This window comes from Nitrospirillum iridis, from assembly GCF_014205765.1.
Taxonomy (GTDB): Bacteria; Pseudomonadota; Alphaproteobacteria; order Azospirillales; family Azospirillaceae; genus Nitrospirillum; species Nitrospirillum iridis.
Genome location: NZ_JACIIZ010000002.1, coordinates 1 through 56,936, shown reverse-complemented (window position 1 = coordinate 56,936; position 56,936 = coordinate 1). Strand labels below are relative to the sequence as shown.

Genomic DNA, 56,936 nt, shown 5'->3' with positions numbered 1-56,936 from the left:
CCGCGCCCTGGCGGTGGTGGCGTCGGAGGAGTTCGCGGCGGCGTTCAGGAAGGGGGACGCGGAATAAGGCTCAGCCGTCGTGCCCGAGGACGGCGACGGCGTACCGGCGGATCATCGCGTCAACGGACACGATCGTCAGTCCTTCCACTTGCGCCTGAGCCACAAGCATGCGGTCGAATGGATCCTGATGGTGAGGTGGCAGCATCCCCGCCCTGGCCGCATGGGCGACCGTGATGTCGAGCGGTGAGAAGCCTGCCAGGGCCAGGTCCTCATCAAGTCGATCCAAGGGGAATTTGAGACGCCCAAGCGCGGTCTTGATTGAAATTTCCCAGATCGTCGCCGCGCTCACGAAGACCTTTGAACCCCGGTCCTGAAGCGCCGCCCTGGCGAGGGCCGGTAAGGCCGGATCGTTCGTCATCCACCACAGCAGGATGTGCGTATCGATCAGCAACCTCACGGCAGGCCGCGTCCAAAAGCCCAGGCGATCTCTTCCGGCAGAGGCGCGTCAAAATCCGGACCGATTTCAATCTTTCCCTTCCACAGGCCCGGCACGCGCGGCCCCTCGGCCACCTCCAGAGGCATGAGGCGAGCCATGGGGCGGCCAGCCTTGGCGATGATGATCTCCTCCCCCGCCGCCGCCCGCTCGACCAACTGGGACAGATGCGTCTTCGCCTCATAAAGATTGATGGGATCGGACATGGCGCCCTCCTGACCAACTTGACCAAAGGGTACCATGCGGCGGGCGATTGGTCGAGTTGGTCAGGCTCACCGGAAGTTCCGCCCGTCCGGGAACGTGGCGTCCGCCCGGCGGGGGATGGCGGTGCCGGTGGGTTCGTCCAGGCGGGACAGCAGGTCGGAATAGTCGACCAGGCGTTCGGCGCGGATGTGGATGACGGGGGTGGCCTCGGGGCCCTTGTCCTGGGTGGGGGCCACCACCCGCTCCACCCGGCCCAGGCACAACAGCAGGCGGCTGCCCAGGATGTGGCGGCGGAAGGCGGTGAAGATGTCGGGCATCAGCACCAGGTTGGCGATGCCGGTCTCATCCTCCAGGGTCACGAAGATGACGCCCTTGCTGCTGCCCGGCCGTTGCCGCACCAGCACCAGGCCGGCCAGGGCCACGCGGGCGCCGTCGGCGGCCTCGTCCAGCTTGTCCATGCGCAGCAGCGGATAGCGGCGGCGGGCCACCTTGTCCAGGCCCGCGTCCACGCTGGCCATGCGCGCCACCACGGCGTCGCGCACCAGGCTCATGGGATGGCGCTTCAGCGACAGGGACAGGCGGGTGTAGTCCTCCACCAGATGCTCGCCCAGGGTCATGGCCGGCAGGGTGGCCAGGGACGGCTCCTCCGACCAGGGGTCGCCCGTCCCGTCCTCCAGCCCGGCGTTCGCCAGGTCCAGCAGCGGCGGCGGCGCCTCGCGCAGGGCGCTGACGGCCCACAGCGCCTGGCGCCGGTCCAGGCCCATGGACTGGAAGGCGTCGGCCTCCGCCAGCAGTTCCAGGGTGCGGGGGTCCAGCCGGGCGCGGCGCCACAAATCGTGCGGGCTGGCGTAGGGGTCGTGGCCCCGAGCCTCCAGCAGGGGCCGCACCGCCGCCTCGCTCAGGCCCTTGGCCAGGCGCAGGCCCAGGCGCAGGGCCTGGAAACGCTGCCCCCGCGCCGGCGGCTCCAGCCGGCTGTCCCAGTCGGAATGGTTCACGTCCGGCGGCCACACCACCACGTCATGCTCCCGCGCGTCGCGCACGATCTGCGCCGGGGCGTAGAAGCCCATGGGCAGGCTGTTCAGCAGGGCGCAGGCGAAGACGTCGGGGTAGTGGCACTTGATCCAGGCGGAGGCGTAGACCAGCAGGGCGAAGCTGGCGGCGTGGCTCTCGGGAAAGCCGTAGGTGGAGAAACCCTTGATCTGGTTGAAGCAGCGCTCCGCGAATTCCTCGGTGTAGCCGTTCTTCAGCATGCCCTGGCGGAACTTCTCCCCAAACGTCTCGATATCGCCCAGCTTGCGGAAGCTGGCCATGGCGCGGCGCAGGGCGTCGGCCTCCGCCCCGGTGAAACCGGCGCCGACGATGGCGATCTGCATGGCCTGTTCCTGGAACAGGGGCACGCCCAGCGTCTTCTCCAGCACCTTCTTCAGCGCCTCGGACGGATAGTCCACCGGCTCCAGCCCCTGGCGGCGGCGCAGGTAGGGATGGACCATGCCCCCCTGGATGGGCCCGGGGCGGACGATGGCGACCTGAACCACCAGATCATAGAACTTGCGCGGTCGCAGGCGGGGCAGCATGGACATCTGCGCCCGGCTTTCCACCTGGAACACGCCCAGGGTGTCGGCTCGGCACAGCATATCGTAAGTCTCTTCATCCTCCGCCGGGACGGTGGCTAGGTCCAGGTCACGGCCGTAATGGTCCCGCAGCAGATTGAACGCCCGGCGCAGGCAGCTGAGCATGCCGAGACCCAGGACGTCGACCTTCATCAGGCCGGCGGCGTCCAGGTCATCCTTGTCCCACTCGATGTTCTGCCGTTTGTCCATGGCGGCGTTCATGATGGGACAGAACGTGGCCAGCGGCTTGGGCGTGATGACGAAACCGCCCACGTGCTGGGACAGGTGGCGGGGGAATTTCGAAATCTGGCCCGTCAGGTCCAGCACTTGGCGCAACAGCGGGTCGTCGGGGTCCAGCCCGGCCTCCCGCGCCCGCTCCTCCTCCGGCGTGCCGCTGCCCCAGCCGGAAATCATGGCCGACAGCTGGCCCACCGCGTCCTGGCTGAGCCCCATGGCCTTGCCCACGTCGCGCACCGCCCCGCGCGAGCGGTAGCAGATGACGGTGGCGGCGATGGCGGCGTGGTCGCGGCCGTATTTCCCATAGATATGCTGGATCACCTCCTCCCGCCGCTCATGCTCGAAATCCACGTCGATGTCCGGCGGCTCCTTGCGCGCGGTGGAGATGAAGCGTTCGAACAACAGGCCGGTATTCACCGGATCGATGGAGGTGATGCCCAGGCAATAGCATACGGCGGAGTTGGCGGCCGACCCCCGCCCCTGGCACAGGATGCCCTGCTCGTTGGCGAACCTCACGATCTCATAGACCGTGAGGAAGTAGGAGGCGTAGCCCAGCTCCCCGATCAGGGCCAGTTCCTTGTCGATCTGCTTTTGCACATCCTGCGGCACGCCTTCCGGATAGCGCTCCCGGGGATAGCGCCAGGCCGCCCCCGCCGCCGTCAGCCGGGCCAGGCGCCCTTGCGGGGTCTCCCCCCCCGTCACCTCCGAGGGGTAGAGGTAGTCGGCCCGCAATTCGCTGATGGAGAAGGTGCAGGCCGCCACGATGTCGCGGATGCGGGCCAATGCCCGGGGATGGCGGTGGAACAGGCGCGCCATCTCCTCCGGCGGCTTCAGGTGCCGCTCGGCATTGGCGGCCAGGCGCCAGCCCGCCGTCTGGATGGTGCAATGCTCGCGGATGCAGGTCAGCACGTCCTGCAGGGCCCGCCGGCCGGGGTGGTGGTAGTGCACGTCGTTGGTGGCCAGCGGCGACAGGCCGTGCGCCTCCGCCAGGGCCGCCAGCCGGTCCAGCCGCCGGGCGTCGTCGCCCTGGTAGCGGTGGGTCAGGCATAGGCTGAGGGTGCGGCCGAAGCGGCGGCGATAGTCGGCCAGATCGGCGACGAAGGCCGTCTCCCCACCCCCTGCCAGACCGTCCGGCGGCACCACCGCCATCATCTGGCCGGCCGCATGCGCCTCCACATCCGCGCGGGTCAAAAGGCACTGCCCCTTGGGCGCCCGGCGCATGCCCACCGTCAGCAGGGTGGACAGCCGGCCGTACGCCGCGCGGTCGGTGGGCCAGCACAACAGCGACGGCCCATCCGTCAAATCCAGCCGCGCGCCCACCACCAGGCGGAAATCCTGGTCACGCGCCGCCGCGTGCGCCTGCACCACCCCGGCCAGGCTGTTGCGGTCGGTCAGCGCCATGGCCTGGTGGCCCAGGGCCTTGGCCGCCAGCACCAGCTCATTTGCCCTGGACGCACCGCGCAGGAAGCTGAAATTGCTGGCGACTTGGAGTTCTGAGTAGTTGTTCATTGTTCCCTCAGACGCCGGGCGGGGGCTTATTAGTTTCCTCAAGCGCCGGCGGGCCATCCGGCCCTTGGCTATCCTCAGTTTCCAGTCCGCTTCGCTCCCCGGAAACTTCCGGCGCCCGCGGTCGCGGGCTACGCGGTTTCCTCAAGCGCCGGCGGGCCATCCGGCCCTTGGCTTATCCTCGATTTCCAGTCCGCCTTCGGCTCCCCGCAAATCTCCGGCGCCCGCAGTCGCGGGCTAGGGGTTTCCTCAAGCGCCGGCGGGCCATCCGGCCCTTGGCTGATCCTCAGTTTCCAGTCCGCTACGCTCCCCGGAAACTTCCGGCGCCTGTGGTCGCGGGCTAGGGGCGCAGGATAGGGAGTGGGAGTTGGGGTTGGTGAACGGTCGTGCCCCTCAGCCAAAGAAGCCATGCAGGAACCAGCGGGGGGGCGGGCCGCCGGCGTGGTAGAGGCCCAGGCGGTAGAGCCAGAAGCGCCGGCCCTCGCCATCCTCCACCCGGTAATAGTCGCGGGGCTCCGGGTTGGGGTCGGGACGGCGCTCCCCCCCCTCCCACCATTCCGGCATCAGGCGTTCCGGCCCCTCCGCCCGGCCGACACGATAGGTCTGGTCGCGCCAGCGGAACAGCAGGGGCGGGTCGTCGGGAATGGGGGCCACCACCTCCACCGCCTCCGGTCTCGGCAGCAGGCGGATGGGGCGCGGCCGGTCGGCCGGCCAGGCCCCGTTCCCCAAGAAGGGGGCGGCCGGCGCCGGCGGGGCCGCCATGGGTGAGGTGGACTGAGGCGCGTTGTCCTGCGCCTCGGCCGGCACCGCCCGCACCGCCCGTTCCGGAATCCAGCTCTGCCGGGGCAGCAGGCGCAGCACCCGGCCCTGTCCCAGCCGGGCGCCCAGGCGGTCCACCAGTTCGGCGACCGGCGGATCGGCGAGGACGGGGTTGCCGCCGGACAGGCCGCCCCCCAGCGGCGGCCCCGCCAATTCCCCCAGCCCATCCCCCGCCAGCACCGCCTGGCCGCCGTCGAAGGGGGCGGCGTGGGTGACGGAAACGGCCATGACCTCGAAGCCCGGCCCCGGCTCCAGCTTGTCCATGCGCGGTTCCAGCAGGCGCCAGAGATGGGCGGGGTCGCGGTTGGGGCGGCTGGCGCCCACGCCCAGCACCTGGGGCGGGGCGTCGTGGCCGGCATCAATGCGCCAGGCTTCCAGCTCCAGCGAGCGGGCCCCCTCCCCCGCCGCCGTCAGGCTGGCCGCCACCCGGCCCAGCAGATGGCGCACCGCCTGGGCCAATCCTTCCGGCGTGGAGATGGGGTCGACCACCGTCAGGCGCGCGGTATGGCGGGCCGGCGGCCGGCGGGGTGACAGCGGCTCCTCCACCCAGCCCAGGGCCTGGTCCAGCCGCAGGGAAACCTGGGCGCCATAGCGGGCGGCCAGCGCCGCCCGGCTTTTGCCACCGGTGCCCTGGCGCATCAGTTCCCCCACCCGGCGCAGGCCCACGCGGCGCAGGCTGGCCACCAGGTCCGGCCCTAAGCGCAGGGCCGGCAGCGGCAGGTCGGCCAGGGCCTCCACCGCCCCACCCGGCGGCGCCACCAGCAGGGCGCCGAAGCGGGCCAGCGCCCAGGCAGCGCCGATGGTGTCGGCGATGGCGGCCCGCCCCTCGAACCCCGCCTTGGCCAGCCGGCCCTCCAGGTCCAGCAGCAGTTGATGTTCCCCGCCCTGCAGATGGGCGCAGCCGGTGATGTCCAGCAGCAGGCCGGGCCCCCCACCAATCCCTTTGGGGCCGAAGCCGGGCGGATCACTGGGGTCCACCGCCGTCCAGGGGGTATAGCGCCGGGCCCAGTCGGCCAGGCGCTCCAACGCCGCCCTGTCACCGTCGGGATCGGCGTCCACGACATGCACCTGGGGTTCCAGCGCCCGGGCGTCGGCCAGGCCCATGCCCGGCACCAGGCGCTTTGCCCGCGCGGCCGCGTTCACCGCCGCCACGGTCAGGCGCCCCTTATCCGCCATCCGGGTCAGCAGGGGCGTGTCGGCCGCCAGGGGCGGCACCAGGCCCCGGCGCACGCGGTCGGTGGCAAAGGTGGGCAGCCAGAGGGAGAGGATGCGACGCATGGGATCAGCCCGCCACGCGCAAGGCCGGGGTGAACGGCAGAACGGCCGATGTCGGCGGCGGGGTTTCCAGCGCCGGCAGGGCCACGTCACCCGCCGCCTCCAGCCGCAGGCCCTCGCGTTCATACCCCCCGCGTTCGCATAGGGTCCAGGCCCCCGGCCGGCCACCCCGGCAGCGCAGAAGTTCCACCCGCCAGGCAGGGCCGGTGAAGGCGGACGGGGCCGAACCATCATCCTGGATGGGGGCGGTGGACACCTGCCAGCGAGTGACGGCGGCGCTGGCCAGGGTGCTTTTCAGGTCAGTGCTTTTCAGGCCCATGTTTTTCAGGCCAGCGTTTTTCACGCCCCGCTTGGCGCCCTTGGCCGCGCCCAGGCGCAGCAGCAGGCCCGGCACGCCGCCCGCCTCCGCCGCCAGGTGCAGGCGGCGGCTGGCCGTCAGGTCCAGATCCCCCGCCTCCCCCACCACGGCGCCCACGCGGGCGCAGCGCAGCGCCTCCTCCATGGCCCACAGCAGATCGACCTCGCAGGCCGCGTGCACCACCACCAGCCGGCCAGGCCCCACCCCCTGGGCGTCCAGCCCGGGGGCGTAGAGGTCGGGCGCCCGGGTCATCCACAGGATGGGGCCGCGCACCTGTTCCGCCAGACGGGCGGCCAGCAAGGCGGTGAAGGCGGTGGCCGCACCGGCATCGAGGGCGCCCACCGCCGCCACCTCATGCAGGGCGGCGCGGGGCAGGCCGCGCACGCCGCTTTCCCCCGGGCCGGCCGCCGGCAAATGGGCATCCACCGCCGCCACGCCCAGGGGCACCACGCCCCGGCCCATCCCCGGCGCCTCCACCGCGCGCACCTGTTCCCGCAGCACCGCCAACAGGTGCCGGCGGTCCAGGGGAGCGCCCGGTCGCCCCTCTTCAGGGCAAGCTGTTGGCCGGGCTTCGGAAATGGGCGGGGGAATGGCGGGCATGGGGATGCTGCCTTGGTCTCTCACGGGTGCGGGGATGATGTTCTTGTTATGTTCTAATCCGGAGTCGCCCGCCCGGTCAAGATGAGTCACACGCCCCAAAGCGGACTATCCGGAATCGACCGCCGGCCCGGAATCGACAGCCAGCGTTGACGCGGCGGCGCATCGACTATATGAAACATATACGTTTCATATATCGCAGAGGATTCCCCATGGGCATCGTGAAGATCGACGACGATTTGCATGAGGAGGTGCGCAAGGCCAGCACCGTGCTGTGCCGGTCCATCAACGCCCAGGCCGAATACTGGATGAAGATCGGCATGCTGGCGGAGGCCAACCCCACCCTGTCGCTGAACGACATCCTGCGCATCCAGCTGAAGATGGCGTCGGTTGACCTGGAACTGACGCGGGCGGGCCCCTGATGGTCAAGCGCCCCGACGAGATCGAAAAGCTGGGCGAGGCCGGGCGCCTGCTGGCCAGCGTCTTCCACATGCTGGACCAGATGCCGCTGGCGGGCCTCAGCACCCTGGCGGTCAATGACCGGGTGGAGGACCACATCGTCAATGAGCTGCGGGCCCGGCCCGCCAGCAAGGGCCAGTATGGCTATGGCTATGTCCTGAACTGCTCGCGCAACCACGTCGTCTGCCACGGCGTGCCGTCGGCCGACGATATCCTGGCCGCCGGCGACATCGTCAACTTCGACATCACGCTGGAGAAGAACGGCTACATCGCCGATTCCAGCAAGACCTACCTGATCGACGAGGTCGCCCCGGCCGCGCGCCGCCTGGTGCAGACGACGTATGAGGCGCTGTGGCACGGCATCCGCCAGGTGCGCCCCGGGGCGCACCTGGGCGACATCGGCCACGTCATCGAGAGCCACGCCAAGCGTAACGGCTATTCCGTCGTGCGGGAATATTGCGGCCATGGCATCGGCCGGGAGATGCACGAGGACCCGCAGGTCCTGCACTTCGGCAAACCGGGCACGGGCCTGCGCCTCAAGGAGGGCATGGTCTTCACCATCGAACCCATGCTGAACCAGGGCGGCGCCAAGGTGAAGACGGAAGACGACGGCTGGTCGGTGGTGACGACGGACGGCAAGCTGTCCGCCCAGTTTGAGCACACCGTGGCGGTGACGGCCACCGGCGTGCGCGTGCTGACCCTGCGGGCGGAAGAGCGGGGGCGGCGGGATCGGCCTTGAAGAGGGCTATGCCTCATTCCTGAAAGGATTGACGATCCGCAGCCGATCAACGATCAGCAAACCGTGCTGCATATCTTCCGACCACAGCGTGTCACAGCCCGCCTGCAACGCCGCCGAGACGATCATGGCGTCATAGAGCGACAGTTGGCTTCCCATCGTCGGAGCGCCATTATTGGCTCTCCCCCTTAATATACTAGAAGAAACCGGGATTAGAACATGGACGCCTTCGAACAGTTGGTCGGTGAAATCCTTCGAATGAAGGGTTTCTGGGTGCATACCTCTGTAAAGGTAGGCCTGACCAAGGAAGAGAAACGATTGATCGGTCGTTATTCCGCTCCCCGTTGGGAGTTGGATGTCGTTGGCTATCGAGGTAGCGACAATGTCCTCCAGATCGTTGAATGCAAGAGCTATCTAGATTCCATAGGCGTTCAAGCGGCGTCCTTTGTCGAAGCCGAGCTCGGCCACGGTGGTCGGTATAAGCTTTTCAATGAGAAGCCGGTGCGTGAGGTGGTATGTAAGCGTCTGGTAGCACAATTAGTCGAATCCGGAGCCTGCGCCGCGACTCCCAAAGTCCAATTGGCATTGGCTTGCGGAAAATTCAAAAGCAACCACGACCGCCAATCGGTTAGCGAATATTTCAATAAAAACGGCTGGGAACTTTGGGATGATACTTGGTTGCGGGACAGCCTGAGGAGCATGGCAAATATGGGTTATCAAAATCAAATGTCGGCGGTCGTTGCCAAACTCTTATTACGAGGAACGTTAGAATAACTGTAAAATAGAAAACCTCACTTCACTCTGTTACAACACATCGCCGGGCGCCTCTGGTCCTGACGTCACTCGGGCATCAGTTGGCCTCTTTTTCTGCAAGAATACGAAGTTCCTGCCATTCTATCGGATGACCCAAGGAATCTTTAATCTCGGTCTTTTCATCGCTTGCATGAAGCTGTTGAACAAGAGTCCAGGCCTCCGCAGCAGTATTCTTGGTCACCGATTTTGGCGTAACGCCCGCAGTTAGATACAATGGCTGAAATGTGATGGTGTATGGCATAGCCCTCTCCATGCTTTCCGCTAAGCATACAGAAGGCCGGCCGCGCGAGCGATAACCCGTCAACCCCATCCAGATTTCAAACTGAGACACTGGCAACCGATCAACCCCCTCTTGGAAAATCCGCCCGAAAGTCCATTAGGGCTTCCATCCGATCCAAATTGGATAATATATACTATTAATAAACTGCCCCTGGAGCCCCCTGCCATGCCGGATTTGACGCGCCGCCGCCTGCTCGCCACCGCCGCCACGCTGCCGTCCTTGGGGGCTGTCTTGAGCGGGACGGCGGCCGGGATTTCCCCGGCGGCAGCGGCCACGCAAGCTCCGCCCTCCCCGCCCATGCCGGTGCCCGCCGGCCTGGCCCCGCGCGAGCGGCTGCGCCTGAATGACGGCTGGCGCTTCCATTTGGGCCACGCCGCCGATCCGCTGCAGGATTTCGGCTTCGGCGCCGACCGCAGCACCTATGCCAAGTCCGGCGACCTCAGCGCCCCGGTGGCCAAGGCCGATTTCGACGACAAGGATTGGGCCGCCGTCACCCTGCCGCATGACTGGGCGGTGGACCTGCCCTTCACCCAGGCGCGGCTGCCCGGCAACGACGCGGCGGAGGCCATGGCCTACCAGGGTTTCAAGCCCCTGGGCCGGCAGTTTCCGGAGACCAGCGTGGGCTGGTACCGCCGCTGCTTCACCCTGCCGGCCGACGACGCCGGCCGCCGCCTGTCGCTGGAGTTCGACGGTGTCGCCCGCAACTGCCTGGTGGTGCTGAACGGCTTCATCGTCGCCACCAACGAAAGCGGCTACGCCCCCTTCCGCGTGGATATCACCGACTTCGTCCTCCTGGGCGGCGCCAACACCCTGGTCATCCGCGTCGACGCCACCCTGGGCGAGGCCTGGTCGTATGAGGGCGCCGGCCTCTACCGGCACGTCTGGCTGGTGAAGACCGCCGCGGCCCATGTGCCGCAATGGGGCACCTTCGTGCGCAGCGCGGTCACGGCCACCGGCGCCGACCTCACCATCACCACCGAACTGGCGAACGAGGGGCCGGCGGCCGAGGTGCGGGTGCGCAGCACCGTGCTGGGCCCGGATGGCGCCGCCGTCCTGCAACTGGACGCGACCCCATTGGCGCTGGCGGAATGGGCGACGGGTGCCGTGGTGCAGACCGCCGCCCTGGCCTCACCCGTGTTGTGGTCGCTGGAGACGCCCGCCCTCTACACCCTGGTGACAGAGGTCGGCGTGGGCGGCGCGGTGGTGGACCGCTACCACACCCCCTTCGGCATCCGCACCCTGCGCTTCGACCCAACCCAAGGCTTTTTCCTGAATGGCCGGCCGGTGAAGGTGAAGGGCACCTGCAACCACCAGGACCATGCCGGCGTCGGCTTCGCCGTGCCCGACCGGCTGCACGCCTATCGCGTGGAACGAATGAAAGAGATGGGGTCCAACGCCTGGCGCACCACCCACCACCCGCCGGCGCCCGCCCTGCTGGACGCCTGTGACCGGCTGGGCATGCTGGTGATGGAGGAAACCCGCCAGATGTCCAGCAACCCGGAGGGCATGAGCCAGCTGGAGCGCATGGTGAAGCGCGACCGCAACCGCCCCTCCGTCTTCCTGTGGAGCATCGGCAACGAGGAAATCCACCGCGGCACGGAACAGGGTGCGCGCATCGCCGCCAGCTTGAAGCGCGCGGTGTATCGCCTGGACGGCACCCGCCCGGTGACGGAGGCCTTCAACGGCAAGTTCGGCCAGGGCGCCAGCCCGGTGCTGGACGTCATGGGCTTCAACTACTACCTGGATGAGATCGACGCCTTCCACGCCCGCTTCCCCAACCAGCCGATGATCGGCACGGAAACGGCCAGCACCGTCTGCACCCGCGGCGTCTACGCCCATGATGACGAGAAGCGCTACGTCCCCGCCTACGACAGCGAATACCCCAAGTGGGCCAGCACGGCGGAAGCGTGGTGGACCTTCTACGACAGCCGGCCCTACCTCTCGGGCGGCTTCGTCTGGACGGGCTTCGACTATCGCGGCGAGCCCACACCCTTCATCGGCTGGCCCAACACCGTGTCCAACTTCGGCATCCTGGACCTCTGCGGCTTGCCCAAGGACAACTATCACTACTACCGGTCCTGGTGGCGGCCGGAGACGCCGCACCTGCACCTGTTCCCCCACTGGACCTGGCCGGGGCGGGAGGGCCAGGACATCGCCGTGTGGTGCCACAGCAACCTGGACGCGGTGGAGTTGTTCGTGAACGGCCGAAGCCTCGGCCGCAAGGATGTCACGCGCAACCGCCACCTGGAATGGCAGGTACCCTACCAGCCGGGCGTGATCGAGGCCCACGGCTACAAGGACGGCCGCCGCGTCCTGACCGACCGGCGCGAGACCGCCGGCCCGGCCCACGCCCTGACCCTGACCGCCGACCGCCTGAAACTCGCCGCCGACGGCGACGACGTGGCCGTGCTGACGGTCAGCGTGGTCGACGCCAAGGGCCGCCTGGTGCCCGACGCCGACAGCCTGGTGACCTTCACCATCGATGGCCCCGCCGCCCGCCTGATCGGCGTGGGCAACGGCGACCCCACCAGCCTGGAACCCGACCACGCCCCGTATCGCAAGGCCTTCAAGGGCCTGTGCGGCGCCATCGTGCAGACGGGCCGCCAAGCCGCCCACGTGCGCGTCACCGCCTCGGCGGTGGGGCTGAAGGCGGCGACGGTGGAATTGACGCTGGACATGGCGATGCCGGTGCCCAGCGTGGGCCCGGCCTGACGCCGAGGCGGGACATGGCGCACACCCTGACACGGAAAGGTCCCCGCGCCAGGGCGTCGCCCCCGCTCAGAACGGCGCGTCGATGTCGACGACGTCGATCAGCTTGTGGTTCACGAACTCCTTGATGCCCAGGCCCAGCAGTTCCCGGCCATAGCCGGAGCGGCGGATGCCGCCGAACGGCAGGTCGGCCTTCACCATCGTCGGGTGGTTGACGAAGACCATGCCGGTGGAGATGCGGGCCGCCACCGCCGCCCCGCGCTGGGTGTCGCGGGTGAAGACGGAGCCGCCCAGGCCGAAGGGGGAGTCGTTGGCGATGCGCACGGCGTCGTCCTCATCCCTGGCGCGGAACAGCATGGAGACGGGGCCGAAGAATTCCCAGTAGCGGGCGGGGTTGTCCTCCGCCAGCTCCGTCAGGATGGTGGGCTGGACGAAGGCGCCCTGGTTGGGAACCCCGGGCCCTACCTCGACCGCCTTGGCGCCCTGGGCCACCGCCTCGCGGATTTTCTGCCTCACCTCGTCGGCGGCCCCTTGCGAGGACAGGGGCGCCAGGGTCGTTTCGGCATCGAAGGGATCGCCGGCCTTCAGGGCCGCCACCCCGGCCAGATAGCGGTCCAGGAACTGGTCGTAGACCTCATCGACGATGATCATGCGCTTGGAGGAGACGCAGACCTGGCCGCCGTTCCAGTGCCGGCCGAACACCGCCCACTTGACGGTCTTCTCCAGATCGGCGTCGGCCAGCACGACGAAGGCGTCGGCGCCGCCCAGTTCCATGGTGGACTTCTTCAGGGCCTTGCCCGCCTGGGCCGCGATCACCGCACCCGCCGCCTCCGACCCGGTCAGCGCGACACCGTGGACGCGCGGATCGTTCAGGATGCGCTCGATCTGGTGGCGGGTGGCGTACAGGTTGGTGAAGGCGCCGTCGGGCAGGCCCGCCTGGCGCATCAGCGTCTCGAACGCCGCGGCACTCTGCGGCACGTTGGAGGCGTGCTTCAGCAGCATGGTGTTCCCGGCCGACAGTTGCGGCGCGATGATGCGGGCGATCTGGTAATAGGGGAAGTTCCACGGCTCGATGGCCAGCAGCACGCCCAGCGGCTCGCACACCAGCACGGCCTCGCCCTCCGCCGGGTCGGCCACCGGCAGCTTCTCCGGCGCCAGCAGCGCCTCCGCCTTGTCGGCGTAATATTCGAAGATGCGGGCGGACAGTTCCACTTCCGCTTTCGCCTCGGTGTACAGCTTGCCCATCTCCAGCGTCAGCAGCCGGGCGTAGGCGTCCACCTCGGCGCGCAGGATGTCGGCCGCCTTGCGCATGATGCCGGCGCGATGGGCGAAGGACGTCTCCCGCCAGGCCAGGAAAGCGGCGTGGGCGTCCGCGACGGCGCTGTCCACCTCCGCGTCGGTGGCGTCGGGAAAGGTCTTCAGCACTTCGCCGGTATAGGGGTTGGTGGTCGCGTAAGGCATGGCGTCGTCCTCCATGGGGGGCCGGCGCGATTGACGAGGCCGGCTGGCGGCATGGGACCACCGCCGCCGCCGCGCGGCCATGACCTGGGTCAAGGCCGCCATCAAGGGACGGCACCGTCATTGGGCCGCTGGAGACGAGATCGCCACACCCCGGCGCACCGACGCGACGGGAAAGGCGACGATCACGGGAATGTTTGGGGGCACGAATTCATGCGAATTCTAAGCACGGCATATCTGTTGACCGCGGCGTTTTCCAGGTTGCCGTCATCCTCGTCAGCCTCGGCAACAGCCATCCTCTGATCAGTATCGTCAAATACACCAGGCTTCCAGCACGCACCGAGAGCTTTTAGAGCCTGCTTAAGCAGAACATTCGCTGATTTGAAATCGCCTTGCCTGATCCTCTCTTCCGCCTCAACAGCGTTTTGGGCGACCCAGAGCGCGCGCGGCGTGATTACGGGCAATGGCAATGAATCTTCTTTGTTTTTAGAATTATTAAATGTAAAAATCAAAGGCACAGAAATCAATAATAATGCCAACCTGATGTTATTCTTCATCTTTTTACGGAGTGGCATTTCATCACCTCGCAAGTGCGCCCCTATCCAAGCCAGCATTCATCGGCGCAGATCTCGGTTAGGGAGCGATGCAACGAGCACCACTCCCGCGCACCAGCCTATGGATAGACCCGGCGAAACAGGCCACCGCTTCCCTCATAATAGGCGAAGCCATATAGCGATCTTGCCGAAACCGGACAGCAGCACGGCGGCATTCAATTCCGCGCGCCCATAGGCCCGTTCCAGCAGCACCGCGACCTCCTCCGCAGATCGGACCTGGAAACCGCTGGCGCCCTTGGCCAGCAGAGGCACACCGGCCAAGGCCAAACCTTCCGCCGTACAAGTGACGCCCAGGCCACCCGGCCCGTTGCTCAGACGGTATCGACGCTGCCAACCATCCATGTTCATTCTCCAGGTTGATGGAATAGCACTATATGTTCCCTTTTTGTTCCAGTCAACCTGGGCACGAACGGCGAGCAGGATCCGCATTCACCGCCCCCCCATCCGCGCGGGGTTGCCCTTCGCCCCCCGCACCTTGCAATCGGCGGGCATGGCGGCTAGCTTCCGGCACGCAAGGTGACGGGTGCGCTGCCGGCCAAAATTGGCGCGCATCCCGCCTCTCCCGGCCTCCAACGATTGGATTTGCGGCCCATGAAGTCCGCCGTCATCGTCTTTCCCGGTTCCAACTGTGAACGGGACATCGCCGTGGCCCTGGAACAGGTTTCCGGCCACAAGACCTTTCACGCCTGGCACCGCGACACCGACCTGCCCGAGGTCGACGTCATCGCCGTTCCCGGCGGCTTCTCCTACGGCGACTATCTGCGCTGCGGCGCCATGGCCGCCAACTCCCCCGTCATGCGGGTGGTGAAGGAGCGGGCCGCCAAGGGCGTCAAGGTCATCGGCGTCTGCAACGGCTTCCAGATCCTGACGGAGGCGGGGCTGCTGCCCGGCGCGCTGATCCGCAACCAGTCGCTGAAGTACATCTGCAAGACGGTGGACCTGAAGGTGGAGAACACCGACAGCGCCTTCACCAGGAACTACACCCTGGGCCAGCACATCGGCATCCCGGTGGGCCATGGCGAGGGCAACTACGTCGCGGATGAGGAAACGCTGAAGCGCCTGGAAGGCGAAGGCCGCGTGGCCTTCCGCTACACCGACGCCGACGGCGTGGTGAACGCGGCCGGCAACCCCAACGGCGCCACCAACAACATCGCCGGCATCTTCAACGAGACGCGCACCGTGCTGGGCATGATGCCCCACCCCGAGCGCGCCTTTGACCCGCAGCACGGCAACACCGATGGCCGCGCCCTGTTTACCAGCCTGCTGGAGAGCCTGTCGTGAGCAAGACCACCCATAGCCCCGACAAGGAACCCGTCGTCACCGCCCAGCTGGCGGCCGAGCATGGCCTGAAGCCCGACGAATACGCCAGCATGCTGGAAAGCGTGGGCCGCACGCCCACCCTGACGGAGCTGGGCATCTATTCCGTCATGTGGTCGGAGCATTGCTCCTACAAATCCTCGCGCGTGTGGCTGAAGCAGCTGCCGACGACGGCGCCCTGGGTCATCTGCGGCCCCGGTGAGAACGCCGGCGTCATCGATATCGGCGACGGCCAGGCCGCCATCTTCAAGATGGAAAGCCACAACCACCCCAGCTTCATCGAGCCCTACCAGGGTGCGGCGACCGGCGTGGGCGGCATCCTGCGCGACGTCTTCACCATGGGCGCCCGCCCTGTGGCCAACCTGAACGCGCTCCGCTTCGGCGAACCGTCCAACCCCAAGACCCGCCACCTGGTGGCGGGCGTGGTGGCCGGCATCGGCGGCTACGGCAACTGCGTGGGCGTGCCCACCGTCGGCGGCGAGACCAATTTCCACAAGGCCTACAACGGCAACTGCCTGGTCAACGCCATGACCGTGGGCGTGGCCCAGACCGACAAGATTTTCTATTCCAAGGCGGCGGGCGTGGGTAAGCCCGTGGTGTACGTGGGGTCGAAGACCGGCCGCGACGGCATCCACGGCGCCACCATGTCGTCGGCCGAGTTCACCGAGGACAGCGAGGCCAAGCGCCCGACGGTGCAGGTGGGCGACCCCTTCACCGAGAAGCTGCTGATTGAAGCCTGCCTGGAACTGATGGCCACCGACGCCATCGTCGCCATCCAGGACATGGGGGCCGCCGGCCTCACCTCCTCCTCCGTCGAGATGGCGGGCAAGGGCGGCCTGGGCATCGACCTGGACCTGGACGCCGTTCCCCAGCGCGAAGCCGGCATGACCCCGTATGAGATCATGCTGTCGGAAAGCCAGGAACGCATGCTGATGATCCTGGAGCCCGGCCGCGAGGAAGAGGCCAAGCGCATCTTCGACAAGTGGGAACTGGACTTCGCCGTCATCGGCAAGCTGACGGACAATGGCCGCATGGTCATCCGCATGCACGGGGCGACCTGGTGCGACGTGGAACTGGCGCCCCTGTTCGACAAAGCGCCGCTGTACCACCGCCCCACGGAACCGACCCCACCGCAGGCCGAGATCGCCGCGTCGGAAGCGCCGCTGAAGGCGTCGGCGCGCGACACCCTGCTGGCCCTGATGGGCACGCCCGACCTGGCCTCCCGCCGCTGGATTTGGGAGCAGTACGACAGCCAGGTGGGTGCGGACACCGTCATCGGCCCGGGGGGCGATGCCGCCCTGGTGCGGGTGCACGGCACGCCCAAGGCGCTGGCCATGACCACCGACTGCACCCCGCGCTACTGCCATGCCGATCCGGTGCGCGGTGGCGCCCAGGCGGTGGCGGAAGCCTACCGCAACCTGATCACCGTCGGCGCCCTGCCCCTGGCCATCACTGACAACATGAACTTCGGCAACCCGGAGAAGCCCCGGATCATGGGGCAGTTCGCCGGCTGCATCGAGGGCATGGCGGACGCCTGCCGCGTGCTGGACTTCCCCGTCGTGTCGGGCAACGTCAGCCTGTACAACGAGACCAACGGCGAAGGCATCCTGCCCACCCCCGCCATCGGCGGCGTGGGCCTGCTGAAGGACAGCACGCTCGCCATCGGCAGCGGCTTCAAGAACGCCGGCGACGTTGTCCTGCTGTTCGGCGACACCAAGGGCCATGTCGGCCAGTCCTTGTACCTGCGTGAGGTGCACGGCCGTGAGGAAGGCGCCCCACCGCCCGTGGACCTGGCGGCCGAGCGCCGCGCCGGCGACCTGGTGCGGGGCCTGATCGAGGGTCGCCGGCTGACCGCCTGCCATGACCTGGCCGACGGCGGCCTGGCCGTGGGCCTGGCGGAAATGGCGCTGCGCGGCAAGCACGGTGTGGCCCTGACTGGCCTGGATGGTGCGGACGCCGGCCTGCTGTTCGGCGAGGACCAGGGACGCTATCTGGTCACCGTCGCGGCGGCCGATGTGGCGGCCGTCACCGACGCCGCCACCGCCGCCGGTGTACCGGTCACGCCCTTGGGCACCGTGGGCGGCGACGCCTTGACGGGCCTGGGCGGCGGCGCCCTGGCGCTGGCCGACCTGCGCACGGTGCACGAAGGCTGGCTGCCCGGCTACATGGCTGGCGACGCCGCCTGACACGGGCACTTGCGCGACAAGCGACGGCGTGGGGAAACTCATGCCGTCGTAGCCTGCGACCTCGGGCGCCCAGCGACTGAGGAAACACTGAAAGGAACAGCAAAATGGCCATGGACGCGGTGGAAATCGAGCGCCTGATCCGGGACGGCATCCCCGGCGCCGATGTGCGTATCGAGGATCTGCGGGGCGATGGCGACCACTACGCCGCCTATGTCACCGCGGCGGCCTTCAAGGGCAAGAGCCGGGTGGCCCAGCACCAGATGGTGTATGCGGCCCTGGGTGGCCGGATGGGCAACGAACTTCACGCGCTGGCGTTGACCACGGCGGCCACGCAGGACTGATCCGCGAACTTTGCGGAGCGGTGCGCCGGCTATTCCCTCTGGACAGACGGACGGCGCGCGCTCATTTATGGCGGGTGAAAGTTGTTGAGTGAACTGGTTCGCCGCGAGCGCTACCATGGACACCGGCGACACCGGGCGGCAGACTTGCCCGGTTTGGGTTAGACCGCTGGCCACCGCCCCCACGGGCGTGGCATGGCACCAGAGGATCGATCGTACATGGACAAGACCGTCGAAGAGCGCATCCGCCGCGACATCACCGAGAACGACGTCGTGCTCTATATGAAGGGCACCCCCGTTTTCCCGCAGTGCGGCTTCTCCGCCGCCGTCGTGCAGGTGCTGAGCCACCTGGGCGTGAAGTTCAAGGGCATCGACATCCTGGTCGACCCGGCCTTGCGCCAGGGCATCAAGGAATTCACCAACTGGCCGACCATCCCGCAGCTGTATGTGAAGGGTGAGTTCGTCGGCGGCTGCGACATCATCCGCGACATGTATGAGTCGGGTGAACTGGTGCAGTTGCTGGCCGAAAAGGGCGTCGCCGCCCAGGCCGCCGCGTAAGCATCCGGCATCCGGATTGACGAAGGGCCGCCCCGGGAGACCGGGCGCGGCCCTTTTTCGTGTTTCCGAAAACGTGACGCGCCTGGCGTGAAACGGCGGGGTCACGGCCCCAAGGCGGCAGCGCCATCCGGCGATCCGCCCTGGATGCTCAAGAGGTCAATGAAACACCAGATAGATGATGATCAGGACGGGCAGCGGAACCCCCAACAGCCATAATAGTCCGTATCGCATCGCCGTACCCTCCTCGCTTCTCAGACATGCCGCCTCAAATTCTTGAGACGGGGCCCGCTTGACTGGGACCTACGGCAATAAAAGCGGCGGGGGCACGGTTTTGTTCCGCCGCCATGGCGACACCTGCAGTCAGGGGGCCGAAAAACGGTACCGGAACAAACGATAGGGCGGGATCGTTCCAATGCCGTCCGGTCCCTGACATCCCGTCCCTGACCGCCCGCCTTATTCCTGGAGACACCGATGGCGAAGAACGCCTGGATGCGCAACGGCCTCAACAGTTGGTTCCTGGGCATGGAGGCGATGCAGGTCATCACCCTGCGCACCATGAAGTTGGCCGCCGGGGGCGCCGACGCGCGGACGGAGGCACAGCGCATGGTCAGCGAGAAGATCGCCGCCGGCGTGGACCTCCAGATGCGGGCCATGACCGGCGGGCTGGGCCTGACGGCCGATGGGGCCACGGCCAAGGTCCTGGCGCATTACCGCCGCAAGGTCCGCGCCAACCGTCGGCGCCTGGGCAATACCGGCGGCTGACGCCGGCGGGGAGCGTCAGCCGCCCGACGAGGGCTTCCGCCTTCCCGGCTATAGCTGAGTCTTTCCGCGAGCGGCTTCACGCCCAAAGGCGGTGCCGCCTTCGCCCGATCTCTAGGGGCGCCGCATCCGACCCCACATCTTGCCCGCCTGGCGCAGGATGCTGTACCAGCGCTCCCGCACCTGCCACAGCGGGGACGGTCGGCTGGGCGCCTCCAAATACCCCAGGGACAACAGCGTGGGCTCGATCAGGCGCAGCACTTCACGCCGCTGCCGGCGACGCTGGTGGTGCTTGCCGATGGCGCCGCGCCGCACGGTGGCCGACCGGGCCGTCAGCGCCGCCTCCACCGGGGCCAAGCTCAGGAAGCCCAGGATACGGCGGGAGACGGGAATGAAATCCTGGCACAGATCCTCATACCGCACCTCCAGGCAGCGGCCGTGCAGCATGGCGCCGTAGCTGCGCCCCACCTCCACCGCGTTCATCCAATGCAAGGCGTTGTAAATGTGCGGCCGGCGGACATAGGCGCGGTTGGTGAGGGACAGGCCGCGCCAACCCTGGATATCGCCGTTATTGAAGTAAACCTTACGCCAGAAGCGGGCCTGCGGCGGAACATGGTCGCTGAAGGCCACGTCCTGGCCATCCCGCAACAGGTGGATGAAACGCGCCTGGGGAAAGACCGCGGCGATGATGGGAATGATGTAGGTGGTCTCACACAGCTTCCAGCCCCAGGGCGAGCGCCCGTCATAGCCGGTGAGATGCTCCATCAGGGCGGTGACGAACAAGGCCTCCAGGTCGGTGGGCCATTCCTGGTCCCATAACGTCTGGTAATTCGGATAGTAATCCTCCACCAACCGCTCGATCAGCGGCAGGATGGCCATGGCGTCATTGGATTCATTCAGCTTGCCGCCGATGAACACGCCCTGATCGGCCAGCATCTGGGCCAGCAGGCGGCTTCCGGAGTGCGACTTATTGTAGATCACGACCGGCGGCGGCAGGTCGGCAAAGCGGCGCCGCAACCGATCGATGGTGCCGCCGCCCGCGCCAACCGGCCGGAGGCGGGCCGGCGCCACGGCACCCGCCCGATTTTCACTGCCCCAATTCTTGGCGTAAGCTTTCGACAAGACGTTGTCCCCATCGTAGTGATTGGGCAAACGACCCCGTTCCCGGAAAAGTCCAGGCCGCGATGCGTCCACAAGTCACAGGGCTAATTTGTGACCTTCCTGTTACGATGGGAGACTAAAAATCCTTCTTATACTTAAGGCAGAATTTTCAGATTCTGTGACGCATAGGGCTATCCTAAACGGTCTATTGAGGTCATAGAGAAGAGGCATATCTTTAGGGCGTTTGTTTGCATTTCTTCGATAATTACACCCATGGTTTATAGACCTCGGCAATCTGGACCCATTTAACAACCTTGGCGCGCAATCCCCCGCCGCCGCCGCCCCACCGCCGCCTCCCGGGCGCAAACGCCGCGCGACAAAAAGTCGTGCGCTTGGGCCCAGCCCGCCAATCTCCCCCCGGCGCCGGGCGATCGTCCCCTGATGTGTATCAACGCGGCCCCCACCAACAGGCGTACCTTGAGACGTGCGCCCATAAACCCTGCCCTTTGGGGGGCCCATGACGCCGACACCAACGGCTTCGGCCGCACCACCCGCCACCGGCCCGACGGAGGCCGCCGATATCCCGGCGGGCCTGACCGACGCCGAGGCGGCGTCGCGCCTGGCGACGGAGGGGCCCAACGAACTGCCCCGCCCCGATCGGCGTTCCCTGCTGCGCATCATCCTGGACACCCTGCGCGAACCGATGTTCGGCCTGCTGGTGGCGGCCGGCCTGATCTACCTTCTCCTGGGTGATCGCAACGAGGCCCTGCTGTTGCTGGTCTTCGCCTGCGCCTCCGTCGCCCTCGCCGTCGGCCAGGAGAGCCGCAGCGAAAAGGTGCTGGACGCCCTGCGCACCCTGACCAGCCCCCGCGCCCAGGTCGTGCGCGGCGGGCGGCGCCAGCGCATCGCCGGCCGCGAGGTGGTGCGGGGCGACATCCTGTTCCTGCGCGAGGGGGATCGCGTTCCCGCCGACACGCGCCTGCTGTCCGCCCAAGACCTGCAAGCCGATGAATCCCTGCTGACCGGGGAGTCGGCCCCGGTGCGCAAACGCGCGGCGGCGGCCGTGGCCGCCGACATCCGCCCCGGGGGCGACGACCTGCCCATCGCCTTTTCCGGAACCCTGGTGGTGCGTGGCCAGGGATATGGCGAGGTCACGGCCACGGGATCGCGGAGCGAGATCGGCAAGATCGGCGTGGCCCTGGGCGGCATCGCGCAGGGCCCCAGCCGGCTGACGCTGCAGACCCGGCGCCTGGTTCGCAGCGCGGCCGTCATCGCCATCGTCCTCAGCTGCGTCGTCACCCTGCTGTACGGCCTGGCCCGGGGAACCTGGCTGGACGGCGTCCTGGCCGGCCTGGCCCTCAGCATGGCGATGATGCCGGAGGAATTCCCCCTGGTCCTGACCATCTTCATGGTCATGGGGGCCTGGCGCCTGTCGCGGGTGCGGGTGTTGACCCGGCGGGCCGCGGCCATCGAATCCCTGGGGGCCGCCACGGTGCTGTGCACCGACAAGACCGGCACCCTGACCCAGAACCGCATGGCGGTCGCGGATCTGCGGGGACGGGACGCCCTGACGATCCCCCAGTCGCCTGGCGATGGGCACCGCCTGCCGGCCCCCTTGGCGGCCCCCTTGGCGGACCTGGCCTATCATGGTCTGCTGGCCAGCGCGCCGGACCCTTTCGACCCCATGGACCAGGCCTTCCACGACCTGGCCAAGGCCGCAGCACTCGAAATCCCCGCCGGCGGAACCCTGGTGCGCCAGTATGGCCTGGACCCCAGCCTGCTGGCGGTGTCACAGGTGTGGGCCCGTCCCGGGGGCGACCGCCTGGTGGCGGCCAAGGGTGCGCCCGAGGCCATCCTGGACCTGTGCCACGCCGACCCCGCCACCCGGCGCGCGGCGCTGGCGGCGGTGGACGGGATGGCGGCGCAGGGCATGCGCATCCTGGGGGTGGCGGGGGCGCCCCTGGACGACGGCCCCCTTCCGTCTTCCCAGCGCGACTTTCCCCACCGTTTCCTGGGTCTGGTCGGCCTGTCGGATCCCTTGCGGCCGGAGGTCGCCGCCGCGGTGGAGGAATGCCGGGCCGCCGGCATCCGCGTGGTGATGGTGACGGGCGACTATCCGGCCACCGCCCGCGCCATCGCCACCCAGGCCGGACTGTCGGCGGGCGAGCTGCTGACGGGCGACGCCCTGGCGCGGCTGACCCCGGCGGAGTTGGCGGCACGGGTGGGCAGCATCGCCATTTTCGCCCGCACCCTGCCGGAACAGAAGCTGCGCATCGTCGACGCGCTGAAGGCGGGGGGGGACATCGTCGCCATGACCGGCGACGGCGTCAACGACGCCCCCGCGCTGAAGGCCGCCGACATCGGCATCGCCATGGGCGGCCGCGGCACCGACGTGGCGCGGGAGGCCGCCGCCATCGTCCTGCTGGACGACGATTTCGGCTCCATCGTCCACACCATGCGCCTGGGCCGGCGCATCCATGACAATCTGCGCAAGGCCATGGGCTACATCATCGCCGTCCATGTGCCCATCGCCGGCCTCGCCCTGCTGCCCCTCCTGTTCGGACTGCCGCCGGTGCTGGGGCCGGTGCACATCGCCTTCCTGGAAATGGTCATCGACCCCGTCTGCTCCGTCGTGTTCGAGGCGGAGCCGGCGGAGGCGGACATCATGCGGCGCGCGCCCCGCCCGCCGGACGCGCCCCTGTTCTCGCTGGCCCTGGTGGGCTGGAGCCTGCTGCAGGGGGTGGTGGCGCTGGCCGTCGTGGCCACGTTGTTCATGGGGGGCCTGGCGCGCGGCATGCCGGCGGACGAGGCGCGGGCCTTGGCCTATGTGGCGCTGGTCCTGGTGAACCTGGGGCTGGTGCTGGTCAACCGCACCTTCACCCCCTCCCCCCTCGCCGCCCTGCTGCGGCCCAACCGCGCGTTTTGGGTGGTGGGGGCGGTGGCGGGCGGAATCCTGCTCCTGACCCTGGTCTGGCCGCCGGCGGCGGAACTGTTCAAGTTCGGCCCCCTACATGCCGACGACCTGACGGTGACCGCCGCGGCCACCGTCGGCGTCGTCATGCTGCTGGAATTGTTGAAACCCCTGTGGGCGGGCCGGCTGCGCGCCTGACCGCCCCCACAATAGGCTCTGGCAAAATGAACCACTCCCTTCCCGCCACGACGTACAGCCCAGTCATGAAAGGGTTCCACTGGGCCACCGTCCTGCTGCTGATCGTGCAGTACGCCCTGGGCTGGACCATGCCGGACATCCGGCGCGGCATGCAGCCGGAAAGCCTGATGAACCTGCACATGTCCTTCGGCGTGGTCATCGGCCTGCTGATCCTGGCCCGGGCCGCCTGGCGCGTGCTGACGCCGCAGCCGGCCCCGGACACGACCTTGCCCGCCTGGCAGCGCAAGGCGGCGGCGGCGGTGCATGGGCTGCTGTATCTGCTGGTCCTGGTGCTGGTGTTCACCGGCTGGGCCTACGCCTCGCAGCGTGGCTGGACCGTCACCCTGTTCGGCGCCATCCCCCTGCCCGCCCTGTTCGAAACCGGCTCCCCCACCGGCCATGCGGTGGGCGAACTGCATGAGGGCCTGGTGACGGTGCTGCTGCTGGTGGTGGGCGCCCATGTGCTGGGGGCGCTGGCCCATCTGGTGTTGTGGCACGACGGGGTGATGCAGCGGATGCTGCCGCGCGTCGGCCAGGGCCGCTGACACTAGCGGCATTTGATCGTGACCGCTCAAACGCCCCCTCAAACGCCGGGCGCCGCCATCCGGCGGCTTGGCTGATCCTCGATTCCCAGTCCGCCTTCGGCTCCCCGGAAATCTCCGGCGCCCGCAGTCGCGGGCTACAGCGGCACGAGTCAGACTCTCGTGCCGCCGGTATGACGCCAACCCGGCCGCCGGGGAGGAGCCGTCGGGCGCCCCAGGGCGAAACAGGATGGCGGATGCGCATAAGGAAAAGGCCGCGTCCCGAGGGGCGCGGCCTGATCCTTTCGGCTCCCGGAGGAACCCGACCCGTGATTAGCGCGAGTAGTACTCGACCACCAGGTTCGGTTCCATGGTCACCGGGTACGGCACGTCGGCCAGGTTCGGGGCACGGACGAAGGTGCCCTTCAGCGCGCCGGTGTCGACCTGCACGTACTCCGGCGTGTCGCGCTCACCCGAGGCCACGGCCTCCAGGATAAGGGCGAACTGCTTGGCCTTCTGGCGAACCTCGATGACGTCGCCATCCTTCACGCGGTAGGAGGCGATGTTCAGGCGCTTGCCGTTGACCAGGATGTGGCCGTGGTTGATGATCTGGCGGGCCGAGAACGGGGTCGGCGCGAACTTCATGCGGTAGACCACGGCGTCCAGGCGACGCTCCAGCAGCTGGATCAGGTTCTCGCCGGTGTCGCCACGACGACGGACGGCTTCCTGATAGATGCGGCGGAACTGACGCTCGCCGATGTTGGCGTAGTAGCCCTTCAGCTTCTGCTTGGCCATCAGCTGCAGGCCGAAGTCGGACGGCTTCTTGCGGCGCTGGCCATGCTGGCCGGGGCCGTATTCGCGGCGGTTGACCGGGCTCTTGGCACGGCCCCACAGGTTGACGCCAAGACGGCGGTCAATCTTGTACTTGGACTGGATACGCCTGCTCATCTCTCAAGCTCCAAATGCCGCTGTCGCGGCTTGTTGTCCCGGTAGTTCCATGACGCCCCGGCCCAGTTTCCTGGCACGGGACCCATGGACGGGGATAGGGGGAGAGATCCCCCCAGACCCACCTTCCCGGGAAGTGAAGGCCGGCACTATAAGCGGCGCGGAAGCGAAGTCAACGGAAAGTCCCACCGTCCGCCGTCGCCGGCCGCAGGTGGCCCATGCGGCCGGCGACGGTTCGGCAAACCACGCGCAGCAGGGCAAGAGGGCTTGCACCGGACCTTGGGTCCGGTTTTACGCTGACCTCATGGATCAGAGAAAGCCCCCTGCCGCCGGCCTCGGGCCCGGCGATGTCGCCACCAAGCTGGGCATCACGCCCAAGGCGCTGCGCGTCTATGAGCGGGCCGGCTTGCTGACGCCCGAGCGGCGGGCGGGCGGCTGGCGCCGCTACAGCAATGAGGACGTGGCACGGCTACACCAGATCCTGGCGCTGAAAGGCCTGGGCCTGTCGCTGCGCCAGATCGGCGACGTGCTGGCCGGTGATGGCGCCGGGCTGGCCCAGACGCTGAGCCTGCAAAGTCACCATCTGGAAAAGCAGATCGCCGCCCTCGGCCAACGGCTGGAAGCGGTGACGCATGCCCGCCGGCGCCTGGCGGCGGGGGAGAGCCTGTCCCTGGACGAACTGATCGGTCTGGCCCGCCAGGCCGCCGCACCCCAGGCGCCGCTGACGCCGGAGGAGGTGCGCCATCACTTGATAGAGCGGGCGCGGGAGCGGGGCCTGGACCAGGAACTGGCGGCGATGCGCAACGCGGTCGCCGATCGCCTGCGCGGCAGGGGCCGGGACATCGATGATATCCGCGCCGACGTCGCGCACCTGCTGAGCGAGGCCGACCGCCTGGCCCGCGATGGTCACGCCGCCGGATCTCCCGCCGCCCAGTCCCTGGCCCACCGTTGGCAGGTTCTGGTGTCGCCCCTGCTTCCCGCCGCCGGAGAGGGGGAACCCGTCCCTTTCGGCGCGGGTCTGCGCCAGCTGGCCGTCGACCTTCATGATGGCCCGATCCTGTCCCCCGGCTTTTCCCTCTTGATCAAAGCACTGACGCCTCCCGGAGACCACGCATGACCAGGCCCGCCATCCTGCCACCCGCCCTGCTCTATGCCGTGGCCTATCTGTTGGCCAGCGGCTGGGACCTGTGGACCACCATGCTGGCGCTGCGGGCGGGCGCCGGCGTCCATGAGGGCAACGTCTTCACCCTGGCGGATGTCGGCTATTCCTTGGGCCGGGCGGGGGCCATCACCCTGATGGGCGGCCTGGCGCAACTGGCACTGTTCGTCTTCGGCGTGCGCAACGTCACCCGCATCGCCCCCCTCTGGCTGGATCGCCCCCTGGCGTCCTTCCGCCGCCCCTACCTGAACCCATGGTCGCGTCGCCATATCGACCGCTCGCCCCTGCACGCCCTCAGCTACGCCCTGGCCTTCATCAGCCTGCGCCTGCTGGCCGCCGGCAACAACTGGATCCTGGCGGAGGGTGGCACCGGCCCCCTGGGCTTGTTGGTGACATGGGCCACCCGGCTCACCACCCCCTTGATCGGGTTCGCCCTCAGCATGGGCGGCCTTTACCTGCTATTGGCCCTGGCCCTGTCGCCCCTGGCGGCGGGCCTGGCACGGTGGCTGATGAACGATCCGGCGTTACCGTCCGTCCCCTTGCCGCGCGCCCGCAACGCTGGGTGAGCGGCGGGGCGCGGGATTGCGGAAGCCGCCCAAGCTGGGCCAATCTGACCTCTCCACCGCCCAGGGGGATGAGGACATGACCGCCAATCGCTTCACCGCCCTGCGCTGCCAGGTCAAGGGGGTGGAGGCCGTGGAGGCGGAAACGGCACGGACCTTCGACCGCCATATCCATGAGCAGTTCGGCATCGGCCTGATCGCCCGGGGCGCGCAACGCTCGGCCAGCGGTCGCGGGCCGGTGGAGGCGGTGGCCGGCGACGTCATCACCGTCAATCCCGGCGAGGTCCATGACGGCGCGCCCGTCGGCGACGGTGGCCGCGCCTGGCGCATGCTGTATCTCGCCCCGGCCGTCATCGACCGGGCGGCGGCCGATATCAGCGACGGCCGCCGCGGCGGGGCCAGCGTCGAATTCACCCATCCCGCCCTGCGGGACGCCCGCCTGGCCTCGGGCTTCCAGGCCCTGTTTACGGCGGCGACCAGCGGCCAGCCCCTCGACGCATTGCTGTTGCCCCTGCTGGCCGGCCTCCTGGCGATCCGCCCCCGGAGCGCGGCCCCCCTTGCCGCTGGCATCGCCGTGGCGCGGCAACGGATGGACGACGACCCCGCCGCCGTGCTGACCCTGGAGGTTCTGGCGCGGGACGCCGGCCTCGGCCGCTACCAATTCCTGCGCGGCTTCGCCCGCGCCACGGGTCTGACCCCGCACGCCTATCTCCTGCAGCGTCGCGTCAACCTGGCGCGCCGCCTGGTCGCCGATGGGGTGCCGCTGGCGGAGGCGGCGGTCGCCAGCGGCTTCTCCGACCAGAGCCACATGACCCGGCTGTTCGTGCGCACATTCGGCATGGGCCCCGGCGCCTACGCCCAGGCGGTGCGCTGATCCCCCCCGCCGGGAGCGGTCCGTCCTGCAATTTCATTCAAGACGTCCGCCCGGCGGCGATGGCACGGAAAGGGGACCCTTCGTCCCACCCGGAGCATGCCATGACCCCCGAATTCCTGATCACCTCCGTCATTGTCGCCGCCTCCCCCGGCACGGGGGCCGTCCTCACCCTGACGGCCGGCCTGTCACGCGGAACCCGGGGCGCCGTCGTCGCCGCCTGCGGCTGCACCCTGGGCATCGTGCCCCACATGCTGGCGGCGATCACCGGCCTGGCGGCGCTGCTGCACACCAGCGCCCTGGGCTTCGAGGCGGTCAAGTACGCGGGCGTCGCCTACCTGCTCTACATGGCGTGGAAGACGCTGCAGGACGACGGCCCGCTGGCGCTCGACACGCGGGACGCGCCCCGTTCCAACGGAGCGACGATCCGGCACGCGGTGCTGGTGAACCTGCTGAACCCCAAGCTCTCCATCTTCTTCTTCGCCTTCCTGCCCCAGTTCGTCAGCCGAGACGACGAACACGCCGCCTGGCACATGACGGTGCTGTCGCTGGTCTTCATGGCGGTGACCCTGGCGGTTTTCCTGGTCTACGGCGTCTTCGCCGCCAGCGTCCGCCATCATGTCCTGTCCCGCCCCGGCGTGTTGACCTGGATGCGCCGGGGCTTCGCCGCCGCCTTCATCGGGCTGGGCCTGAAGCTGGCCTATACCCAGCGGTAGGGCGCCTCACGCGGCGGCGGCCACCGCCGCCACCCGCCGCGCCGCGTCCAGAATGACGCCCGGCTCGGTCCGCGCCAGCCAGTCGGGCGTGACGTCGACGAAACGCACGACGCCGGCGCGGTCCAGCAGGATGACCGTCGGCATGGGCAGGTCCCAGGTGCCGGTGCCCGTCACCTCCCCCAGGTGGGAGCCCTTGGCTAGGCTGGCGGCCTGAGTGGCGGCGTTGGCGGTGAAGACGATGCCCAGGCGGTGGCCCAGGGCATTGTCCTTGTCGCTGGCCACGGCGAAGCCCAGATCGTGGCGGCGCTTGATCTCCACCAGCCTGTCGGCCGGCTGCGGGCTGACGGCCACCAGTTGAACGCCCAGATCGCGCAAGCCCGGCCAGAGGTGGCGCTGGTAATAGGGCAGCGCGATGTTACAGGCGGGACAGCCGGCGAAGCGGAAGAACACCAGCGCCACCGGCCCCCGGGCCAGCAGGGCATCCAGGTCCAGCGCCCCGCCCTCCACATCCGCCAGCACCACATCGGTCAGCCGATCACCCACCTGGACGAAGGCGGCACGGTCCGCCGTCTCCACCAGCTCGCGCCGCTGGTCGATGTTGAGCTGCAACTGCGCCGGATCCATGGTCGCCACCCGGTGGGCGTGCAGGTCGGCGTACAGCTGGCCCAGGCTGGGCTCGGCCGTGGCGGCAGAGGGGGCGACAGAGGCGGCGGCGGAGGGGACGGACGGCTGGCTCATGCTCTGGGGCTCCCAGGGTTTGAAGGGTTGCCGCTACTCTGCCAGCGCCCACGCCCCGAAAAACCCGAGTAATCCTTGAGAGGCTTATTGGCCGGCGTGAAGTCCACGCACGCCTACCGCGCTTGGGCGTCGGCCTGCCGCCGGCGGACTTCGTTCAGCTCCAGCTGCGCCAGCCCGTTGCCGGGAAGAACCTCCAAACAGCGCCGATACGTGGCTTCCGCCTCGTCCAACCGCCCCAGCGCGAGATAGGCGCCGCCCAGGCCATTGAAAGCATCGGCAGCTTCCAACGCCCTCTCCCTCGGCGGTGACAGGTCAAACGACGCCACTGCCGCCTGATAGGCCTCCAGCGCCTTCGGCAGCTTCTTCAGCGCCGTGTACAGGGCCCCCAACTGGATCAGCACCGCCGTATTGGCCGGCGCGAGGATGCGGGCGCGCAGCAGGCCGGCCTCGGCCTTGGCCGGATCGCCCAGGATCATCAACTCGCGGGCCCGGTAGACGTAGGCGACGACCAAGCCCGCTTCCACCACCCGGGCTGATCGCTTGTGGACCAAGGCGTCCTGCATGTAGCGGGTCGCCTCCGCCATGGTCCGGGCGCAATAGAGCGGTTCCTTGATGGCCGCATAGCGGACCTCATACGCGGCGACGATCGGATCGAAATAACCGTCAACCGCCCGGCGCGCGTCGCCCGCCCGCACCGCCAGCAACGCCTCCGTCATGGCCTTGCTCAACACCGGATCGGGGGAAAGGTCGGCGGTGGGCAGGGGCCCCGCGATTGGCCCAACGCCCGTTCCGGCCGGTCCCGCACAGGCCGTGCAGACCAGAAGCGCGACAGCCAGGATAGTGGGGCGAAGCCACACCCGCATGCCGGCCCCCTACCGGACCTGGGCCTGCTTAGCCCGTTGCTGCGCGATATAGTTCAGCTCGCTCTGGGCATAGGTGTCCTGGGGATTCTTTTCCAGGCATTGCTTATAGATGGTCTCGGCCTCATCCAACTTGCCGGTCTCGGAATAGACGAAAGCGATGCCATGCAAGGCCGCGGTCTCGTCCTTATCCTTGAGCTGGGGCAGGGCAAACGCCGCGACATGTTCCTTGGCTGCCTGATAGGTCTCCAGCGCCAGCGGCCAGTTCTTCTCGCCTTTGTAGATGTTGGCCAGTTCGTTCAGGAAATGGGGATTGTAGGGCGACAGGTCGCGCGCCTTTTCCAGGGCGGCCTTGGCGCTCGCCGTATCCCGCAACTCCACCAGGGCATAGCCTTTCATGAAGTAAGCCACCGCCCAGGTGGGGGCCAGCGCCTTGGCCGCCTGCTTCTGGCTGGCCGCCAGCATCATATAGGCCAAGGTCTCCGCCATCCCGTTAGCGCAATAGAGCTTTTCCTTGCTATCCTGGTAGCGCGCCTCATAGGTGGCGATGATCTTGTCATAGGTCTCGATCGCCTGCCGCGGCTGGCCGGACCGCATCAACTGCGCCCCTTCCCCCAGCAGCCGCAGCATGGCTTCGTCCTCGGCCTTCTCCGCCGCCACCTTGGGATCGGCGGGCGGCGAACTGGCGGCAGGCTGCCCTGCCCCTGGATCCTGGGCCCATCCCGGATGCGCCAACAGCAACAGTCCGGACATCAGCAAACAAGCAAGCACCCTGGCGCGCATCGTTCCCCCTTTGGCATCCCCGTCCGCAACGCGTCGCTTGCAGAGATGCCATCATATTATCAGGGCGATTGTGACGCGCCAGAGGCACAACCGCGCAGGCTCACTTCCCCGCCTCATACACCTTCCTGCCGTCCACCCAGGTGGACAGCGGCTTGATGTCGGCGATCCGGCGCGGGGCCACGGTCAGGGGGTCGGCGTCGAGGATGACGAAGTCGGCGCGCAGGCCGGGCTTGAGCGTGCCCACCTCGCCCTCCATGAAGCCGGCGTAGGCGGCGTCGCGGGTGAATCCGGCCAGCGCCTCCTCCCGCGACAGGCGCTGGTCGGGCAGCCAGCCGCCGGGGGGCTGGCCCGCCAGGTCCTGGCGGGTGACGGCGGCGTAGAGGCCCAGCATGGGGTTCGCCTTCTCCACCGGGAAGTCGGAGCCGAGCGCCAGCCGGGCGCCGGACTGGCGCAGACGCTGCCAGGCATAGGCGCCGGCCAGGCGGTCATGGCCCAGGCGCTTCTCCGCCCACGGCATGTCGGAGGTGGCGTGGGTGGGTTGCATCGAGGCGATGACGCCCAGCGGGGCGAAGCGCGGAATGTCGTCCAGCGTCAGGATCTGCGCATGCTCCACCCGCCAGCGCAGGTCGGATTTGGTGTCGGCGCCCAAGACCTTGGCGTAGGTGTCCAGCACCGTGCGGTTGCCGCCGTCGCCGATGGCGTGGGTGGCCACCTGGACGTGGCAGCCCTTGGCCTTGGCGACGACGCGGGCGTAATCGGCGGGGTTGGTGACATAGATGCCGCTGTTGCCGGCATCGTCGCTGTAGGGGCGCAGCAGCTTGGCGCCCCGGCTGCCCAGGGCGCCGTCCATATACAGCTTCACCGCCCGCATGCGCACCCGGCCGGTGGGGTCGGTGTAGCCGCCGCCCTGGGCACACAGCCAGTCCAGCGCCTCATGGTCGCCATCGGCCATGGTGTAGAGGCGCACCGGCACCTCCCCCTTGGCCGCCATGTCCTGCAGCACGCGGAAGGATTGGAGGCTGATGCCGGGCTCATGCGTGCCGGTCAGGCCCAGCGACACCATCTCGGCGAAGGCCAGCTGGTAGTTCTGGCGGATCTGCGCGTCGGTGCGCGGCGGCATGGCCTCGGCCACCAAATCCATGGCGTTGTCGATCAGCACGCCGGTGGCGGCCTTGCCCTGGCGCATGATGCGGCCGCCCTGGGGCTGCCAGGCGCCGTCCAGGCTCTTGGCCCCCGGCTTGGCCGCCGCCACGCGCAAGGCCGCACTGTTCACCCACAGGGCGTGGCCGTCGATGCGTTCCAGCACCACCGGCCGGTCGGGGAAGGCCGCGTCCAGGTCGGCGGCGGTGGGGAAGGCCTTGTCCGCCCAGCGGTTCTGGTCCCAGCCCCGGCCCTGCAGCCAGTCACCGGGCGCCAGCTTGGCCGCCTGCGCCTTCAGTCGCGCCAGGATCTCGGCCTTCGACGTGGCGCCCACCAGATCGGCGGTCAGCAGCGAGGCCCCCTCCTCCTGCACATGGCCGTGGGCGTCGATCAGGCCGGGCACCACGGCGCCGCCGCTGGCGTCCACGGTGGTGGCGCCGGGGTAGCGCCGGGCCAGGTCGGCGGCGTCACCCACCGCCAGCAGGGTGCCCGCCTCATCCCAGGCGAGCGCGCCGGCCGTGGGGTTGGCCGGGTCCTCGGTATGGATGACGGCGTTGACCAGCAGCGTAGGGGCCGCCCCCGCCTGCCCCGCCAGCACGGCCAGGGCGGACACCGCCGCCGCTATCAGCCCCGTGCGCCCCATGCGCCTGACCGCCATCTTTTCCCCCGATCCCCTTGGTTTCATTGGGGCCAGGGTACAGGGGATTTCCTTGCGGTCAAATCCCCGTCACAGGGGCGCGGACCGCTGGCGGCGAGCCCTCAAGGCGCCCGCGCCGTCAGCGCGTTCCATGCCGCCAGGGAGTCCATATAATCCCGCCAATGCGCGATCTTCCGGTTCTCGATCCGGATGATGGAGGCGAAACGGTTGTCGTAACGGACGCCCGTCGCGAGGATGGTGCCGTGGACCTGGTACTCGATGACGACGACCCGGCCGTCGTCCGCCCCATGGGCGACCAGGTTATCGGCGGCGTCCAGCGCGATATGCTGGCTGTAGCCGGCGAACCTCTCCATCAGCTCGGCCCGGCCCCGGACGATGCGCGGCCAGCCGGGGAAGTCGTAGAGGACCTCATAGATGATGTCGTCGGCGACGACGTCGAAGAAGTGCGCGCCATCGACACGGTCGCCCAGCGCGCCCCGCACCAAGTCGAAATAGGGGGCCGCCCCGTCATAGGCGGCGTAGTCCGCGTCCGGCATCGGGTGCTCTCCTGGCAAGCGGTTACAGGAAGGATTCGACCGCCGCCAGGAAGGCCTGGGGCGTCTCGATCATCGGGGCGTGGCCGCTGTCGGGGATGGTGACCAGGCGTGATCCGGGTATGCCCTCGGCGAAGAACTGGCCGTCCGCCGGCGGCAGCAGCCCGTCATCCGCCCCCCACACCACCAGGGTGGGGATGGTGATGTCCTTCAGCTTGCCGTCCACCGTCTCGTTAAGCAAGCCAGGGTTGGTGTAGACGGAATGGATGGTCCAGGCGTCGCCCTTGGACAGGCTCCAGGCGAAGCCGCGCTTCAGCGCCGCCGGCCCGCTGGACCAGCGCGGGTCATGGAAGACGGCGCCCAGCAAGGCCTTCTGCCCGGCCAATGAGGCGGACGGGGGCGGCGCCTCGGCGCCCGCGGCCTTGGGCCCGAAGGTCTTGGCCATGGTGTCGTGCCGGCCGGCGGCGTCGCACAGCACAAGCTTGGACGGCTTGGGCAGGGCGAAGGCCGGGTCGGCGGCGATGCCATCCAGGGCCTGGATGGTGTATTGCGCCGATATCCAGCCGCCCAGGGACTCGCCCATCAGGGTGAAGTCCGTCACCTTCTTCCGGCGCAGGAATTCGCCCAGGAAATCCACCCAGGTCTGGATGGCATAGTCGATCATCGGCTTGTCCGACGTGCCGAAGCCCAGCTAGTCCAGCGCCAGGACATGATGGGTCTTGGCCAGATCCGCCATGACCTTGCCCCAATCCCCCTGCGCGCTGCTGCCCAAGCCGTGGACCAGCACCAGGGTGGGGCCCCGCCCCGCCTCATAATATTTGATCGAGGCGCCGAACAGCTGGATGGTCTGGGGGGCGCCCTTGGACCCTGCGCTGGCGGCGGAGCCCGTCGCCTCCGCCGCGCGCACGGCCGCCGGCCCCACCATCAAACCGGCGACCATCATCGCCGCCGCCATCCTCAAACCCATCCGCATGCCGCCCCCGCTATCTCAAAATTCCGCATGACAGACACCCTGGCCCGGCGACGAGGCGACGGCAAGACCCGTCACCCGGTGCGGCGTGACGGGGCAGAGGCGGGAACCTCCCCACCGGTTGTCTTGTGTTGCTTTCATTATTCTTTCATGGCGGAAAAATTGACATTTTCTCCTAATAGAATTCTATTGATTGCCAATAACCACCATAAATAGCCGGAACCATGCGCCTGAAGCACGCCGCGTCCATTGCCCTGGCCTTGCTGGCCATGACGTCCCGCCCCGCGGCGGCCTGGGGGCTGGTCGGCCATGTGCTGGTCGCCGACATCGCCGAAGCCCGCCTGACCCCCGCCGCCCGCCTGCAGGTGGATGCCTTGCTGGCGCTGGAACAGCGTCATGGCCTGGACGACGTGGCGGGCTGGGCGGACGTCATCGGCCACGCCCCGCGCGATCAGGGCGGCCTGCCCGAGACCTTGCCCTGGCACTATGTCGACGTCGATATCAACGCCGCTGGCTACGTTCCGGCACGCGACTGCCCCGGCGGCGCCTGCGTGGTCGCCAAGCTGCCTGAATTCGCCCGGACTCTGGCGGACAAGGGACGCCCCGCGGCCGAGCGCCTGACCGCCTTGAAGTGGGTCGTGCATCTGATGGCCGACCTGCATGAACCGCTGAACGTGGCGGAACGCGACCATGACAAGGGCGGCCTGAAGATCAAGGTCACGTTCTACGGCCAGGACGCGCAAGGACACCTGAACCTGCACTCCCTGTGGGGCGATGACCTTCTGGCCTACAAGACCGGCCTGAAGGTATCGCCCGACTACACCGTCGACCCGGCCAAGGCGCGCGCGGCGGCGGCCAGTCTGGACCAGGCGATCACGGCGGAACAGGCGGCACTCTGGACGACACCCGGCCTCATGGGGCGATTGGAACCCCTGGCCCTGGAGTGGGCCGCGGAGGGCCGGGTGATGGCCAAGGACCTCGTCTATGGCAAGCTTCCGCCGTCGGGTGAGTTGGGCCAGGACTACGACCAAGCGGCTTGGCCCGCCGTCCGGCAACGCGTGCAACAGGCGGGGGTGCGCCTGGCCGCCCTGCTGAACGCGACCCTCGCCCCTTGACGACGGGCCCGCGCGTCCAAGGCCAGCCCCCCTCACCCGTGCGGCGCCGCGCACCGCCGGATCAGCATCTGGCAGAAGAAGTGCGCCCATTCCGCCCAGCGCCCCGACCGGTGCACGGCGACGATACGATAGTCATGATAGGCCCGATTGACGCGCACCAGGGCCGTCAAGTCCAGCGCGCCGGCACCAGCGTGATGCCGTTCCAGCAGCAGGCGGGCCAGGGCGCGGGACAGGCGTCCATTGCCGTCATGGAAGGGATGAATGGCGACGAACTGATAGTAGACCAGCGCGCACTGGATAAGGTCGATGGGGCCAGCCCGCCGCACCCCCTCCACATAATCCAGAAGTTGGCGCAGCAGGTCGCGGGCGGCATCGGGCGGCGGCGGCGCGTAGACCTGCCCCTCCCCCTCCCGTCGCATGGTGGTCGCCACCACCCGCAACAGTCCCGGACGCATATAGGCGCGGGCCTCCTCCGGCAGGGCGACGTCCAGCGCGGCATGGGCGGCGGCCAGATCGTCCAGGGTCAACGGCCGGTCCAAGGCCCCCGACAGCACGGCGTAAGCCGCCGCCGCGCGCGCCTCCTCCATCGGGTCGGACAGGCGCCATGCGTCGCTGGGCGCGATGGGCGCCCGGGGGATGCGCCCCTCGGGCACGCCCGCGAACGGGTCCCCGCTGATGAACAGGGCCGCGTCATCGAGTCGCAAGGGCGGCAGTCCCCGCAGGCAGGCCGCCCGGATGGTTTCAGCGGCCCGCGCCGCTACCCCCTGCAACCGGCCCAGCGGAATTGCCGGGGGAAGGGGGGCGAGGGTTGCGGTGTACGCATTGGTGGTCGCCTTATAACTCAAGGTTGATTACCTCCGTAATCAGAACCACCCCTGATAGGAATAATTCAACGGATCATATTGTATAACAAATATACCACCATCTATGGTTTCGCCGATGGGGAAATCCACCCTCATCTTCATGAAGGGAAAACATAAAATGCAACTTTCCTCGATGCTTGCCCGCAAAGGCATCACTGCGCCGGACGCCATCGTCGGCATGCCCATGACCCGTTTGTCGGCCGCCGCGCTGGAAAGCGTGGCTGGTGGCGACTTCGACCTGTCGTTCGACTTAACGTTCGACCTGACCTTCGACCTGACCTTCGACCTTTCCTTCTCGTGATTTAAGCGGGCGGCATGGGTGAACGCCCATGCCGCCTTTCCCAATCAATCAATGGGTGGGGCGGGCGATGTCTGGAATATTGAAGACGAAAGTAAGACGCATCGAGGTGATCGTTAAAATTACGGAACGATGCAACATTAATTGCACATACTGTTATTTCTTTAACATGAATAATGATGATTATAAAAGACATCCGGTTCATCTACCGTTGACGACCGCCGAATCCATCGCCGATTTCTTACGCCAGGGCGTCATCGACCTGGGGGCGGAGGCCGTAACCATCGATATGCACGGCGGCGAGCCGCTGATGATCAAGAAGGATTCGTTCATCGCCATTTGCGATATCTTCAGTTCCAGGCTGGATCCCGTATGCCACCTGCAGTTCAAGGTCCAGACCAACGGCATGCTGGTCGACGATGAATGGATCAGCATCTTTTCCAACTACAACTTCTCCATCGGCGTCAGCATCGATGGCCCCCGCGACTACAATGATCTGGAGCGGGTGGACCATCGCGGCCGGGGAACCTATGACGGCACCGCCGCCGGCATCCTCAAGTTGCAGGCCGCCGCCGCGGCGCAGCGGATCGGTCGCGTCGGCGCCTTGTGCGTCATCAACCCCCGCTTCGACGCGCGCCTGACCTACCGCCATTTCGTCGATGATCTGGGCTTCACCGGCATGGATTTCCTGCTGCCTCTGGACGACCATGACACCTTCGACCCCACGCTGGCGGAAGGCTACGGCCATTATCTCTGCGACCTGTTCGACGAATGGGCGAGGGACGACAATCCGGCCATCCAAGTGCGTATCCTGAAGAACGCCCTGATCGTCCTGTCGCAGGGGCGGGCCGGCATCCGGCGCATCGACGACGAATACCACCACGGCCACCAGGCCCTCACCATTTCCTCCAACGGCGACATCGGGCCGGACGACACCCTGCGCGCCACCAGCGGCAATTTCTTCGAGAGCGGCGTGAACGTCGCCAACACCCCGCTGATCGACTTCATCAACCGCCCCATGTTCCAGGAACTGACGGAATCCCGCCGGAACCTGCCGGCGAAATGCCGGGAATGCTGCTGGAAGAACGCCTGCAGGGGGGGACGGCCCATCAATCGCTTCAGCGCGAAACGGCGGTTCGACAACCCCTCCGTCATCTGCGATGGCCTGCAGGATTTCTTCAGCCACGTGGCCGCGTACCTGCTGCGGCACGGACTTTCCTATGAAAGGCTGCAGGAAGCGCTGGGCCTGCTGGAGGCCGCCTGACACCCGGGAGCCGTCTTGTGCGTGTTTTTCCCTATACCATTGAAATATCCATGGGAATTGTGATGACCGCTATCGCCCTGGCCGCCCCACCCCTTGTCGCCGCGCGCCCTGCCGAGGCCGCCCAAGCGGCCCCCGCCCCGGCGGAGGCCGGCCCGGAGCTGATGGTGCGCGACCGTGTCACGGACGCCAAGCTCAGCCCCGACGGCAACTGGATCAGCTATCTGGCCCCCCATGGCGGCACGCGCACCATATGGCTGGCCGACCGCCACCATCCCGGCAACCGCCGCCCGCTGGACATCGGCGGCAGCGGCCGCATCGCCAACCACCTGTGGAGTGCTGATTCCCGGTTCGTGCTGGTGGCGCAGGACGCCACCGGCGGCGGCGAACGCCACCACGTCTACGCCGTGCCCGTGGCTGGCGGCGCCGGTCGCGACCTGACGCCCGGTCCCGACCTCAAGGCCCAGCTGATCGCCACCAGCAACACCGCCCCGGGGCTGGTGTCCACCCTGATCACCCTGCCCCGCCAGCCGCCCAACCTGGTCAACATCGACATCGCCACCGGCGTCCAGACGCAAACGACCGAGAACCGGCAGTATGGCTGGATCGGCGTGGACAACGACCTGGCCCCCCGCATCGCCATCCGCCCCCTGCCCGACGGCGGCGGCGAATGGCGGTGGCTGGCGGGCAAGGACAGCCACAGCCTGCTGGTCATGGGCGCGGCGGACTTCGCCGGCAGCAAGCCCCTGGCGATCGCCACCGATGGCGGCTGGGTGGTGATGCAGGACGCGACGGCCGGCGACTTCCCCACCCTGGTCAAGATCGACACGACCACGGGCGCCCGCCAGGTCCTGCTGCGACCGGACCAGGAGATCGCCTCCGTCCTGCTGGAGCAGCACAGTCGCGAGGTGCAGGCCGTGGCCCTCGACGGCCCGACGCCGGAATGGCGGGTGCTGGATCCGGCGGTGGCGGAACCCCTGGCCGACCTGCAGGCCCGCGGCCTGGGCTTCCCCCAGGTGCGCGGACGCACCGACAAGGGGACGTTGTGGCTGGTCTGCTTCACCGCCACCGTGCGGCCCGAGGCCTGGTACCTTTACGACACGAAGACGCGGGCCCTGACATCCGTCCTGGCCGACGCCGCGGGCGAGGCGCCCGCCGGGCGGCCCATGGCGCCGGTGGCCTTCACCGCGCGCGATGGCCTGCCCCTGTCCGGCTATCTCACCCGCCCGGCCCAGGCGGGGGCGGCGCCCCTGGTGCTGCTGGTCCATGGCGGCCCGTGGGAGCGGGATCGCCTGAATTGGAATCCCCTGCACCAATGGCTGAGCGGCCAGGGCTACGCCGTGCTGAGCGTGAACTACCGGGGGTCCACCGGCTTCGGCAAGGCCTTCACCGCCGCCGGCGACCGGCAGTGGGGCGCCAAGATGCAGGACGACCTGTTCGACGCCGTCTCCTGGGCCGTCGACCAGGGGATCGCCGACCCCAAGCGCCTCTGCATCATGGGCGGCAGCTACGGCGGTTATGCCACGCTGAACGCCATCGCGACCCAGCCCCAGCGCTTCGCCTGCGCCATCGACATCGTCGGTACCAGCGACCTGGTGAGCTTCGTCGAGGACACCATCAACGAGAACAAGGCGCTGGGCGGGCGCCTGCGGAGCAGCGTGGGCGACCCCGCCACCCCGGAGGGCCGCGCCCTGCTGGCGGAACGGTCGCCGCTGAACCGGGCCGACCGCATCCGTACCCCCCTGCTGATCGCCCACGGCGCCAACGACCCCCGGGCCCATGTCGAACAGTCCGACCGACTGGCGGAAAAGCTGCGCGAGCACCAGAGCCCCTACACCTACCTGGTCTTCCCCGACGAGGGCCACAGCTTCGGCAAGGCCGGCAACATCGTCGCCTTCTACACCATCGCCGGCCAGTTCCTGGCGCGGCACCTGGGTCCCGCCGCCGGTGCGCCGCCGGCACCGCTGACGGGCGCCCTGCTGGCCCGGTCCTCGGTGGAGATCCGGGACGGCGCCGACCGCGTCCCTGGCCTGGCCGCGGCCCAGGCCGCCCGCGCGGCCACCCAGACGGAAACCGCCCGCGCGGCCGCCCAGACGGAGGCCGGGCGATGACGCCGCCGCCCCCCACGGCGGAGGACGGCGCGCCCGCACCGGCCGTCATCTTCCGCAGCGAGGTCATGGCGCAGCAGCGCTATCGCCTCTACGGCGATGTCGTCATCGAGGCGCCGCGCCTGTACCGCCGCATGGTGTTCCTACTGGGCGCCATCGTCGTCTTCGCCGCCGGCGTGCTGACCTTGTGCCAGTACGCCCGCAAGGAGACGGTCTCGGGCTATCTGACGCCCAACCTGGGCCTTTCCAAGGTATTGGTGCCCCGCGCCGGCATCGCCAGCCAGATCCTGGCGGTGGAGGGCACCCATGTCACCGCGGACGCGCCGCTGATGGCCGTGACCATCGACACCTGGCGCGCCGACGGCCAGAACAGCGACGAGCGTGAACTGGTCGAGCTGCGCGCGCAAAAGAACGAGCTGGAGCGCCAGATCGCCCTTGGCCAGCAGCAGGAGGACAGCGAGCACAGCCGCTATCTGTCGCGGCTGGCGTCCCTGAAGGAGGATCTGGCCGGGCTGCGCGCCAAGAAGCAGTTCCAGACCGAGCGGCTGCAGTTCACGGGCAGCCGCCTGGCCCGCACCGAGGAACTGCTGAAGGCCGGCTACGTCGCCACCGTCGACTGGGAAACCCGCAAGGACGCGGCCCTGCTGGCCCAGCAGGACCTGGTGACCACCAACCGCGACATCGGCGACGTGGAGCGCCAGATCCGCGACATCCAGGCGTCGCTGGAACAGGGGCCCATCCAGCTGGGCGCCAAGCTTTCCGCCCTGCGGGGCTCCATCAACGACCTGGGACAGAAGATCGAGGAGGTGGAGGCGCGGCGGGCCTACGTGGTCAAGGCGCCGGTGGCCGGCCGTGTCGTCTCGGTCCAGGTGAAGGCCGGCGAGGCCGTCACCAACGGGCAGTTCGCCATGGGCGTGGTGCCCGATGGCGCCCAGCTGGAAGCGGAGATGATGGTGCCCACCCGCGCCATCGGCTTCGTGAAGCCGGGCCAGGACGTGCGCATGATGTACGACGCCTTCCCCTACCAACGCTTCGGCACCTTCGGCGGCAAGATCAAATCGGTGTCGCGCACCGTGCTGGCGCCGGCCGAGGCCAACGTGCCCTTCACGGTGGGAGAGCCCGTCTACAAGGTGGTGGCGGCCCTAGACGACCAGGCCGTCAGCGTCATGAACACGCCCTACGACCTGCAATCGGGAATGCTGTTCAAGGCGAACATCGTGCTGGAACGCCGCCCGCTGATCGCCTGGATCCTGGAACCGCTATACGGGGCGCACATCGAATGACGGACATCCTGAGCCTCCTCAATTTCACGTTCAGGCGGCGCCTCTCAGTGGTGTACCAGGCGGAGGCGGCGGAATGCGGCCTGGCCTGCCTGGCCATGGTCGCCAATTACTACGGCCTGGAATCCTCGCTGACGACGCTGCGCCAGCGCTTCTCCACCTCGATGAAGGGCACCAATCTGAAGACCCTGGTGGGCATCGCCGGCCAGTTGGGCCTGGCGTCCAACCCCCTGCGGGTGGAGCTGGAGCATCTGACCAAGTTGCAGCTGCCCGCCATCCTGCACTGGGACCTGAAGCATTTCGTGGTGCTGACCGCCGTCAGCGGTGGCCGTGTCACCATCGCCGATCCGTCCAAGGGCGAGTTCTCGCTGGGCCTGGCGGAATTCTCCAAGCACTTCACCGGCGTGGTGCTGGAACTGCGGCCCACGGCCGATTTCCGGCCGCAGAAGGAGGAGCGCTCGGTCCGCTTCGCCGATTTCTGGCAGAAGATCTCGGGCATGGGCACCGCCGCCACCCACCTGCTCGTGCTGGCGGCCATCGTGCAGCTGCTGGTCATCGCCATGCCGTTCTACAGCCAGATCGCCGTGGACGAGGTCATCGTCAAAAACGACACCGACCTGCTGCCGGCCGTCGCCATCATCTTCGGCGGCGTGGCCACCATAACCTGGATCGCCACCCTGACCCGCAGCTGGTTCACCACGCACATCAGCAACATGCTGATCTACCAGCTTTCCAGCAACCTGTTCTCCCACCTCGTCCGGCTGCCGCTGTCGTTTTTCGAGACGCGCCATTCCGGCGACATCGTGGCCCGCTTCGGGTCGCTGAAGACCATACAGAAGTCGCTGACGGAAGGGCTGATCACGTCGCTGATCGACGGCGGCTTCGGCATCCTGACGCTGTGCATCATGTTCTTCTACAGCGCCGAGCTGTCGGCCATCACCTGCGTCTCATCCGTCATCACGCTGGTGCTGACCAAGGTCTATCTGGAGCGCGTCTCGGCCCGGAACCATGCCAACATCGTGGCGTCCTCGCGGGAAAGCTCCTTCTTCCTGGAGACCATACGCGCCATCCAAAGCCTGAAGCTCTATGGCCGCGAAGCCGAGCGCCAGGTGGCCTGGCAGCATCATCTGGCGGACTCCGTCAACACCAACGTCCTGGCCGGGCGCGAGCGGTCGGTGTTCGATTCCACCGCCGACTTCATCGGCACGGTGGAAATGGTGGTGGTGACCTATTTCGGGGTGCGCGCCGTGCTCAACGGCGGCTTCACCGTCGGCATGCTGATGGCCTTCATGGCCTACCGCAACATGTTCAGCACCCGGCTGCGCAGCGTCCAGACCCAGGTGATGGAACTGCGCCTGGTGCGCCTGCACCTGACGCGGCTGGGCGACATGCTGCACACCGAGCCGGAGCCCATCGCCTTTCAGCGCAGCGGCGCGACCCGGTCGGTGCAGGGCACGTTGACGCTGCGCAACTGCGGCTTCCGCTACTCCAACGACGAGGACTTCGTCTTCCGCAACATCGACCTGACCATCGAGGCGGGGGAGTGCGTGGCCATCACCGGCGTGACCGGCGTGGGCAAGACCACCCTGATCAAGGTGATGCTGGGCCTGCTGCCGCCCACGGAGGGCGACGTCCTCATCGACGGCATGCCCATCCACCGCTTCGGCATCTCGGACTTCCGGGCCCAGATCGGCGCGGTGATGCAGGAGGATCGCCTGCTGTCCGGCAGCATCCTGGACAACATCACCTTCTTCGACCTGGCGGGTGACCGCGACCGGGCGGTGGACGCCGCCCGGCGGGCGCACATCCACGACGAAATCGAGGCGACCACCATGCGCTATCAGACCCTGATCGGCGACATGGGCAGCAGCCTGTCGGCCGGACAGAAGCAGCGTGTCCTGCTGGCGCGGGCGCTCTACCACGCGCCACGCATCCTGTTCCTGGACGAAGGCACCGCCAACCTGGACCAGGAGACGGAGATGGCGGTGGGCCGCAGCATCGCGGCCCTGGGCGTCACGCGCATCATCGTCGCCCACCGCCCCGCCACCATCCAGTTCTGCAACCGGGTGCTGCAGCTCAACCGCGAGGGGCTGGTCACCCTGAAGCAGACGCCGCCCGCCGCCGCCGTGGCCAACAGCTATCGCTGATCCCGACGCGTGGCCGCCCCCTCAATGCCCCTTCACCGGCCCGCCGTCCTTGCGGCGGCCGACCAGGGCGGCGATGACGCCGTGGAAGGTGCGGACCTCCTGCTCCGTCAGGTGGGCGCGCTGCAGCATGTTGCGGATGTTGCGCACCATGCTGGGGCGCTTCTCCTCGCTGGTGTAGAAGCCGGTGGCGTCCAGCTCCAGCTCCAGATGCTCGAACAGGTTGACCAGCTCCTCCTTGGTCGCCGCGCGCGAGTTACCGGTGTAGAGCTGGCGGGCCGGCCCCGTCTCCACCGACTGGAACCATTCGTGCGCCACCAGCAGCACGCATTGCGCCAGGTTGAGGGAGGAGAAGCCGGGGTTCAGGGGGATGGTGATGATGGTGTCGGCGAGTGCTATGTCGTCGTTGACCAGGCCCGTGCGCTCCGGCCCGAACAGGATGCCCACCCCCCGGCCCACCTGCACGTGGGCCCGCATCTCCGTCGCCGCCTCGCGCGCCGTCAGCACGGTCTTGACCATGAAGCGGGGCCGCGCGGTGGTGGCGTAGACCTTCTGCAGGTCGGCGATGGCGTCCGTCGTGCTCTCATAAACCCGGGCGTTGTCCAGCACCAGGGTGGCGCCAGCGGAGGACGACACGGCCTTTTCATTGGGCCAGCCGTCGCGCGGCTTCACCAGGCGCAGGTCGGTCAGGCCGTGGTTCAGCATGGCCCGCGCCACGGTGCCGATGTTCTCCCCCAACTGGGGTTCCACCAGGATGACGGCCGGCCCCTCCCCCGTCCCGTCCGCCTCGCCACGCGAGGCTTGGGATTTGGCGAGCATGCGACGGTCGGTTCCACTCATGGCGGCGGGGTCCTGGACTGAGGGCGTCCCTCACGCCGAGGGGACGGTCGCCCCCGCGCGGTAGAGACAATAGGTGATGCTGTCAAACAGCGCGTTGTAGGACGCGTCGATGACGTTGGCCGATACCCCGACGGTAACCCAGGGGGCGCCATCGGGCATCCGCGTTTCGATCATGACGCGGGTCACCGCCTTGGTGCCGTCCTGGGGGGTCAGGATGCGGACCTTGTAGTCGACCAGCCGCATCCCGTCCAGATGCGGGTAGGCGGGCAGCAGGGCCTTGCGCAGCGCCGTGTCCAGCGCGTTCACCGGGCCGTTGCCCTCCGCCACCGTCATCAGGGCGTCGGCCACGCCCGGCACCTCCAGCTTGGCGGTCGCCTCCGACAGGGTGACCAGTTGCCCCTGCGCGTTCCACCGCCGCTCATCCAGCACACGGAAGGAGATCAGGCGGAAATAGTCCGGCAGCTGGCCCAGGGTGCGCCGGGCCAGCAGCTCGAAGCTGGCCTCCGCCCCATCATAGGCGTAGCCCTCGAACTCCCGCCGCTTCACCGCCTCCACCAGTTCACCGACGCGGGCGTCGCCGGAGTCGATGGCGATGCCCACCTCGCGCAGGCGCGCCAGGACGTTGGAGCGGCCGGCCTGGTCCGACACCACCACGTGGCGGCGGTTGCCCACGCTTTCCGGCGGCACATGCTCGTAACAGCTGGGGTCCTTCTCCACCGCCGAGACGTGCAGGCCGCCCTTGTGGGCGAAGGCGCTTTCGCCGACATAGGCCGCGTGGCGGTTGGGCGCGCGGTTCAGGCGGTCGTCCAGCAGGCGGCTGACATGCACCAGGCGGCGCATCCCCGCCTCATCCACCCCGGTCTCATAGCCCATCTTCAGGGTCAGCGTCGGGATGAGGGAGATGAGGTTGGCGTTGCCGCACCGCTCCCCCAAGCCGTTCAGGGTGCCCTGGATCATGCGGGCGCCGGCGCGCACCGCCGCCAGGCTGTTGGCCACCGCGTTCTCGGTGTCGTTGTGGCAATGGATGCCCAGCCGCTCACCGGGGATGACGCGCGCCACCGCCGCCACGATGGCCTCCACCTCATGGGGCAGGCTGCCGCCGTTGGTGTCGCACAGCACGATCCAGCGGGCGCCCCCCTCATGGGCCGCGCGCACGCAGGCCAGGGCATAGTCGGGGTTGGCCTTGTAGCCGTCGAAGAAATGCTCCGCATCGAACAGCGGCTCCCGCCCCCGGGCCGCCGTCTCCGCCACGCTGTCGCGGATCAGGTCCAAATTCTCGCCGCGCGGGATGTTCAGCGCCACGTCGACATGGAAGTCCCAGGTCTTGCCCACCAGGCAGACGCCCGCCCCCGGCACCCTGTCGGTGGCGTTGAACAGGGCGTTCAGCCCCGGGTCGTTGCCGGCGCTGCGCCCCGGCCGCCGGGTCATGCCGAAGGCCGTCAGCCGCGCCCGGCGGAAGGCCGGCGGATCAGCGAAGAAGGCGTCGTCGGTGGGGTTGGCCCCCGGCCAGCCGCCCTCGACATAGTCGATGCCCAGCCCATCCAGTTCCCGCGCGATGGCGGCCTTGTCGGCGGCGGTGAAGTCCACGCCCTGGGTCTGCGCGCCATCGCGCAACGTGGTGTCGTACAGGTAGATGCGGGTGCGGTCGGTCATAACAAGGCCAAATAACGAAATGGAGTTGCGACAATGGCCCATCCAACGCAACGAAGCAACCTTGCCAGCCCCCAGGACCGGGCATGGCGGCCTTGCCGGCCCCGTACCGCCCGACCGGACGCCGGCGCCCGGCCAAAAGGAACGCGGCCGCCGCCGGTCATTCACCAAACGTTAACCAATAATTAATAAGGAAACTTGAATTCAAGACCTTGCGCCCGACAGTATAATGAATAATATCCGCGCTCCAACGCCACCGGCATCGATCCGGCGCAAACCTTGCGCCGTCCCATCGCCTTGCCGGGTGCCCCCATCGCGACCCCGCCGGCGTCGACACCTTCAATAAACGGCAGAACAGGAAAACGGGGCCTTACCCATGCGCCTTACCCCCAAGCTATTGCTTCCCGTGGTCGGCATGGCGGTGATCGCCGGCGTCCTGGTCATCGCCGGCCAGATCGGCCTGCGGCGGACGGCGGCCATCTCCCACACGCTGGAGGAGGCGCAGGCGGTGATGGTCCAGGCGACGGAGGTCCGCGCCCTCAGCCGCGCCATCCAGCGCGACGCCCTGAACACCATCCTGGAACCGGCGGCGGCGAAAAAGCCCTTCGCCGACCGCGCCCTGAAGCGCGTGGGGGAGATGCGCGCCCTGGTGGCGGCCTTGCAGCCGCGATTGCCGGCCGACGGCGCCATGACCGCCTTCACCCGCGACCAGGAGGCGGTGATGCGCGAGGCGGAGGCGGTGGTGAAAACCGCCCTGGCCGGTGACGACGCGGCGGCGGCCACCCGCTTCCGTGAGCAGGTCCGCCCCCGGGAACGCGAGGCCTCGACCCTGACCGACGGCTTCATCGACGACCAGGGCCGGACGATCGCCGCGCTGACCGCCGAGGCGGCGCGCGTGCGGGCCCAGACCGGCCAGGCGCTGGCCTGGACCGGCGCCCTGGGCGTGGCGGCGGCCCTGGCGGGCGCCAGCATCCTGGGCCTGCGGCTGGTGGTGCGCCCCCTGGGGCGGCTGACCGCGACCACCCGGGCCATCATCGCCGGCGACCTGGACGTGGCCGTGGCCGCCACCGACCGGGGGGACGAGCTGGGCGACCTGGCCCGCGCCCTGGCCGTCTTCCGCGACACCACGGCGGCGATGCGGCGGCTGGAGGCGGAACAGGCAGCCCTGCGCCGTCAGGCCGACCAGGACCGCAAGGCGGCGCAGGCCGCCGTGGCCGACACCTTCGAGGCCCAGGTGGCCGGCCTGATCGCCGACCTGGCGGCCTCGGCGCGGGAGATGCGCGACACGGCCGATGCCATGGCGGACGCGGCGGGCGTCACCCGCGACCGCTCCCACGCCGTCGCCGGGACGGCAGTGCAGACCTCCGCCAACGTGCAGATGGTGGCGACCGCGTCGGAGCAGCTGTCCGCCACGGTGCAGGAGATCGCCCAGCAGGTCGACCGCTCCCGCCGGCAGGCCCAGGACGCCATCGCCGATTGCGCCACCTCGGCCGAGGTGGTGGGCCAGCTGACCGACAGCACCGCCAAGATCACCGAGGTGGTGGGGATGATCGCCGGCATCGCCGCCCAGACCAACCTGCTGGCCCTGAACGCCACCATCGAGGCGGCGCGCGCGGGCGAGGCCGGCAAGGGCTTCGCCGTCGTGGCGACGGAGGTCAAGGCCCTGGCGACCCAGACCGCCCAGGCGACGGAGGACGTGACCGACCAGGTGCGGCGCATCCAGACCCTGGGCGAACGCACCGCCGCCGCCATCGCCGGCATGAGCGGCGCCATCACCGGCATGGCCGACATCGCCCTGGCCATCGCCTCGGCCGTGGAGGAACAGACCGCCGCCACCCGCGAGGTGGCCCGCGGCATCACCGAGGCCGCCAGCGGCGCCGAGGACATGTCCCGCGACATCGCCCAAGTCAGCGCCGCCGCCACCACCACCGGCAGCGCCGCCACCCAGATCAAGGGCACCTCCGGCAAGCTGGCGGAGCACGCCGACGTGCTGACCGGCGCGGTGGAGCGCTTCCTGGGAACGGTGCGGGCGGCGTGAGGGGGGCGTTGGGGCTGACCCCATAGGCCGCTCGCGAGAGGCCACGTTCCCGCATCAGCGAGGCATCGCGGATTGCAATTCAAGCGGGAATGCGCAAAACAGTTAACTCGCTAAGGCCTATGATTCTCACCCACGGCGCTTGGGTGCGGGGAGCCAAATGAACAAGCGGGATATGAGTGAACGCGATATCTGCTCAAAGTTCATTACGCCGGCCCTGAGCCACGCTGGATGGGACCTGCTCCGGCAGGTCCGCGAAGAGGTGGGGTTCACCAAAGGCCGGATTATCGTCCGTGGCCGGATGGTTACCCGCGGCCAAGGCAAGCGCGCCGACTACGTCCTCTATCACAAACCCAACCTGCCGCTTGCCATCATTGAGGCGAAGGACAACAGCCACCCCATCGGGGCTGGACTTCAGCAGGCGATGGGGTACGCGGAGATCCTGGGCATCCCGTTCGTCTTCTCCTCCAACGGTGACGGCTTCGTCTTCCATGACCGCACGGGCATGGCCCCGGTGATGGAGGAAACACTGAGCCTTGACGCCTTCCCCACGCCCGCCGAACTCTGGGCGCGATATGCGGCCTGGAAGGGGCTGACGGGCGAAGCGGAACGGATAGCCCAGCAGGACTATTACGAGGACGGCGGCGGAAAGTCCCCACGCTACTACCAAGTCAACGCCGTGAACGCTGCGGTCGAAGCGATCGCGAAGGGACAGGACCGTGTGCTGCTGGTCATGGCCACCGGCACAGGCAAGACCTATACGGCGTTCCAGATCATCTGGCGCCTGTGGAAGGCGGGCTTAAAAAAACGCATCCTGTTCCTGGCCGACCGCAACGTGCTGGTGGACCAGACGATGGCCAACGATTTCCGCCCGTTCGGGGGTGCTATGGCCAAGCTGAGCACCCAGGCGAAAACGATAGAGCGCGCCGACGGGTCCAGGATTGATCTGACGGTAGCGGTTGACCGCCAGCGCCGGATCGACACCGCCTATGAGGTTTATCTCGGCCTCTACCAAGCCATTACCGGGCCGGAGGACCATCAGAAGCTGTTCCGGGAACTGTCACCCGGCTTCTTCGACCTGATCATCATAGACGAGTGCCATCGTGGCAGTGCGGCGGAGGATTCGGCCTGGCGGGAAATCCTGGAGTATTTCTCCAGCGCCACGCAAATCGGCCTGACCGCCACGCCAAGGGAGACCAAGTATGTCTCCAACATCGACTATTTCGGTGAGCCTGTCTTTTCCTACACCCTGAAGCAGGGCATCCGCGACGGCTTCCTGGCGCCCTACAAGGTCATCAAGGTCCACATCGACCGCGATGTGCAGGGCTATCGCCCCATCCTGGGGACGCTGGACCGCGACGGGAACGAGGTCGCGGACCGCATCTACAACATCAAGGACTTCGACCGGACCTTGGTCATTGATGACCGGACCAAGCTGGTCGCGAAGAAGGTGACGGATTTCCTGCGGGAAAGCGGTGACCGTTTCCAGAAGACCATCATCTTCTGCGTGGACGAGGAACATGCCGCCCGCATGCGACAGGCCCTGGTGAACGAGAATGCGGACCTGTGCGCGGAAAACCCGCGCTATGTCATGCGCATTACGGGGAGCGACGCCGAGGGCCAGGCGCAGATCGACAATTTTCGCGACCCGGAATCCCCTTATCCGGTGATCGCCACCACCTCCCGCCTGCTGTCCACCGGCGTGGATATCCAGACCTGCCGCCTGATCGTGCTGGACCGCGAGGTCGGTTCGATGACGGAGTTCAAGCAGATCGTCGGGCGCGGCACGCGGGTCCATGAGGACAGCCATAAATTCTATTTCACCCTGATGGATTTCCGAGGGGCCACCAATCTGTTCGCCGACCCAGCCTTCGATGGCGAGCCCGTGCAGATTTATGAACCGGGAGACGACGACCCCGTCGCCCCACCCGACGATCTGCCGACGACGGAAGGGGAGGAGGACGCGCCGCCGGACACCCCCACCGAGGATGAAACCATCCTGGACGGCGACCAACCGGACGTCACCTGGCCACCGCTGGGGCCGCCCCCGGGCCCGCGCCGCAGCAAGATTTATGTGGATGGGGTTGAGGCCACAGTCGTGGCGCAACGGGTGGAATACCTGGATGAGGCGGGACGGCTGGTCACTGAAAGCCTACGCGATTACACCAAGAAGGCCCTGCGCCAGCATTTCACCAGTCTGGAAGCCTTCCTGACACGCTGGAACGGGGAGACGCGCAAACAGGCGGTGGTGGAGGAGTTGGCGGCGGAGGGGTTGCCGTTGAACCTGGTGGCGGCCGAACTGGGCTATGACCTCGACCCCTTCGACCTGATCTGCCACATCGCCTTCGACCAGCCGCCGCTGACCCGGCGGGAACGGGTGGCCAATGTGCGGAAGCGCGATGTCTTCACCCACTACGGCCCCCAGGCCCGCGCCGTGCTGGACGCGCTGCTGGCCAAGTACAGCGACGATGGGCTGCTTGATCTGGGCGACCCCCGGATATTACAGATTGCCCCGTTCGACCGGATGGGCACGCTGGTGCAGCTGATCCGGCGGTTCGGCCGTCGCCCGGATTTCGATGCGGCGGTCGCCCAAATCCAGTCCGCCCTTTATGAGGAAGTCGCCTGACCCATGTCCGTTCGCACCATCGTCAAGACCATCCAGGACATCATGCGCAAGGACAGCGGGGTGGATGGCGACGCGCAACGCCTGTCCCAGCTGTGCTGGATGTTCTTTCTGAAGATCATCGACGACCAGGACCAGGAGTTGGAGGAGGTGCAGGCCGGCTACCGCTCCCCCATCCCGCCCCAATACCAATGGCGCCATTGGGCGGCGGATCCGGAGGGGATAACGGGCGACGCCCTGTTGGCCTTCGTCAATGACGATCTGTTCCCAACCCTGAAGACCCTGCCCCTCACCGGCCTGCCGGGCGACCGCCGCCGCGTGGTGCGCGGCGTGTTCGAGGACGCGTACAATTACATGAAGTCCGGGCAGTTGATGCGCCAGGTGGTGAACAAGATCGCCGCCGTGGATTTCAACGACCTGGCCGAACGGCGGCATTTCGGCGAGATTTACGAACAGCTGCTGAACGATTTGCAGAACGCCGGCAATGCCGGGGAATATTACACGCCCCGCGCCGTGACCTCCTTCATGGTGGATCGGATCGACCCCCGGCCCGGCGAAATCCTGTTCGACCCCGCCTGCGGCACCGGCGGCTTCCTCACCTGTGCCATCCGGCACATGCGCGACCGCCATGTGAAACGGCCGGACGACGAACGCCGGATGCAGGCCGCCCTGCGCGCGGTGGAGAAGAAGCCGCTGCCCCACATGCTGTGCACCACCAACATGCTGTTGCACGGCGTGGAGGATCCCGGCTTTGTCCGGCACGACAACACCCTGGCCCGCCCCTACACCAGTTGGACCCAGTCTGAACGGGTGGATGTGATCCTGACCAACCCACCCTTCGGCGGGAAGGAGGAGGATGGGATCGAAAGCAACTTCCCCGTCCATTTCCGCACGCGGGAGACGGCCGACCTGTTCCTGGCCCTGATCATCCGCCTGCTGAAACCCGGCGGGCGGGCCGCCGTGGTGCTGCCCGACGGGTCGCTGTTCGGCGAGGGGGTTAAGACCAGGCTGAAGGAGCATCTGATGGAGGAGTGCGACCTGCACACCATCGTGCGCCTGCCCAATTCCGTCTTCCGTCCCTATGCCTCCATCGGCACCAACCTGCTGTTCTTCGAGAAGGGCCGTCCGACGACGGAGACCTGGTATTGGGAACACCGGGTGCCGGCGGGGCAGAAGGCCTATTCCATGACAAGGCCCATCCGCCAGGAACACCTGGACGATTGCGCGGATTGGTGGGGCGGGGCCAAGCGTAAGGGACGCGAGGAAAATGAACGCGCCTGGCGCGTGCCAGTGGACCAGGTCAAGGAACGCGGCTGGAACCTGGACATCAAGAACCCGCACGCGGTGGCCGACGACCATGGCGACCCCGAGACCCTGGCCGCCGACCTGGACGCGGCGGAACGCGACGTGGCCCGCCTGCGCGACCAGTTGAAAGCCATCCTGGCCGAGGCGTTGGCCCGATGAACGCCGACATCCTTCTGGACCATTACGACAGGATCGCCGACGCGCCGGACGCGATCCCGCGACTGCGCCGCTTCGTGCTGGATTTGGCCGTGCGGGGCAAGCTGGTACCACAGGACCCGGCGGATGAGCCGGCTGCCGTTACATTACGTCGCCTTGTAGGCCCTGTCGTTCAGGATGGCGCTTTTGAGCTACCCCCCACTTGGTGCTGGGTAAAAGTCGGAGATGTAGCTCACACTAGGTTGGGCAAAATGCTCGATAAGGAGAAAAACAAGGGCCCCCTCCGGCCTTACCTTCGCAACATAAATGTGAGATGGTTCGACTTTAACTTATCTGACTTGCTGGAAATGCCGTTCGAAGACAAGGAACTAGAAGATTTTTGTCTAAAATGTGGCGACGTAATGATTTGTGAAGGCGGTGAGCCTGGGCGTGCGGCAGTCTGGCGGGACGCGGCTTCAGGAATTTATTTCCAAAAAGCTATCCATAGAGTCCGATTATTCGAAATAATCAATCCTGATTTCTTTGTTTATGCACTTAAATCGAGCGCCAATGATGGGCGACTTTATGAATACTTTACTGGCTCTGGGATCAAACACTTCACGGGCAGAGGTCTAAACCTTTACCAATTTCCCCTTCCCCCCCTCGCTGAACAACGCCGCATCGTCGCCAAGGTCGATGAGTTGATGGCGCTGTGCGATCAGTTGGAGGCGGCGCGGACGGCGCGGGAGGAAACGCGCGACCGGATGGCGGCGGCCAGTCTTGCCCGCCTCAACGCCCCTGACCCCGAAACCTTCCCTACCGACGCCCGCTTCGCGCTGAACGCCCTGCCAGCCCTCACCACCCGCCCGGATCAGGTGAAGCAGCTTCGCCAAACGATTTTGAATTTGGCGGTACGAGGAAAGTTAACCTACCAAGATTTCAGCAGTGAATCAGTTAAGGATTTTCTTGGACGTTTGCCACATCAAAGGAAGTCGCTGGAATTGAAATCAGAAAAAACAATAAAATATAACAATATTCTAGGTCATCATTCAAATCCAAATGATCTTCCACATGGGTGGGAGTATGAAGCATTGGGGAGATTGACTAATCCATTAAAAAAAATTTCTTATGGCGTGCTTATTCCTGGACCTGATGTCGATAACGGCGTGCCATTTATCAGAGTACAAGATCTCGCTTTATCTGACCATCCTCCACGCCCACAAAAAACAATTTCGCGAGATGTTGATCTTCAATATCACAAAACTAGAATAGAAGGTGGCGAAATTCTTATCTGCGTAGTTGGAAGCATCGGGAAATTGGGAATTGCACCAATTCAATGGGCTGGATCTAATATTGCTCGTGCCGTTGCTCGCATTTCACTAATTTCAGATTTGAATTCAGAATATATAATTATTTTCTTGAGAAGCGACTATGCTCAAGGTTATTTTCTAGATGCAACTCGGAAGCTCGCGCAGCCTACCCTGAACGTAGGGCTACTTGAGATGCTACCAGTTCCCATTCCCCCCCTCGCTGAACAACGCCGCATCGTCGCCAAGGTGAACGAACTGATGGCCCTGTGCGACCAGTTGGAGGCCGCCTTGACCGCCGCCAGCACGGCGCGGGCACGGTTGCTGGAGGCAGCGCTGCAGGCGGCCCTGGTGCCGGTCGAGCCCCTTCTGAACGCTGCGGAGTAACGATCGGCCATGAGCATCCATCACGCCATCTGGACCGTCGGCTCGCCGCCCGCGCCGTTGTCCCGCGCCACGCTGCCCAGCGAGAAAGCGCTGGAGGACATGATCGTGGCGGCGCCGCAAATCCTCTCGGATTCCTGGATGCTGATCGGACGGCAGGAGCGGACGGCGCATGGCGGCATCGTCGACCTGCTGGCCATCGCGCCCGACGGCGCCCTGGTGCTGATCGAACTGAAGCGCGACCGCACGCCGCGCGATGTGGTGGCCCAGGCGCTGGACTATGCCAGTTGGGTCGAAGGGCTGAAGCCCGAGAACATCGCCGCGATCCATGGCCGCTTCGCGCCGGGCCGCAACCTGGCCGATGATTTCCGCGCCCGTTTCGGCACCGACCTGGATGAGGAGACGCTGAACCACGCGCATGAGGTGGTGATCGTCGCGGCGGAACTGGATGCTGACAGCGAACGCATCGTCAGCTACCTGGCCGACCGGGGCATCGCCATCAATGTCCTGTGCTTCCAAGTCTTCACCCTGGGCGGACAGCAGGTGCTGAGCCGCGCCTGGCTGAAGGACCGGGTGGAACCGGCGCCAGAGATCACACAAGCCGCCGGCGGAGCGAAGGAGCCGTGGAACGGTGAATTCTACGCCTCCTTCGGCGCCGGTCCGCACCGGTCCTGGGATGACGCCGTTGACCATGGTTTCATCAGCGCCGGTGGGGCCAGTTGGTACAGTAAGACGCTGGGCCTGTTGAAACCGGGGGACCGTGTCTGGGTGAAGTCACCCGACCACGGCTTCATCGGCGTCGGCCGCGTCACCGGCCCCGCCGAACCGGCAAGCGGCTTCACAGTGCGCAACGCCGCAGGCGAATCGGTGCCGGCCCTGGACCTGTTGACCCGCGCTGATTACCACCGGGCATTCGCCGACGATCCCGACAAGTGCGAATGGTTCGTGCCAGTGGAGTGGATCGACACCGTGCCCTTGAACCGGGCGGTGCGGGAAATCGGCCTGTTCGGCAACCAGAACACTGTTTGTCGCCCATTGACGCCAAAATGGCGGACGACCGTTGAGCGGCTGAAGGCGTGCTTCCCCGGTTTCCGGGAGTGACCAACGGCAGCGATCTGCGCCTCGGTACGGAGTGGTGGCCCATGCGGCGCGGCCCTGTTCGCTGACCGCCCATCCCATCCCTGACACTCCTGCACCCATCTGCGCCCCCGGGGCCACACCCGGCGCCCCAGATTCACCATGATAACGCGAATGACTTGCAATCGCGGCGTAACGCCGTTAAGGAGGCCCCCGCCACCCTATCGCTGACATCCCATCCGGGAGGAACCGTTGAAACTCCGCGCCCTCTGCCTCACGCTGCTGGCCACCACCTCGCCCCTGGGGGCGCTGGCGGCCTCGGCGCCCGACGACCAGTCCGCCACGCCGGAGGTGGTCATCACCGGCACCCGGCAGGACGATGCCACCGAGGGCAGCGGGTCCTACACCGTCAAGACCACGCGGGGCGCCACCAAGCTGCCGCTGTCGCTGAAGGAGACGCCGCAGTCGGTCACCGTGGTCACCCGCGACCAGATGAACGATTTCGGCCTGCGCACGGTGAACGACGTGCTGGCCAGCACCACCGGCGTGAACGTGCAGGAGGTGGAAACCAACCGCACCTATTTCAGCGCGCGCGGTTTCGACATATCCAATTTCCAGTATGACGGCTTCGGCTTGCCCATCGTCGACGGCATCCAGAACGGCAACATCGACATGGCCGTCTATGACCATGTCGAGGTGCTGCGCGGCGCCAACGGCCTGATGTCGTCCACCGGCAATCCGTCGGCCACGGTGAACTTCGTGCGCAAGCGGCCGACGGACGCGCTGGCGGCCACCGCCTCCTTCACCGGCGGCTCCTACGACAACAAGCGCGGCGACGTGGACGTGTCCACGCCCCTCAACGCCTCGGGCAGCGTGCGCATGCGCGTGGTCGGCGCCTATCAGGACACCGACAGCCAGCTGGACCGCTACAACAACAAGCGCGGCCTGGGCTATGGCGTGATCGAGGCCGACCTGGACCCGCGCACCACCGTCTCCGTCGGCTACCAGTACCAGGACGATCGGGCCAAGGGCGGCCTGTGGGGCGCCCTGCCGCTGTACTACACCGACGGCACGCCCACCCATTACAGCCGCGGCACCAGCACCTCGGCCGACTGGAGCCGGTGGGACATCCAGACCCAGCAGATGTTCGCCGACATCCGCCACGACCTGGGGTCCGGCTGGATCGCCAAGGCCAGCGTCATGCACAGCGTGACCGAGGGCGACAGCGACCTGTTCTATGTCTACGGCACGCCGGACAAGACCACGGGCGATGGCCTCTATTCCTACCCCTCGGCCTATCACAACCATGACCGGCAGTGGACGGCCGAGGCCTACGTCTCCGGCCCGCTGCAGGCCCTGGGCCGCACCCACGACCTGGTGCTGGGCGGCAATTGGGGGCGCAGCAACAGCTTCCAGCATTCCGACTATGGCCAGGGCATCGGCACCGCCCTGCCGGGCGACAGCGCCTTTGACGGCAGCTATCCGGAACCGGCCATGGACGCCTATATCGGCGAGGCCCATTACTACTACACCCGGGAAACCGGCTATGCCGCCGCCCGGCTCAGCCTGCTGGACCCGCTGAAGCTGCTGGTCGGCACCAATGTCACCCATGTGAAGATGTCGGGCGACAGCTATGGCGCCCCCAACAGCTATGACCTCACCCGCGCCCTGCCCTATGCCGGCCTGGTCTATGAGGTCACGCCGCAGATCTCGGCCTATGCCAGCTACGCCCAGATCTTCAACCCGCAGACCCAGACGGACATCAACAACAAGATCCTGGCCCCCATCGAGGGCGACAATGTCGAGGTCGGCGCCAAGGGCGCCTGGTACGATAACAGGCTGAACGCCAGCTTCGCCCTGTTCCAGGCCAAGCAGAACAACACGGCGGAAAGCGCCGGCACCAACCTGACGACCGGCCAGACCTACTACACCGGCATCAACGCCACCTCGCAAGGCGTGGAGGCGGAGGTGTCGGGCCAGATCGTGCCGCAGGTGCAGCTGGCCGCCGGCTACACCTATGTGGAGATCGAGGATGAGCAGGGCCACGCCGCGCGCACCTATGTGCCGCGCCACACCCTGCGCCTGTCGGCCAACTACCAGCCCATAGACAAGCTGAAGCTGGGCGCCACCCTGTCGTGGCAGAGCCGCATCTATCGCGACCAGCAGGCCGTCAGCACGACGACGGGCCAGGAGATCTACACCGAGCAGGGGGCCTACGCCCTGCTGGGGGTGATGGCGCACTATGACATCGACCACAACTGGTCGGTCACCGCCAACCTGAACAACCTGACGGATGAGAAGTACATCACCAGCCTGTACTGGTCCCAGGGCTTCTATGGCGCCGGCCTGAACGGCACCGTCAGCATCAACTGGAAGATGTGAGGGCGTTAGCGTCCGAGAGCGTGGTGGAAAATCGGTGATCGCCCGGGGTGGGGCATGCCCCACCCCGGGCGGCGGCGGGCGGGAGGTGGTCATTGGT

Annotated in this window: 50 protein-coding genes (1 of these 50 running past the window's edge); 28 read left to right on the top strand and 22 right to left on the bottom strand. The window is 67.4% G+C overall.

What is annotated here, in order from left to right:
• Positions 1-67, top strand: the end of a protein-coding gene (locus FHS74_RS03260) for a MarR family winged helix-turn-helix transcriptional regulator (protein ID WP_211106079.1). It extends 476 nt beyond the left edge of the window; only the last 67 of its 543 coding nucleotides appear in the window; its start codon lies beyond the left edge, outside the window; it ends in the stop codon at positions 65-67.
• A gap of 3 nt (positions 68-70) precedes the next feature.
• On the opposite strand, the gene FHS74_RS03255 is transcribed toward FHS74_RS03260, so the two are convergent.
• The 5 genes from FHS74_RS03255 to FHS74_RS03235 all read right to left on the bottom strand — a co-directional run bounded on the left by FHS74_RS03255 (position 71) and on the right by FHS74_RS03235 (position 7,102).
• The gene (locus FHS74_RS03255) at positions 71-457 is read right to left on the bottom strand and encodes a PIN domain-containing protein (protein WP_184797444.1); all 387 of its coding nucleotides are present in this window, start codon (positions 455-457) and stop codon (positions 71-73) included.
• A complete protein-coding gene (locus tag FHS74_RS03250; protein ID WP_184797442.1) occupies positions 454-699 on the bottom strand; it encodes a type II toxin-antitoxin system Phd/YefM family antitoxin in 246 nt (81 codons plus the stop codon). Before FHS74_RS03250 ends, FHS74_RS03255 begins: the two co-directional genes overlap by 4 nt.
• Positions 700-765: 66 nt before the next feature.
• Positions 766-4,053, bottom strand: coding sequence for an error-prone DNA polymerase (locus FHS74_RS03245; RefSeq protein WP_184797440.1), 3,288 nt, complete (start codon positions 4,051-4,053; stop codon positions 766-768).
• A 390-nt stretch (positions 4,054-4,443) separates the two neighbouring features.
• Complete coding sequence (locus tag FHS74_RS30870) at positions 4,444-6,147, bottom strand: Y-family DNA polymerase (protein WP_184797438.1); 1,704 nt, start codon at positions 6,145-6,147, stop codon at positions 4,444-4,446.
• 4 nt (positions 6,148-6,151) lie between these two features.
• The gene (locus FHS74_RS03235; protein WP_184797436.1) at positions 6,152-7,102 is read right to left on the bottom strand and encodes an ImuA family protein; all 951 of its coding nucleotides are present in this window, start codon (positions 7,100-7,102) and stop codon (positions 6,152-6,154) included.
• A gap of 209 nt (positions 7,103-7,311) precedes the next feature.
• On the opposite strand from FHS74_RS03235, the gene FHS74_RS03230 reads away from it, so the two are divergent.
• Together FHS74_RS03230 and map are read left to right on the top strand one after the other, a co-directional pair.
• Positions 7,312-7,521: a ParD-like family protein gene (locus FHS74_RS03230; protein WP_184797434.1), complete on the top strand. Its 210-nt coding sequence runs from the start codon at positions 7,312-7,314 to the stop codon at positions 7,519-7,521.
• Positions 7,521-8,297, top strand: a complete 777-nt coding sequence (gene map, locus FHS74_RS03225) for a type I methionyl aminopeptidase (protein ID WP_184797432.1) — start codon at positions 7,521-7,523, stop codon at positions 8,295-8,297. Before FHS74_RS03230 ends, map begins: the two co-directional genes overlap by 1 nt.
• A 6-nt stretch (positions 8,298-8,303) precedes the next feature.
• Here map and FHS74_RS03220 read toward each other — a convergent pair whose 3' ends face one another.
• The gene (locus tag FHS74_RS03220; protein WP_211106078.1) at positions 8,304-8,453 is read right to left on the bottom strand and encodes a PIN domain-containing protein; all 150 of its coding nucleotides are present in this window, start codon (positions 8,451-8,453) and stop codon (positions 8,304-8,306) included.
• 60 nt (positions 8,454-8,513) lie between these two features.
• Here FHS74_RS03220 and FHS74_RS03215 point away from each other — a divergent pair, with 60 nt between their 5' ends.
• Positions 8,514-9,068 carry a hypothetical protein gene (locus FHS74_RS03215; RefSeq protein WP_184797430.1) on the top strand — a complete coding sequence of 185 codons (555 nt, stop codon included), beginning with the start codon at positions 8,514-8,516 and terminating at the stop codon, positions 9,066-9,068.
• A gap of 76 nt (positions 9,069-9,144) precedes the next feature.
• Here FHS74_RS03215 and FHS74_RS03210 read toward each other — a convergent pair whose 3' ends face one another.
• A complete protein-coding gene (locus FHS74_RS03210; protein ID WP_184797428.1) occupies positions 9,145-9,348 on the bottom strand; it encodes a hypothetical protein in 204 nt (67 codons plus the stop codon).
• Between the two features lie 204 nt (positions 9,349-9,552).
• Between FHS74_RS03210 and galA the strand changes: the two genes are divergently transcribed.
• Positions 9,553-12,099, top strand: a complete 2,547-nt coding sequence (gene galA / locus FHS74_RS03205; protein WP_184797426.1) for a beta-galactosidase GalA — start codon at positions 9,553-9,555, stop codon at positions 12,097-12,099.
• Positions 12,100-12,165: 66 nt separating this feature from the next.
• Here the strand turns inward: galA and FHS74_RS03200 are convergent, their stop codons facing one another.
• The 3 genes from FHS74_RS03200 to FHS74_RS03190 all read right to left on the bottom strand — a co-directional run bounded on the left by FHS74_RS03200 (position 12,166) and on the right by FHS74_RS03190 (position 14,510).
• Positions 12,166-13,557, bottom strand: a complete 1,392-nt coding sequence (locus FHS74_RS03200; protein ID WP_184797424.1) for an NAD-dependent succinate-semialdehyde dehydrogenase — start codon at positions 13,555-13,557, stop codon at positions 12,166-12,168.
• Positions 13,558-13,739: 182 nt separating this feature from the next.
• Positions 13,740-14,129 (bottom strand): hypothetical protein, encoded by a 390-nt coding sequence (locus FHS74_RS03195; protein WP_211106077.1) that lies wholly within the window; start codon positions 14,127-14,129, stop codon positions 13,740-13,742.
• 135 nt (positions 14,130-14,264) lie between these two features.
• Positions 14,265-14,510, bottom strand: coding sequence for a hypothetical protein (locus FHS74_RS03190; RefSeq protein WP_184797420.1), 246 nt, complete (start codon positions 14,508-14,510; stop codon positions 14,265-14,267).
• A 249-nt stretch (positions 14,511-14,759) separates the two neighbouring features.
• On the opposite strand from FHS74_RS03190, the gene purQ reads away from it, so the two are divergent.
• The 5 genes from purQ (at position 14,760) to FHS74_RS03165 (ending at position 19,329) form a co-directional block, all read left to right on the top strand.
• Positions 14,760-15,449 carry a phosphoribosylformylglycinamidine synthase subunit PurQ gene (gene purQ, locus FHS74_RS03185; RefSeq protein ID WP_184797418.1) on the top strand — a complete coding sequence of 230 codons (690 nt, stop codon included), beginning with the start codon at positions 14,760-14,762 and terminating at the stop codon, positions 15,447-15,449.
• Positions 15,446-17,671, top strand: coding sequence for a phosphoribosylformylglycinamidine synthase subunit PurL (gene purL / locus FHS74_RS03180; RefSeq protein WP_184797416.1), 2,226 nt, complete (start codon positions 15,446-15,448; stop codon positions 17,669-17,671). Before purQ ends, purL begins: the two co-directional genes overlap by 4 nt.
• Positions 17,672-17,775: 104 nt before the next feature.
• Positions 17,776-18,012 (top strand): BolA family protein, encoded by a 237-nt coding sequence (locus tag FHS74_RS03175; protein WP_184797414.1) that lies wholly within the window; start codon positions 17,776-17,778, stop codon positions 18,010-18,012.
• Between the two features lie 216 nt (positions 18,013-18,228).
• The gene (gene grxD, locus FHS74_RS03170) at positions 18,229-18,567 is read left to right on the top strand and encodes a Grx4 family monothiol glutaredoxin (RefSeq protein WP_004272927.1); all 339 of its coding nucleotides are present in this window, start codon (positions 18,229-18,231) and stop codon (positions 18,565-18,567) included.
• Between the two features lie 471 nt (positions 18,568-19,038).
• Positions 19,039-19,329 (top strand): hypothetical protein, encoded by a 291-nt coding sequence (locus FHS74_RS03165; RefSeq protein ID WP_184797412.1) that lies wholly within the window; start codon positions 19,039-19,041, stop codon positions 19,327-19,329.
• Between the two features lie 111 nt (positions 19,330-19,440).
• On the opposite strand, the gene FHS74_RS03160 is transcribed toward FHS74_RS03165, so the two are convergent.
• Positions 19,441-20,448, bottom strand: a complete 1,008-nt coding sequence (locus tag FHS74_RS03160; protein ID WP_184797410.1) for a sulfotransferase family protein — start codon at positions 20,446-20,448, stop codon at positions 19,441-19,443.
• Positions 20,449-20,944: 496 nt separating this feature from the next.
• Between FHS74_RS03160 and FHS74_RS03155 the strand changes: the two genes are divergently transcribed.
• Positions 20,945-23,536: a cation-translocating P-type ATPase gene (locus FHS74_RS03155; protein WP_184797408.1), complete on the top strand. Its 2,592-nt coding sequence runs from the start codon at positions 20,945-20,947 to the stop codon at positions 23,534-23,536.
• 26 nt (positions 23,537-23,562) lie between these two features.
• Positions 23,563-24,120 (top strand): cytochrome b, encoded by a 558-nt coding sequence (locus tag FHS74_RS03150; RefSeq protein WP_184797406.1) that lies wholly within the window; start codon positions 23,563-23,565, stop codon positions 24,118-24,120.
• A 309-nt stretch (positions 24,121-24,429) separates the two neighbouring features.
• On the opposite strand, the gene rpsD is transcribed toward FHS74_RS03150, so the two are convergent.
• Positions 24,430-25,044 carry a 30S ribosomal protein S4 gene (gene rpsD / locus FHS74_RS03145; RefSeq protein WP_184797404.1) on the bottom strand — a complete coding sequence of 205 codons (615 nt, stop codon included), beginning with the start codon at positions 25,042-25,044 and terminating at the stop codon, positions 24,430-24,432.
• 301 nt (positions 25,045-25,345) lie between these two features.
• Between rpsD and FHS74_RS03140 the strand changes: the two genes are divergently transcribed.
• The 4 genes from FHS74_RS03140 to FHS74_RS03125 all read left to right on the top strand — a co-directional run bounded on the left by FHS74_RS03140 (position 25,346) and on the right by FHS74_RS03125 (position 28,350).
• Positions 25,346-26,158 (top strand): MerR family transcriptional regulator, encoded by an 813-nt coding sequence (locus tag FHS74_RS03140; protein WP_184797402.1) that lies wholly within the window; start codon positions 25,346-25,348, stop codon positions 26,156-26,158.
• Positions 26,155-26,766 (top strand): hypothetical protein, encoded by a 612-nt coding sequence (locus tag FHS74_RS03135; RefSeq protein WP_184797400.1) that lies wholly within the window; start codon positions 26,155-26,157, stop codon positions 26,764-26,766. Before FHS74_RS03140 ends, FHS74_RS03135 begins: the two co-directional genes overlap by 4 nt.
• 16 nt (positions 26,767-26,782) lie before the next feature.
• On the top strand, positions 26,783-27,637 hold the full coding sequence (locus tag FHS74_RS03130; protein WP_246462890.1) for an AraC family transcriptional regulator: 855 nt from the start codon (positions 26,783-26,785) through the stop codon (positions 27,635-27,637).
• 101 nt (positions 27,638-27,738) lie between these two features.
• Positions 27,739-28,350 carry a LysE family translocator gene (locus FHS74_RS03125; protein WP_184797398.1) on the top strand — a complete coding sequence of 204 codons (612 nt, stop codon included), beginning with the start codon at positions 27,739-27,741 and terminating at the stop codon, positions 28,348-28,350.
• Between the two features lie 6 nt (positions 28,351-28,356).
• Here the strand turns inward: FHS74_RS03125 and FHS74_RS03120 are convergent, their stop codons facing one another.
• The 7 genes from FHS74_RS03120 to FHS74_RS30115 all read right to left on the bottom strand — a co-directional run bounded on the left by FHS74_RS03120 (position 28,357) and on the right by FHS74_RS30115 (position 34,005).
• Entirely contained in the window at positions 28,357-29,088 is a 732-nt protein-coding gene (locus tag FHS74_RS03120; protein WP_184797396.1) for a peroxiredoxin-like family protein, read from the bottom strand.
• A 113-nt stretch (positions 29,089-29,201) separates the two neighbouring features.
• Entirely contained in the window at positions 29,202-29,951 is a 750-nt protein-coding gene (locus FHS74_RS03115; protein WP_184797393.1) for a tetratricopeptide repeat protein, read from the bottom strand.
• A gap of 9 nt (positions 29,952-29,960) precedes the next feature.
• Positions 29,961-30,701: a tetratricopeptide repeat protein gene (locus FHS74_RS03110; RefSeq protein WP_184797391.1), complete on the bottom strand. Its 741-nt coding sequence runs from the start codon at positions 30,699-30,701 to the stop codon at positions 29,961-29,963.
• A gap of 130 nt (positions 30,702-30,831) precedes the next feature.
• Complete coding sequence (locus FHS74_RS03105) at positions 30,832-32,529, bottom strand: amidohydrolase (RefSeq protein ID WP_184797389.1); 1,698 nt, start codon at positions 32,527-32,529, stop codon at positions 30,832-30,834.
• Positions 32,530-32,630: 101 nt separating this feature from the next.
• Complete coding sequence (locus tag FHS74_RS03100; RefSeq protein WP_184797388.1) at positions 32,631-33,065, bottom strand: nuclear transport factor 2 family protein; 435 nt, start codon at positions 33,063-33,065, stop codon at positions 32,631-32,633.
• A 22-nt stretch (positions 33,066-33,087) separates the two neighbouring features.
• Positions 33,088-33,753, bottom strand: a complete 666-nt coding sequence (locus FHS74_RS03095; protein WP_281384608.1) for an alpha/beta fold hydrolase — start codon at positions 33,751-33,753, stop codon at positions 33,088-33,090.
• Complete coding sequence (locus FHS74_RS30115) at positions 33,754-34,005, bottom strand: alpha/beta fold hydrolase (protein WP_211106075.1); 252 nt, start codon at positions 34,003-34,005, stop codon at positions 33,754-33,756.
• Between the two features lie 251 nt (positions 34,006-34,256).
• Here FHS74_RS30115 and FHS74_RS03090 point away from each other — a divergent pair, with 251 nt between their 5' ends.
• The gene (locus FHS74_RS03090) at positions 34,257-35,147 is read left to right on the top strand and encodes a S1/P1 nuclease (protein ID WP_184797386.1); all 891 of its coding nucleotides are present in this window, start codon (positions 34,257-34,259) and stop codon (positions 35,145-35,147) included.
• 32 nt (positions 35,148-35,179) lie between these two features.
• Here FHS74_RS03090 and FHS74_RS03085 read toward each other — a convergent pair whose 3' ends face one another.
• Positions 35,180-35,851: a Fic family protein gene (locus FHS74_RS03085; protein ID WP_184797384.1), complete on the bottom strand. Its 672-nt coding sequence runs from the start codon at positions 35,849-35,851 to the stop codon at positions 35,180-35,182.
• A gap of 235 nt (positions 35,852-36,086) precedes the next feature.
• Between FHS74_RS03085 and FHS74_RS03080 the strand changes: the two genes are divergently transcribed.
• The 5 genes from FHS74_RS03080 (at position 36,087) to FHS74_RS03060 (ending at position 43,104) form a co-directional block, all read left to right on the top strand.
• The gene (locus FHS74_RS03080) at positions 36,087-36,311 is read left to right on the top strand and encodes a hypothetical protein (RefSeq protein WP_184797382.1); all 225 of its coding nucleotides are present in this window, start codon (positions 36,087-36,089) and stop codon (positions 36,309-36,311) included.
• Positions 36,312-36,339: 28 nt separating this feature from the next.
• Complete coding sequence (locus tag FHS74_RS03075) at positions 36,340-37,572, top strand: radical SAM protein (protein ID WP_343066845.1); 1,233 nt, start codon at positions 36,340-36,342, stop codon at positions 37,570-37,572.
• Positions 37,573-37,634: 62 nt separating this feature from the next.
• Complete coding sequence (locus FHS74_RS03070; protein WP_184797378.1) at positions 37,635-39,680, top strand: S9 family peptidase; 2,046 nt, start codon at positions 37,635-37,637, stop codon at positions 39,678-39,680.
• Positions 39,677-40,960, top strand: a complete 1,284-nt coding sequence (locus tag FHS74_RS03065; protein ID WP_184797376.1) for an HlyD family secretion protein — start codon at positions 39,677-39,679, stop codon at positions 40,958-40,960. The genes FHS74_RS03070 and FHS74_RS03065 overlap by 4 nt, the downstream gene beginning before the upstream one ends.
• Positions 40,957-43,104, top strand: a complete 2,148-nt coding sequence (locus FHS74_RS03060; protein ID WP_184797374.1) for a peptidase domain-containing ABC transporter — start codon at positions 40,957-40,959, stop codon at positions 43,102-43,104. Before FHS74_RS03065 ends, FHS74_RS03060 begins: the two co-directional genes overlap by 4 nt.
• Positions 43,105-43,125: 21 nt before the next feature.
• On the opposite strand, the gene FHS74_RS03055 is transcribed toward FHS74_RS03060, so the two are convergent.
• On the bottom strand, positions 43,126-43,941 hold the full coding sequence (locus tag FHS74_RS03055; RefSeq protein ID WP_184797372.1) for a TrmH family RNA methyltransferase: 816 nt from the start codon (positions 43,939-43,941) through the stop codon (positions 43,126-43,128).
• A gap of 30 nt (positions 43,942-43,971) precedes the next feature.
• Positions 43,972-45,594, bottom strand: coding sequence for a citramalate synthase (cimA, locus tag FHS74_RS03050; protein WP_184797370.1), 1,623 nt, complete (start codon positions 45,592-45,594; stop codon positions 43,972-43,974).
• 373 nt (positions 45,595-45,967) lie between these two features.
• Between cimA and FHS74_RS03045 the strand changes: the two genes are divergently transcribed.
• The 6 genes from FHS74_RS03045 (at position 45,968) to FHS74_RS03020 (ending at position 56,839) form a co-directional block, all read left to right on the top strand.
• Positions 45,968-47,629, top strand: coding sequence for a methyl-accepting chemotaxis protein (locus tag FHS74_RS03045; RefSeq protein ID WP_184797368.1), 1,662 nt, complete (start codon positions 45,968-45,970; stop codon positions 47,627-47,629).
• 157 nt (positions 47,630-47,786) lie between these two features.
• Positions 47,787-50,252 carry an EcoAI/FtnUII family type I restriction enzme subunit R gene (gene hsdR / locus FHS74_RS03040; protein WP_184797366.1) on the top strand — a complete coding sequence of 822 codons (2,466 nt, stop codon included), beginning with the start codon at positions 47,787-47,789 and terminating at the stop codon, positions 50,250-50,252.
• Between the two features lie 3 nt (positions 50,253-50,255).
• Positions 50,256-51,713: a class I SAM-dependent DNA methyltransferase gene (locus FHS74_RS03035; protein ID WP_184797364.1), complete on the top strand. Its 1,458-nt coding sequence runs from the start codon at positions 50,256-50,258 to the stop codon at positions 51,711-51,713.
• Positions 51,710-53,383: a restriction endonuclease subunit S gene (locus tag FHS74_RS03030; RefSeq protein ID WP_184797362.1), complete on the top strand. Its 1,674-nt coding sequence runs from the start codon at positions 51,710-51,712 to the stop codon at positions 53,381-53,383. The genes FHS74_RS03035 and FHS74_RS03030 overlap by 4 nt, the downstream gene beginning before the upstream one ends.
• A gap of 9 nt (positions 53,384-53,392) precedes the next feature.
• Positions 53,393-54,481: an endonuclease NucS domain-containing protein gene (locus tag FHS74_RS03025; protein WP_184797360.1), complete on the top strand. Its 1,089-nt coding sequence runs from the start codon at positions 53,393-53,395 to the stop codon at positions 54,479-54,481.
• A 228-nt stretch (positions 54,482-54,709) separates the two neighbouring features.
• Positions 54,710-56,839, top strand: a complete 2,130-nt coding sequence (locus tag FHS74_RS03020; RefSeq protein ID WP_211106074.1) for a TonB-dependent siderophore receptor — start codon at positions 54,710-54,712, stop codon at positions 56,837-56,839.
• Positions 56,840-56,936 lie beyond the last annotated feature (97 nt).

What these genes read in the sequence shown, in the direction of transcription:
- FHS74_RS03250 (WP_184797442.1), bottom strand. Translation starts at nt 699, where the DNA reads ATGTCCGATCCCATCAATCTTTATGAGGCGAAGACGCATCTGTCCCAG.
- FHS74_RS03245 (WP_184797440.1), bottom strand. Translation starts at nt 4,053, where the DNA reads ATGAACAACTACTCAGAACTCCAAGTCGCCAGCAATTTCAGCTTCCTG.
- FHS74_RS30870 (WP_184797438.1), bottom strand. Translation starts at nt 6,147, where the DNA reads ATGCGTCGCATCCTCTCCCTCTGGCTGCCCACCTTTGCCACCGACCGC.
- FHS74_RS03235 (WP_184797436.1), bottom strand. Translation starts at nt 7,102, where the DNA reads ATGCCCGCCATTCCCCCGCCCATTTCCGAAGCCCGGCCAACAGCTTGC.
- FHS74_RS03230 (WP_184797434.1), top strand. Translation starts at nt 7,312, where the DNA reads ATGGGCATCGTGAAGATCGACGACGATTTGCATGAGGAGGTGCGCAAG.
- map (WP_184797432.1), top strand. Translation starts at nt 7,521, where the DNA reads ATGGTCAAGCGCCCCGACGAGATCGAAAAGCTGGGCGAGGCCGGGCGC.
- FHS74_RS03220 (WP_211106078.1), bottom strand. Translation starts at nt 8,453, where the DNA reads ATGGGAAGCCAACTGTCGCTCTATGACGCCATGATCGTCTCGGCGGCG.
- FHS74_RS03215 (WP_184797430.1), top strand. Translation starts at nt 8,514, where the DNA reads ATGGACGCCTTCGAACAGTTGGTCGGTGAAATCCTTCGAATGAAGGGT.
- FHS74_RS03210 (WP_184797428.1), bottom strand. Translation starts at nt 9,348, where the DNA reads ATGCCATACACCATCACATTTCAGCCATTGTATCTAACTGCGGGCGTT.
- galA (WP_184797426.1), top strand. Translation starts at nt 9,553, where the DNA reads ATGCCGGATTTGACGCGCCGCCGCCTGCTCGCCACCGCCGCCACGCTG.
- FHS74_RS03200 (WP_184797424.1), bottom strand. Translation starts at nt 13,557, where the DNA reads ATGCCTTACGCGACCACCAACCCCTATACCGGCGAAGTGCTGAAGACC.
- FHS74_RS03195 (WP_211106077.1), bottom strand. Translation starts at nt 14,129, where the DNA reads ATGCCACTCCGTAAAAAGATGAAGAATAACATCAGGTTGGCATTATTA.
- FHS74_RS03190 (WP_184797420.1), bottom strand. Translation starts at nt 14,510, where the DNA reads ATGGATGGTTGGCAGCGTCGATACCGTCTGAGCAACGGGCCGGGTGGC.
- purQ (WP_184797418.1), top strand. Translation starts at nt 14,760, where the DNA reads ATGAAGTCCGCCGTCATCGTCTTTCCCGGTTCCAACTGTGAACGGGAC.
- FHS74_RS03175 (WP_184797414.1), top strand. Translation starts at nt 17,776, where the DNA reads ATGGCCATGGACGCGGTGGAAATCGAGCGCCTGATCCGGGACGGCATC.
- grxD (WP_004272927.1), top strand. Translation starts at nt 18,229, where the DNA reads ATGGACAAGACCGTCGAAGAGCGCATCCGCCGCGACATCACCGAGAAC.
- FHS74_RS03165 (WP_184797412.1), top strand. Translation starts at nt 19,039, where the DNA reads ATGGCGAAGAACGCCTGGATGCGCAACGGCCTCAACAGTTGGTTCCTG.
- FHS74_RS03155 (WP_184797408.1), top strand. Translation starts at nt 20,945, where the DNA reads ATGACGCCGACACCAACGGCTTCGGCCGCACCACCCGCCACCGGCCCG.
- FHS74_RS03150 (WP_184797406.1), top strand. Translation starts at nt 23,563, where the DNA reads ATGAACCACTCCCTTCCCGCCACGACGTACAGCCCAGTCATGAAAGGG.
- rpsD (WP_184797404.1), bottom strand. Translation starts at nt 25,044, where the DNA reads ATGAGCAGGCGTATCCAGTCCAAGTACAAGATTGACCGCCGTCTTGGC.
- FHS74_RS03140 (WP_184797402.1), top strand. Translation starts at nt 25,346, where the DNA reads ATGGATCAGAGAAAGCCCCCTGCCGCCGGCCTCGGGCCCGGCGATGTC.
- FHS74_RS03135 (WP_184797400.1), top strand. Translation starts at nt 26,155, where the DNA reads ATGACCAGGCCCGCCATCCTGCCACCCGCCCTGCTCTATGCCGTGGCC.
- FHS74_RS03125 (WP_184797398.1), top strand. Translation starts at nt 27,739, where the DNA reads ATGACCCCCGAATTCCTGATCACCTCCGTCATTGTCGCCGCCTCCCCC.
- FHS74_RS03120 (WP_184797396.1), bottom strand. Translation starts at nt 29,088, where the DNA reads ATGAGCCAGCCGTCCGTCCCCTCCGCCGCCGCCTCTGTCGCCCCCTCT.
- FHS74_RS03115 (WP_184797393.1), bottom strand. Translation starts at nt 29,951, where the DNA reads ATGCGGGTGTGGCTTCGCCCCACTATCCTGGCTGTCGCGCTTCTGGTC.
- FHS74_RS03110 (WP_184797391.1), bottom strand. Translation starts at nt 30,701, where the DNA reads ATGTCCGGACTGTTGCTGTTGGCGCATCCGGGATGGGCCCAGGATCCA.
- FHS74_RS03105 (WP_184797389.1), bottom strand. Translation starts at nt 32,529, where the DNA reads ATGGCGGTCAGGCGCATGGGGCGCACGGGGCTGATAGCGGCGGCGGTG.
- FHS74_RS03100 (WP_184797388.1), bottom strand. Translation starts at nt 33,065, where the DNA reads ATGCCGGACGCGGACTACGCCGCCTATGACGGGGCGGCCCCCTATTTC.
- FHS74_RS30115 (WP_211106075.1), bottom strand. Translation starts at nt 34,005, where the DNA reads ATGATGGTCGCCGGTTTGATGGTGGGGCCGGCGGCCGTGCGCGCGGCG.
- FHS74_RS03090 (WP_184797386.1), top strand. Translation starts at nt 34,257, where the DNA reads ATGCGCCTGAAGCACGCCGCGTCCATTGCCCTGGCCTTGCTGGCCATG.
- FHS74_RS03080 (WP_184797382.1), top strand. Translation starts at nt 36,087, where the DNA reads ATGGGGAAATCCACCCTCATCTTCATGAAGGGAAAACATAAAATGCAA.
- FHS74_RS03075 (WP_343066845.1), top strand. Translation starts at nt 36,340, where the DNA reads ATGCCGCCTTTCCCAATCAATCAATGGGTGGGGCGGGCGATGTCTGGA.
- FHS74_RS03070 (WP_184797378.1), top strand. Translation starts at nt 37,635, where the DNA reads ATGACCGCTATCGCCCTGGCCGCCCCACCCCTTGTCGCCGCGCGCCCT.
- FHS74_RS03065 (WP_184797376.1), top strand. Translation starts at nt 39,677, where the DNA reads ATGACGCCGCCGCCCCCCACGGCGGAGGACGGCGCGCCCGCACCGGCC.
- FHS74_RS03060 (WP_184797374.1), top strand. Translation starts at nt 40,957, where the DNA reads ATGACGGACATCCTGAGCCTCCTCAATTTCACGTTCAGGCGGCGCCTC.
- FHS74_RS03055 (WP_184797372.1), bottom strand. Translation starts at nt 43,941, where the DNA reads ATGAGTGGAACCGACCGTCGCATGCTCGCCAAATCCCAAGCCTCGCGT.
- cimA (WP_184797370.1), bottom strand. Translation starts at nt 45,594, where the DNA reads ATGACCGACCGCACCCGCATCTACCTGTACGACACCACGTTGCGCGAT.
- FHS74_RS03045 (WP_184797368.1), top strand. Translation starts at nt 45,968, where the DNA reads ATGCGCCTTACCCCCAAGCTATTGCTTCCCGTGGTCGGCATGGCGGTG.
- hsdR (WP_184797366.1), top strand. Translation starts at nt 47,787, where the DNA reads ATGAACAAGCGGGATATGAGTGAACGCGATATCTGCTCAAAGTTCATT.
- FHS74_RS03035 (WP_184797364.1), top strand. Translation starts at nt 50,256, where the DNA reads ATGTCCGTTCGCACCATCGTCAAGACCATCCAGGACATCATGCGCAAG.
- FHS74_RS03030 (WP_184797362.1), top strand. Translation starts at nt 51,710, where the DNA reads ATGAACGCCGACATCCTTCTGGACCATTACGACAGGATCGCCGACGCG.
- FHS74_RS03025 (WP_184797360.1), top strand. Translation starts at nt 53,393, where the DNA reads ATGAGCATCCATCACGCCATCTGGACCGTCGGCTCGCCGCCCGCGCCG.